This window comes from Acinetobacter indicus (assembly GCF_009914475.1).
GTDB classification, from domain to species: domain Bacteria; phylum Pseudomonadota; class Gammaproteobacteria; order Pseudomonadales; family Moraxellaceae; genus Acinetobacter; species Acinetobacter indicus.
On record NZ_CP045198.1, the window covers coordinates 1,671,376 to 1,729,046 of the forward strand.

Annotated in this window: 53 protein-coding genes, 1 tRNA gene and 6 pseudogenes (2 of these 60 only partly in view); 21 read left to right on the plus strand and 39 right to left on the minus strand. The window is 44.9% G+C overall.

Going from position 1 to position 57,671, the window contains the following annotated elements; translation table 11 throughout:
• The 15 genes from GA693_RS08370 to ndhC form a co-directional block, all read right to left on the minus strand.
• Positions 1-118: the 5' portion of a cold-shock protein gene (locus tag GA693_RS08370; RefSeq protein ID WP_005179613.1), read on the minus strand. Its footprint begins 176 nt before the window's first position; only the first 118 of its 294 coding nucleotides appear in the window; it begins with the start codon at positions 116-118; the stop codon falls past the left edge of the window.
• An 80-nt stretch (positions 119-198) separates the two neighbouring features.
• The gene (upp, locus tag GA693_RS08375) at positions 199-834 is read right to left on the minus strand and encodes a uracil phosphoribosyltransferase (RefSeq protein ID WP_045796291.1); all 636 of its coding nucleotides are present in this window, start codon (positions 832-834) and stop codon (positions 199-201) included.
• A gap of 122 nt (positions 835-956) precedes the next feature.
• Complete coding sequence (gene nuoN / locus GA693_RS08380) at positions 957-2,450, minus strand: NADH-quinone oxidoreductase subunit NuoN (protein WP_005179615.1); 1,494 nt, start codon at positions 2,448-2,450, stop codon at positions 957-959.
• A gap of 3 nt (positions 2,451-2,453) precedes the next feature.
• Positions 2,454-4,067, minus strand: a complete 1,614-nt coding sequence (gene nuoM / locus GA693_RS08385; protein ID WP_075174598.1) for an NADH-quinone oxidoreductase subunit M — start codon at positions 4,065-4,067, stop codon at positions 2,454-2,456.
• A gap of 1 nt (position 4,068) precedes the next feature.
• Positions 4,069-5,964, minus strand: coding sequence for an NADH-quinone oxidoreductase subunit L (nuoL, locus tag GA693_RS08390; RefSeq protein WP_005179621.1), 1,896 nt, complete (start codon positions 5,962-5,964; stop codon positions 4,069-4,071).
• The gene (nuoK, locus tag GA693_RS08395; RefSeq protein ID WP_005179622.1) at positions 5,961-6,269 is read right to left on the minus strand and encodes an NADH-quinone oxidoreductase subunit NuoK; all 309 of its coding nucleotides are present in this window, start codon (positions 6,267-6,269) and stop codon (positions 5,961-5,963) included. The genes nuoL and nuoK overlap by 4 nt, the downstream gene beginning before the upstream one ends.
• Positions 6,269-6,787: an NADH-quinone oxidoreductase subunit J gene (nuoJ, locus tag GA693_RS08400; protein WP_171065113.1), complete on the minus strand. Its 519-nt coding sequence runs from the start codon at positions 6,785-6,787 to the stop codon at positions 6,269-6,271. The genes nuoK and nuoJ overlap by 1 nt, the downstream gene beginning before the upstream one ends.
• Complete coding sequence (nuoI, locus tag GA693_RS08405; protein WP_005179629.1) at positions 6,787-7,329, minus strand: NADH-quinone oxidoreductase subunit NuoI; 543 nt, start codon at positions 7,327-7,329, stop codon at positions 6,787-6,789. Before nuoI ends, nuoJ begins: the two co-directional genes overlap by 1 nt.
• A gap of 16 nt (positions 7,330-7,345) precedes the next feature.
• Positions 7,346-8,347, minus strand: a complete 1,002-nt coding sequence (gene nuoH, locus GA693_RS08410) for an NADH-quinone oxidoreductase subunit NuoH (protein ID WP_005179637.1) — start codon at positions 8,345-8,347, stop codon at positions 7,346-7,348.
• 3 nt (positions 8,348-8,350) lie between these two features.
• Positions 8,351-11,029, minus strand: a complete 2,679-nt coding sequence (gene nuoG / locus GA693_RS08415) for an NADH-quinone oxidoreductase subunit NuoG (protein ID WP_104487501.1) — start codon at positions 11,027-11,029, stop codon at positions 8,351-8,353.
• An 11-nt stretch (positions 11,030-11,040) separates the two neighbouring features.
• Entirely contained in the window at positions 11,041-12,372 is a 1,332-nt protein-coding gene (nuoF, locus tag GA693_RS08420) for an NADH-quinone oxidoreductase subunit NuoF (protein WP_160241084.1), read from the minus strand.
• On the minus strand, positions 12,369-12,878 hold the full coding sequence (gene nuoE, locus GA693_RS08425; RefSeq protein WP_005179645.1) for an NADH-quinone oxidoreductase subunit NuoE: 510 nt from the start codon (positions 12,876-12,878) through the stop codon (positions 12,369-12,371). Before nuoE ends, nuoF begins: the two co-directional genes overlap by 4 nt.
• A gap of 14 nt (positions 12,879-12,892) precedes the next feature.
• Positions 12,893-14,680 (minus strand): NADH-quinone oxidoreductase subunit C/D, encoded by a 1,788-nt coding sequence (gene nuoC, locus GA693_RS08430; protein WP_160241083.1) that lies wholly within the window; start codon positions 14,678-14,680, stop codon positions 12,893-12,895.
• A gap of 87 nt (positions 14,681-14,767) precedes the next feature.
• Positions 14,768-15,445 carry a NuoB/complex I 20 kDa subunit family protein gene (locus GA693_RS08435; RefSeq protein ID WP_005179652.1) on the minus strand — a complete coding sequence of 226 codons (678 nt, stop codon included), beginning with the start codon at positions 15,443-15,445 and terminating at the stop codon, positions 14,768-14,770.
• A gap of 6 nt (positions 15,446-15,451) precedes the next feature.
• Positions 15,452-15,997: an NADH-quinone oxidoreductase subunit A gene (gene ndhC, locus GA693_RS08440; RefSeq protein ID WP_005179655.1), complete on the minus strand. Its 546-nt coding sequence runs from the start codon at positions 15,995-15,997 to the stop codon at positions 15,452-15,454.
• A gap of 470 nt (positions 15,998-16,467) precedes the next feature.
• Between ndhC and GA693_RS08445 the strand changes: the two genes are divergently transcribed.
• Positions 16,468-16,824 (plus strand): hypothetical protein, encoded by a 357-nt coding sequence (locus GA693_RS08445; RefSeq protein ID WP_104505625.1) that lies wholly within the window; start codon positions 16,468-16,470, stop codon positions 16,822-16,824.
• Positions 16,825-16,862: 38 nt separating this feature from the next.
• Here GA693_RS08445 and GA693_RS08450 read toward each other — a convergent pair whose 3' ends face one another.
• Positions 16,863-17,771: a farnesyl diphosphate synthase gene (locus GA693_RS08450; protein WP_075174601.1), complete on the minus strand. Its 909-nt coding sequence runs from the start codon at positions 17,769-17,771 to the stop codon at positions 16,863-16,865.
• A 208-nt stretch (positions 17,772-17,979) separates the two neighbouring features.
• Complete coding sequence (prpF, locus tag GA693_RS08455) at positions 17,980-19,170, minus strand: 2-methylaconitate cis-trans isomerase PrpF (protein ID WP_160241082.1); 1,191 nt, start codon at positions 19,168-19,170, stop codon at positions 17,980-17,982.
• A 328-nt stretch (positions 19,171-19,498) separates the two neighbouring features.
• On the opposite strand from prpF, the gene GA693_RS08460 reads away from it, so the two are divergent.
• Positions 19,499-20,854 (plus strand): amino acid permease, encoded by a 1,356-nt coding sequence (locus GA693_RS08460; RefSeq protein WP_034597873.1) that lies wholly within the window; start codon positions 19,499-19,501, stop codon positions 20,852-20,854.
• An 85-nt stretch (positions 20,855-20,939) separates the two neighbouring features.
• Positions 20,940-21,015, plus strand: a tRNA-Arg gene (locus GA693_RS08465).
• Between the two features lie 105 nt (positions 21,016-21,120).
• Here GA693_RS08465 and GA693_RS08470 read toward each other — a convergent pair.
• Positions 21,121-21,897, minus strand: coding sequence for an IclR family transcriptional regulator (locus GA693_RS08470; RefSeq protein ID WP_104509857.1), 777 nt, complete (start codon positions 21,895-21,897; stop codon positions 21,121-21,123).
• Positions 21,898-22,130: 233 nt separating this feature from the next.
• On the opposite strand from GA693_RS08470, the gene fahA reads away from it, so the two are divergent.
• From fahA to GA693_RS08505, 7 genes and pseudogenes are all read left to right on the plus strand, one after another.
• The gene (gene fahA, locus GA693_RS08475; RefSeq protein ID WP_005179674.1) at positions 22,131-23,441 is read left to right on the plus strand and encodes a fumarylacetoacetase; all 1,311 of its coding nucleotides are present in this window, start codon (positions 22,131-22,133) and stop codon (positions 23,439-23,441) included.
• Positions 23,428-24,066 (plus strand): maleylacetoacetate isomerase, encoded by a 639-nt coding sequence (gene maiA, locus GA693_RS08480; protein WP_160241081.1) that lies wholly within the window; start codon positions 23,428-23,430, stop codon positions 24,064-24,066. Before fahA ends, maiA begins: the two co-directional genes overlap by 14 nt.
• 25 nt (positions 24,067-24,091) lie before the next feature.
• The gene (locus tag GA693_RS08485) at positions 24,092-24,667 is read left to right on the plus strand and encodes a VOC family protein (protein ID WP_005179677.1); all 576 of its coding nucleotides are present in this window, start codon (positions 24,092-24,094) and stop codon (positions 24,665-24,667) included.
• A gap of 18 nt (positions 24,668-24,685) precedes the next feature.
• Positions 24,686-25,387 (plus strand): CoA transferase subunit A, encoded by a 702-nt coding sequence (locus GA693_RS08490; RefSeq protein ID WP_104489353.1) that lies wholly within the window; start codon positions 24,686-24,688, stop codon positions 25,385-25,387.
• Positions 25,388-25,390: 3 nt separating this feature from the next.
• Complete coding sequence (locus tag GA693_RS08495; protein ID WP_160241080.1) at positions 25,391-26,038, plus strand: 3-oxoacid CoA-transferase subunit B; 648 nt, start codon at positions 25,391-25,393, stop codon at positions 26,036-26,038.
• Between the two features lie 451 nt (positions 26,039-26,489).
• Positions 26,490-27,746 (plus strand): annotated as a pseudogene (locus tag GA693_RS08500) (OmpP1/FadL family transporter).
• Between the two features lie 310 nt (positions 27,747-28,056).
• Positions 28,057-29,220 carry an OmpP1/FadL family transporter gene (locus GA693_RS08505; protein ID WP_160241078.1) on the plus strand — a complete coding sequence of 388 codons (1,164 nt, stop codon included), beginning with the start codon at positions 28,057-28,059 and terminating at the stop codon, positions 29,218-29,220.
• 63 nt (positions 29,221-29,283) lie between these two features.
• Here GA693_RS08505 and thrH read toward each other — a convergent pair whose 3' ends face one another.
• Positions 29,284-29,901: a bifunctional phosphoserine phosphatase/homoserine phosphotransferase ThrH gene (gene thrH / locus GA693_RS08510; RefSeq protein WP_075168141.1), complete on the minus strand. Its 618-nt coding sequence runs from the start codon at positions 29,899-29,901 to the stop codon at positions 29,284-29,286.
• A 203-nt stretch (positions 29,902-30,104) separates the two neighbouring features.
• Between thrH and GA693_RS08515 the strand changes: the two genes are divergently transcribed.
• Both GA693_RS08515 and GA693_RS08520 read left to right on the plus strand, forming a co-directional pair.
• On the plus strand, positions 30,105-30,839 hold the full coding sequence (locus GA693_RS08515) for a phosphoadenylyl-sulfate reductase (protein ID WP_160241077.1): 735 nt from the start codon (positions 30,105-30,107) through the stop codon (positions 30,837-30,839).
• Positions 30,840-31,002: 163 nt separating this feature from the next.
• Positions 31,003-32,394: a WS/DGAT/MGAT family O-acyltransferase gene (locus tag GA693_RS08520; protein WP_005179696.1), complete on the plus strand. Its 1,392-nt coding sequence runs from the start codon at positions 31,003-31,005 to the stop codon at positions 32,392-32,394.
• An 88-nt stretch (positions 32,395-32,482) separates the two neighbouring features.
• On the opposite strand, the gene GA693_RS08525 is transcribed toward GA693_RS08520, so the two are convergent.
• The 8 genes from GA693_RS08525 to GA693_RS08560 form a co-directional block, all read right to left on the minus strand.
• A complete protein-coding gene (locus GA693_RS08525) occupies positions 32,483-32,953 on the minus strand; it encodes a transposase family protein (RefSeq protein ID WP_104470204.1) in 471 nt (156 codons plus the stop codon).
• The gene (locus GA693_RS08530; protein ID WP_075166718.1) at positions 32,901-33,296 is read right to left on the minus strand and encodes a transposase family protein; all 396 of its coding nucleotides are present in this window, start codon (positions 33,294-33,296) and stop codon (positions 32,901-32,903) included. Before GA693_RS08530 ends, GA693_RS08525 begins: the two co-directional genes overlap by 53 nt.
• Positions 33,297-33,422: 126 nt before the next feature.
• Positions 33,423-33,596, minus strand: a complete 174-nt coding sequence (locus GA693_RS08535) for a PA1571 family protein (RefSeq protein WP_005179698.1) — start codon at positions 33,594-33,596, stop codon at positions 33,423-33,425.
• Between the two features lie 132 nt (positions 33,597-33,728).
• Positions 33,729-35,183, minus strand: a complete 1,455-nt coding sequence (gene rng / locus GA693_RS08540) for a ribonuclease G (protein WP_075168139.1) — start codon at positions 35,181-35,183, stop codon at positions 33,729-33,731.
• A gap of 40 nt (positions 35,184-35,223) precedes the next feature.
• The gene (locus tag GA693_RS08545) at positions 35,224-35,793 is read right to left on the minus strand and encodes a Maf family nucleotide pyrophosphatase (protein WP_160241076.1); all 570 of its coding nucleotides are present in this window, start codon (positions 35,791-35,793) and stop codon (positions 35,224-35,226) included.
• The gene (gene mreD / locus GA693_RS08550) at positions 35,778-36,272 is read right to left on the minus strand and encodes a rod shape-determining protein MreD (RefSeq protein WP_160241075.1); all 495 of its coding nucleotides are present in this window, start codon (positions 36,270-36,272) and stop codon (positions 35,778-35,780) included. The genes GA693_RS08545 and mreD overlap by 16 nt, the downstream gene beginning before the upstream one ends.
• Positions 36,259-37,116, minus strand: a complete 858-nt coding sequence (mreC, locus tag GA693_RS08555) for a rod shape-determining protein MreC (protein WP_005179707.1) — start codon at positions 37,114-37,116, stop codon at positions 36,259-36,261. Before mreC ends, mreD begins: the two co-directional genes overlap by 14 nt.
• A gap of 16 nt (positions 37,117-37,132) precedes the next feature.
• Positions 37,133-38,179 carry a rod shape-determining protein gene (locus GA693_RS08560; RefSeq protein ID WP_005179708.1) on the minus strand — a complete coding sequence of 349 codons (1,047 nt, stop codon included), beginning with the start codon at positions 38,177-38,179 and terminating at the stop codon, positions 37,133-37,135.
• Positions 38,180-38,311: 132 nt separating this feature from the next.
• Between GA693_RS08560 and gatC the strand changes: the two genes are divergently transcribed.
• Genes gatC through gatB form a run of 3 tightly spaced genes read left to right on the plus strand, consistent with a single transcriptional unit; the run spans position 38,312 to position 41,629 of the window.
• Positions 38,312-38,626 carry an Asp-tRNA(Asn)/Glu-tRNA(Gln) amidotransferase subunit GatC gene (gene gatC / locus GA693_RS08565; RefSeq protein WP_045796270.1) on the plus strand — a complete coding sequence of 105 codons (315 nt, stop codon included), beginning with the start codon at positions 38,312-38,314 and terminating at the stop codon, positions 38,624-38,626.
• A 49-nt stretch (positions 38,627-38,675) separates the two neighbouring features.
• Positions 38,676-40,154 carry an Asp-tRNA(Asn)/Glu-tRNA(Gln) amidotransferase subunit GatA gene (gatA, locus tag GA693_RS08570; protein WP_160241074.1) on the plus strand — a complete coding sequence of 493 codons (1,479 nt, stop codon included), beginning with the start codon at positions 38,676-38,678 and terminating at the stop codon, positions 40,152-40,154.
• Positions 40,154-41,629: an Asp-tRNA(Asn)/Glu-tRNA(Gln) amidotransferase subunit GatB gene (gene gatB, locus GA693_RS08575; RefSeq protein WP_160241073.1), complete on the plus strand. Its 1,476-nt coding sequence runs from the start codon at positions 40,154-40,156 to the stop codon at positions 41,627-41,629. The genes gatA and gatB overlap by 1 nt, the downstream gene beginning before the upstream one ends.
• Positions 41,630-41,657: 28 nt before the next feature.
• On the opposite strand, the gene GA693_RS08580 is transcribed toward gatB, so the two are convergent.
• The 5 genes from GA693_RS08580 to sbmA all read right to left on the minus strand — a co-directional run bounded on the left by GA693_RS08580 (position 41,658) and on the right by sbmA (position 47,544).
• Complete coding sequence (locus GA693_RS08580) at positions 41,658-42,590, minus strand: HNH endonuclease (RefSeq protein ID WP_160241072.1); 933 nt, start codon at positions 42,588-42,590, stop codon at positions 41,658-41,660.
• Positions 42,590-44,221 carry an AAA family ATPase gene (locus tag GA693_RS08585; RefSeq protein ID WP_160241071.1) on the minus strand — a complete coding sequence of 544 codons (1,632 nt, stop codon included), beginning with the start codon at positions 44,219-44,221 and terminating at the stop codon, positions 42,590-42,592. The genes GA693_RS08580 and GA693_RS08585 overlap by 1 nt, the downstream gene beginning before the upstream one ends.
• Before the next feature lie 293 nt (positions 44,222-44,514).
• Positions 44,515-45,015 (minus strand): hypothetical protein, encoded by a 501-nt coding sequence (locus tag GA693_RS08590; RefSeq protein ID WP_160241070.1) that lies wholly within the window; start codon positions 45,013-45,015, stop codon positions 44,515-44,517.
• 136 nt (positions 45,016-45,151) lie between these two features.
• Positions 45,152-46,117: a hypothetical protein gene (locus GA693_RS08595; protein WP_160241069.1), complete on the minus strand. Its 966-nt coding sequence runs from the start codon at positions 46,115-46,117 to the stop codon at positions 45,152-45,154.
• A gap of 230 nt (positions 46,118-46,347) precedes the next feature.
• The gene (gene sbmA, locus GA693_RS08600) at positions 46,348-47,544 is read right to left on the minus strand and encodes a peptide antibiotic transporter SbmA (RefSeq protein ID WP_160241068.1); all 1,197 of its coding nucleotides are present in this window, start codon (positions 47,542-47,544) and stop codon (positions 46,348-46,350) included.
• A 374-nt stretch (positions 47,545-47,918) separates the two neighbouring features.
• On the opposite strand from sbmA, the gene GA693_RS08605 reads away from it, so the two are divergent.
• Positions 47,919-48,116, plus strand: coding sequence for a hypothetical protein (locus GA693_RS08605; protein ID WP_005179730.1), 198 nt, complete (start codon positions 47,919-47,921; stop codon positions 48,114-48,116).
• Between the two features lie 100 nt (positions 48,117-48,216).
• Here the strand turns inward: GA693_RS08605 and pgaD are convergent, their stop codons facing one another.
• Genes pgaD through pgaB form a run of 3 tightly spaced genes read right to left on the minus strand, consistent with a single transcriptional unit; the run spans position 48,217 to position 51,890 of the window.
• Complete coding sequence (gene pgaD / locus GA693_RS08610) at positions 48,217-48,654, minus strand: poly-beta-1,6-N-acetyl-D-glucosamine biosynthesis protein PgaD (RefSeq protein WP_160241067.1); 438 nt, start codon at positions 48,652-48,654, stop codon at positions 48,217-48,219.
• 32 nt (positions 48,655-48,686) lie between these two features.
• Positions 48,687-49,946 carry a poly-beta-1,6-N-acetyl-D-glucosamine synthase gene (gene pgaC / locus GA693_RS08615; protein WP_160241066.1) on the minus strand — a complete coding sequence of 420 codons (1,260 nt, stop codon included), beginning with the start codon at positions 49,944-49,946 and terminating at the stop codon, positions 48,687-48,689.
• 18 nt (positions 49,947-49,964) lie between these two features.
• The gene (gene pgaB / locus GA693_RS08620) at positions 49,965-51,890 is read right to left on the minus strand and encodes a poly-beta-1,6-N-acetyl-D-glucosamine N-deacetylase PgaB (protein ID WP_228718918.1); all 1,926 of its coding nucleotides are present in this window, start codon (positions 51,888-51,890) and stop codon (positions 49,965-49,967) included.
• Between the two features lie 578 nt (positions 51,891-52,468).
• Here pgaB and tehB point away from each other — a divergent pair.
• Positions 52,469-53,335, plus strand: coding sequence for an SAM-dependent methyltransferase TehB (tehB, locus tag GA693_RS08625; protein ID WP_160241064.1), 867 nt, complete (start codon positions 52,469-52,471; stop codon positions 53,333-53,335).
• Positions 53,336-53,475: 140 nt separating this feature from the next.
• On the opposite strand, the gene GA693_RS14780 is transcribed toward tehB, so the two are convergent.
• Entirely contained in the window at positions 53,476-53,586 is a 111-nt protein-coding gene (locus GA693_RS14780) for a hypothetical protein (RefSeq protein ID WP_005179737.1), read from the minus strand.
• A gap of 190 nt (positions 53,587-53,776) precedes the next feature.
• On the opposite strand from GA693_RS14780, the pseudogene GA693_RS08630 reads away from it, so the two are divergent.
• Positions 53,777-54,015: pseudogene (locus GA693_RS08630) on the plus strand (transposase); the annotation flags it as partial.
• A gap of 120 nt (positions 54,016-54,135) precedes the next feature.
• A pseudogene (locus GA693_RS08635) lies at positions 54,136-55,111 on the plus strand (IS256 family transposase); the annotation flags it as partial.
• A gap of 236 nt (positions 55,112-55,347) precedes the next feature.
• On the opposite strand, the pseudogene GA693_RS14885 reads toward GA693_RS08635, so the two are convergent.
• Both GA693_RS14885 and GA693_RS15025 read right to left on the minus strand, forming a co-directional pair.
• A pseudogene (locus GA693_RS14885) lies at positions 55,348-55,452 on the minus strand (hypothetical protein); the annotation flags it as partial.
• 80 nt (positions 55,453-55,532) lie between these two features.
• Positions 55,533-55,661 (minus strand): annotated as a pseudogene (locus GA693_RS15025) (type VI immunity family protein); the annotation flags it as partial.
• Between the two features lie 414 nt (positions 55,662-56,075).
• On the opposite strand from GA693_RS15025, the gene GA693_RS08640 reads away from it, so the two are divergent.
• Entirely contained in the window at positions 56,076-56,807 is a 732-nt protein-coding gene (locus GA693_RS08640) for a Fic family protein (protein WP_160241063.1), read from the plus strand.
• 84 nt (positions 56,808-56,891) lie between these two features.
• Here GA693_RS08640 and GA693_RS15010 read toward each other — a convergent pair.
• Positions 56,892-57,109: pseudogene (locus tag GA693_RS15010) on the minus strand (thiol:disulfide interchange protein DsbG); the annotation flags it as partial.
• A gap of 169 nt (positions 57,110-57,278) precedes the next feature.
• Here GA693_RS15010 and GA693_RS08645 point away from each other — a divergent pair.
• On the plus strand, positions 57,279-57,671 hold the 5' portion of the coding sequence (locus GA693_RS08645) for a Csu type fimbrial protein (RefSeq protein WP_087528172.1). 84 nt of this gene lie beyond the right edge of the window; 393 of the gene's 477 nt are visible here — the first part of the coding sequence; the start codon lies at positions 57,279-57,281; its stop codon lies off the right edge, out of view.

The window sequence follows — 57,671 nt, forward strand, 5'->3', positions numbered from 1 at the left end:
CATCGGCCGGGAAATCGGAAATATGAAAAAACACTTCGCCTTCCGGACAGGCAATAAAGCCGTAACCCTTGTCTGCGTTGTATTGCTTAACTTTACCCTGATATTGTTCGTTGCTCATCGACCTGTCCCCCTTTTGCGCTTCAAGCTTAGTATATAAAAAAGAGGCTATAAAAGCCCCTTCTCTGTTCACTAGCAAAATCAGTCTTTTTGCACGGAACCGAAAATTTTGTCACCGGCATCACCCAGGCCCGGTACGATATAGCCATTTTCATTCAGGCCCTGATCCACAGAGGCAGTGAAAATTACCACATCCGGATGCGCTGCTTCTACACGCTGAATGCCTTCTGGCGCAGCCACCAGCACCATCACGCGAATATCTTTACAGCCGCTGGCTTTTAACACATCAATCGCCGCCACTAAAGATGAACCGGTGGCCAACATTGGGTCAATGATCATGGCAATACGGTTTTGTACATCCGGTACCAGTTTTTTGTAGTAGGTACGTGCTTCCAGCGTTTCTTCATCACGCTCTAAGCCCAGTACAGACACTTTGGCGCTTGGAATCAGGTTCAGGAAACCATCCAGCATGCCAATACCGGCACGTAAAATTGGTACCACCGTAATTTTTTTACCGGCAATACGGTCTACCGTGACCGCACCATTCCAGCCGTCAATTTCATGCTCGACCATTGGCAAATCTTTGGTCGCCTCATAGGTCAACAGCATGGTCACTTCTTGCGCCAGCTCGCGGAAGTTTTTAGTGCTGATATCTGCACGACGCAGTAAACCGAGTTTATGACGAATGAGCGGATGACGAATTTCATGGATAGCCACGGGAGAACACCTAAAAGGTTAAGATAAAATTCCGTCTATTATAATCATTTTTTGACCCTGATAAAAACAAAAAAGCCCTCAAATATTGAGGGCTTTTTGCTAGACAATTCTCTTTTTCAAGATTATTGCTGAGACAGCATGAAGTGAATTGGAGATAAAATCTCGGCTTCAAGCGCCATCTGGATAATTGGATCCGGATAAACACCAATCACCAATACCGCCAGTGCAGCCAGCAGAACCATGATCCCGCCAACACGTTGACCCCAGTGATCGACTGCATCCATTTTTGGTGTTTCTGGCGGAGTCATATACATCACCACCATCACACGTAAATAGTAATACAGACCAATACCCGAACCGACAATAATCATCGCTGCCAGGAACCAGTGCTGGGTTGTTACCGCAGCCATGACTATCAGGAACTTACCAATAAAGCCTGCAGTCAGTGGAATACCGGCCAGAGACAGCATCATCACGGTTAATACAGCAGTCAGCACTGGACGACGCCAGAACAGACCACGGTATTCAGCCAGACTTTCTGCTTCTGAAGTGTTGTTATATGGACTCGACATTAACGCTACGGCACCGAAAGCACCAATCGTGGTTAATACATAGGTAATCACATAAACAGTCACATTACCCAAGCTGGCATAAGTCAGACTGATCAGACCAATCAGCAGATAACCGAAGTGTGCGATTGAAGAGTATGCCAGGACACGCTTCAAGTTCACTTGGCGTACCGCCAGGAAGTTACCGACCACAATCGACAGTACGGCGATAATGGTCAGCAGTGTAATAACTGATTCTTGCAGGATGGCACCTGAAGTCAGCAAGTAACGTACGAACAAACCAATGGTCGCCACTTTGGCAGCCGTTGCCAGGAAGGTCGCGATTGGTGCTGGAGCACCCGCATACACATCTGGTGTCCATTTGTGGAATGGTGCCAAAGACAGTTTGAATGCAACCGCAAAGATAATTAAGGCAATACCTAAAATGACCAGTGGCTGGTGCAGGTTCTGCATAAGCGCCTGTACAGAGTCATAGAATGACAGTGAACCGGTGTAGGCATAAATATACGCCATACCCATCAGCAACATCGCAGATGCGGTTGCTGAAAGTACCAGGTATTTCACCCCTGCTTCTAAAGACTTCGAACGCTGATGTGTATAGGCCAACAAGCCATACACCGGAATCGACATCAATTCCAGGCTGATGAAGAATGAAGCATAGTGCGAGCTTGCCACCATGAGCATTGCGCCTGCAACTGAGGACAACATCAGGATGTACAGCTCTTCACGATTGTCTTTATAGCTTTCAATATAAGCATGTGACAAGGTACAGCAAGCCAGTGCAGCAACCAGGATCAGTAACTGATAAACCAGTGTGAACTGATCAATCATAAACATGCCCATGACATTCGCTGGTGCAAAAGCACCACCGAATAATGAGAGCAGAATATACGCTGCAGCAAGGTTTAAGCCCACTACAGATGCTGTCGCAATCAGGTTATGGTTACGCTTGATTGCGGTGAGAATCATCACGACGATCGCAGTTAAAGCCACGATCATCACAGGAGCTAATGGCATAAGCTCGGAAAATGACATTGTGAAGTTCATGACTTATTGGATCTCCACATTTTCGAGTTGAGTGCTTACCTGTTCGGTCACGTCAACTAGCTCTTGAACTGGAATGTAGCTGTTTGCTAACCACGCCATGCTTGAATTGGAAATATCAAGGAAGCTTTGTGGATACAGACCAAGCCATAACAGACCAACGGCACAAATTAACAGAATCACAATTTCACGCGCATCCAGATCTTTTAACGGATTGCTGTAATGCTGTTTTTGCTCTTCGTTTGGTGTACCAAATAATGCTTTGTGAATCAGGATCAGACCATAAAGACCTGCAAACACCAGACTCACTGCAGCAATGATTGTAAATACAGGGAACTGGTTGAATGAACCCATCAGAATCAGGAATTCACCAATAAAGTTACCCAGACCCGGGATACCGACCAATGCTGCCACGAAGAACATCAGGAAGAAGGCCAGATACGGGAATTGACCACGAATACCACCCATCAGACGCATGTCACGGGTATGCACACGTTCATAGACCTGACCACACATAATGAACAATGCAGCAGATGACAAGCCATGTGCCAGCATCATGATCATTAAGCCTTGGTAAGTCAGGATATTACCTGCGTAAATCGCCAGTAACACAAAGCCCATGTGCGAAATAGAGGTATAAGCCAACAGGCGTTTCATATCGGTTTGCTGGAAGGCACACCAAGCGCCGTAGAAAATACCAATTAAACCGAAAATAATCGCGATGTCTGCAAACTGTGCAGAAGCCGCCGGGAAGAATGGAATCACAAAACGGAGTAAACCGTACGCTGCAGTCTTAATCAAGATACCTGCAAGGTCAACAGAACCTGCTGTTGGTGCCTGTGCGTGGGCATCTGGTAACCAGCCGTGTAACGGGAAAACTGGAAGTTTTACCGCAAAGCCGATGAACATACAGATCATGAAGGCATAAGCCACTGCCGGTAACTGTGCATCAAGCGTATTCGCCACCGCTAACAGATAGTGGTAGTTGAACGAGATGGTACCTGACAGCATGTAACCGTAAATCACCAGCCCCAGGATACCGATCAGCATGATCAGACCTGCAACCTGTGTATAGATGAAGAACTTGGTTGCTGCGTAAACACGCGATTTACCATCTGCCCCTTTATGCCCCCAAAGCGCAATCAGGAAGTAGATTGGAACCAGCATCATCTCCCAGAAGAAGAAGAACAGGAACAGGTCAATCGCCAGGAATACACCAATTACGCCACCTAAAGACCATAACAGGTTCAGGTGGAAGAAGCCCACGTTCTTCTGGATTTCACCCCAAGAACAGCCGACGGCCAAAATACCCAGCAGCGCTGTCAGGCCAACCATGAGTAATGATAAGCCATCTACCGCCAAGTGAATGTTAATGCCCAGGGTTTGAATCCAAGGCAACTGGAATTGGGCAGCCCAGCTTGGAACCTGTGCACCCAATTCATATTGATACGTACCTGATTGCCATAACGCCAGGGTCAGACCCAGCGTTACCAGCATACCCACCAGCGCAATATAGCGCGGCAGTTTGTCGTCGAGCTTGTCGACGATCCAACAAATAAAACCTGCAATGAACGGAACGAGGATCAGTGCGGGTAAAATGATATTGTTTGGAGCTTCCATCTTATTTCCCCACGACCTGAGTCACGACCACGACCAGCAGTAAAACAACAACACCGAGGGCCATACTAGAGGCGTATTCGCGCAATGAACCGGTTTGACGTGAACTGGTAAAGCTGTTGCCTGCTTTAACAATTGCAGGAAGCACCAGCCACAAGCCATCAATCGGATCGCGACCTAAAATTTTAGCGATAAGCAGGTAAGGCTTCACGAATACGATGTCATACAACGCATCGAAACCAAGTGCATTACGGCAGATATTGGCCAGACCTGAACCCAGAGAAGTCTGAGCAAAGCCTTTCACGGCATTGTAAGCAAACGCAAACAGCACCACGCCAACAGCAAGACCTGCCAAAGCAACACCAATCGCGATGTATTCAGCACCATGTGCACCGGCTTCAAGCGCTTCAGGAATAATGAAGGCTGGAATTTGTGCAGCATCCAGAATGCTCATCACTGGTGCTTTCAGCACAATCGCCAGACCCGTTGAAAGCACTGCCAGAATTGCCAGTGGAGCCCAGTAAGTAATGCCTTTGATTTCATGATAAGGCGTGTTTTCTTTGCCGAAGAATACTACCCAGATTAAACGGAAAGTATAAATAGACGTTAAGAACGCACCTGCAACACCCACCCAATACAGTGTATTGAAGACTGGTACGCCAGCTAAATGGCTTTGTGTCCACACCGCGGCCAGAATCGCATCTTTAGAGAAGAAGCCGATGGTCAGGAATGGAATGGCTGCCAAGGCACCGCCACCAATCGCGAAACATGCAAACAGGAATTTGTTCTTGTAGAACAGACCACCCATCTTGAAGATGTTTTGTTCATGATGGTAAGCCAGAATCACCGCACCTGAAGACAAGAATAATAATGCCTTGAAGAATGCGTGAGTCAGCATGTGGAACAGACCCGCCTGGTACGCTTCAGCACCTACGGCCATAAACATATAACCGAGCTGACTCATGGTTGAGTAAGCCAGAATACGTTTGATGTCGGTTTGAACCAGCGCTGCAAAACCAGCCACCAGCAAGGTTACCGCACCGGTAATAGAAATGAAGATCATCACTTCTGGTGCAAGTTCAAATACGCTGAACATACGGCAGCATAGATAAACACCCGCAGTCACCATGGTTGCCGCGTGGATTAACGCAGATACTGGCGTCGGACCTGCCATCGCATCTGCCAACCAGGTTTGTAACGGGATTTGCGCAGATTTACCAGCAGCACCCAAGAACAACATTAAGGCAGTCCAGATGGTAATTGATGAGCTTTGGGTCATAACCGCAGCAGCATTCTCAACGATATACTGTGTATTCAGGGTACCGAACTGTTGGTACAGCAAGAACAGTGCAATCAGCAGGAATACATCACCAACACGCGTTACGGTAAATGCTTTAATGGCAGCAAAACCGTTGGCCGGGTTCTGGTAGTAATAACCGATTAACAGGTAAGAACACAGACCTACACCTTCCCAACCCAGGAACAATAACGCCAGGTTATCGCCCAGTACCAGCAGTAACATGCTGGCCACGAACAGGTTGAAGTAAGAGAAGAAACGTGCGAAGTCTTCCTCACCACGCATATACCAAGATGCGAAGATGTGAATCAGGAAACCAACACCGGTAATCATGCCCATCATCAGCAACGATAAGCCGTCAAGCTGCAAACTGATGCCTGGGGCAAAATCACCCACGCTAAACCACGTCCACAAATGCTGAACGTAAAGTTCTTTACCGTTATTGACAAAGTCAAGGCCGGCAATCAGGGCAAATAATGCCGATAGACCAACTGCCCCTACCCCGATAATCGCCGCAACTTTCTCAGGAAGATTGTGACGCCCTGCCGCTAATAAAATAAAACCGATTAGCGGGAACAAAATTGTTAAATATAAATAACTCATCCGCGCATCTCACTAGCAGCATCCACATCCAGGTGATGGAAGCGATGATAGAACTGAAGGACGATCGCAAGACCGATACACGCCTCTGCCGCAGCCAGCGTCAGAATCAAGATGAACATGATCTGGCCATCTGGTTGTACCCAGGCACTACCCGCCAGAACGAACGCAAGTGCTGCTGCGTTCATCATGATTTCAAGGCTCATTAAAATGAATAACAGGTTGCGTCGCACCATTACACCGTAAAAACCCAGTGCAAAAAGAATGGTTGCAACGATCAAACCATGTTCTAAAGGGATGTTGCCCATTATTGTTTTTCCTCTTCTGCACCTGGTTCACGTTTACCTAAGTGGAATGCTGCAACCAGGGCTGCTAGCAATAACATCGCGGCAACTTCAACCAATAATAAATAGTGAGTAAAGAGTGCTTGACCGACTTCTTTAGGACCAACAATTTCGGTTCCCATGACAGCTGGCGTGCTGGAGTAATCAGATGCAAGCATCCATACCAGAACCAGACCCATCAAGAAGCTCATTAATGCTGGATATGCCCATGCAGATGAGTTGAGCCATTTGCTCTCTTGTTCAACAGTTTGCTGACCCAAGTTCAACATCATCACCACGAACACGAATAACACCATGATCGCGCCGGCATACACAATAATTTCCAGGGCACCGGCAAACGGTGCACCCACAATCATGAACATCCCTGCAACAGCAAGTAATGACACGATCAAGCTCAGTAACGCATGTACTGGGTTCGTGTTGGTGACAACACGAACAGTAGAGATAATGGCCACGAGTGCCATCAAATAAAACGGCCACATCATGGTAATAGACTCCGTACATCAACAGGTGCACTTTCTTTTTGTGCTTGACCTTTGTCTTTACCTGTAACTGCCATACCGGTTACACGGTAGAAGTTATAGTCAGGATATTTACCCGGACCTGAAATCAGCAAATGTTCTTTTTCATAGACCAGGTCCTGACGAACATATTCACCCAATTCAAAGTCTGGTGTCAGCTGAATTGCAGTTGTCGGGCAGGCTTCTTCACACATACCGCAGAAGATACAGCGAGAGAAGTTGATACGGAAAAATTCCGGATACCAACGACCATCTTCCTGCTCTGCTTTTTGCAGTGAAATACAACCCACTGGACATGCAACGGCACACAGGTTACAGGCAACGCAGCGCTCTTCGCCATCTGGGTCACGTGTAAGCACGATACGACCACGGAAACGCGGTGGTACGATTTCTTCGGCTGGCACTTCCGGATATAAAATGGTGTCACGTTTGCGGGTTGCGTGGCTGAACACCATCCACAACGAGCGCACGATTGACCCAAATCCAGCTAGAAACTTATACATTTTGTTCTCCCTGCCCTTACCACAAGATAACCGCGCCAGTAACCAGCAGGTTCACCAACGCTAATGGCAAGCAAATTTTCCAGCCAAAGTTCATTACCTGGTCATAACGTGGACGCATTAAAGAACCACGTGCCAGAACGAACATCATTACAAAGAATGCTGTTTTGATAATGAACCAGAATGCTGGAGGTAAGAAATCAAGTCCGAATGGCGCTAACCAGCCACCGAAGAATAACGTCACGATCAGCGCAGAGATCAGCACCACGTTGACGTATTCCGCAACGAAGAACATCCCCCATTTCATACCGCCGTATTCGACGTGATAACCTTCTGCCAATTCCTGTTCTGCTTCTGGTTGGTCAAACGGGTGACGGTGCGTTACCGCAACACCTGCAACCACGAAAATCAAGAAGCCCAAGAACTGAGGAATTACAAACCAGACGTCTTGCTGTGCTTCTACAATTTCACGCATGTTGAATGAGCCGGCAATTGCCACCACACCCATCAGGGAAATACCCAGGAACACTTCATAAGAAATGGTTTGCGCTGCAGAACGTAGACCACCCAGCAATGCATATTTGTTATTTGATGACCAGCCACCAAACAGAACCGCATAGACTGCAATACCCGCCATTGCCATAAAGAACAGCAGGCCGATGCTCATGTCTGCCACACCTAAATACGGTGATACAGGAATAACCATGAACGACAGTACCGCAGTTGCCATTGCAACTGCAGGTGCCATACGGAAAGTCAGCTTGTCAGCGAATTTTGGTGTCCAGTCTTCTTTGAACATGATTTTCAGCATGTCGGCGACAATCTGGAACATACCGCCCGGACCTACACGGTTCGGACCATAACGATCTTGCCATAAACCGAGCAGACGACGCTCGATAAATGACATTAATGCTGCAACCAGTACCACAACCAGCAAGATCACAATCGCTTGAATGACTGAATAGGCAATTGGCCAGTTCTCAGCCCAAAGCGGTGTTTGACGCATTAATTCTTGTTCCATGAATTATACTCCTACCGCGACTGACACAGGCTCAGCAAGAGATACCGTCGGTGCTAGACCAATTGGGTAACCAATATAACCTGTAGGTAAATATTCAATCACTTGAACTGGAAGAACAATTGAAGTCTCGCCTGCTTTCACAGTGATCTTCTGACCATCTTTCAGGTTCAAACGGCTTGCATCCTGTTCACCCACGGCAAACATGGCTTCAGGAATACGTGATTCCATCGCTGGTGTTTTAATGGTGAATTCACCTGACGCAAAAATATGATGCATTGGCACCAAACGGAAGCTGTCCGGATTGGCCAATACAGGGCTTGGTGCTACGAAGCTACGTGCTGGACGTTTTGGTAAACGGTCGAATAAACGTACGCCTGAATCACCACCTTTTAAGTGACCGCCCACGTTGTCCTGGAATTTGTTCCAGGCCTGTGGCGAGTTCCAGCCTGCAGACCACGCAAATGGCACCAGTGCAGATGGCGTCTGATTACCGACATAACCTTCCATCGAGAAAGTTAATGCAGAATCGACATCGGTCGGCTGTTTTGGTTCGTGAATCGAAAGCGGTGCACGAATTGCAGTACGACCTGAGTAACGACGTGGTTCACGTGCCACTTTCAGACCATGAACACGGAAGCCCGCATCTGGCGCAACGTCTAAAATACCTTCTAATGCCGGTACATTTTTCGCTACAGACTCGATCACATCATCCAGCAAGGTCCATGAAATCGCTTTACCTTTCATGCCAGTTTCAAGGGCGTGTAACCAGCGCCAAGATTCTTTAATCGCCAGTTCCGGCTTGTAGTAGCTTGGGTCATACACTTGGTAGAAACGCTGTGCACGGCCTTCTTGCGAGACTACAGTACCATCACCTTCAGCGAAGCTTGCTGCTGAAAGTACGATGTCTGCTTTCGCTACAGTCGCAGTTTCAGAGTGGTCCAGCACAATAATGTCTTTACCTGCAAGTGCAGCATCGACCTGAGCCGCTGGTAAACGACGGTAAAGGTCATTTTCCACCACAATCACGGTGTCATAGTCTTGTGCAAAGGCTTGCTCCAAGCTCTGACCACCAAAGATCGCCAAGCCCATTGAGTTCACTTCAGGAACAGTCAATGTTAAGCCTGCATTACCCAGATTCTGCGCCACTTGTGCAGCAGCTTCCATGATGGCAGCGTCTTGTAAGCTTGTACCAGAGATGATTAAAGGCTTCTTCGCCGCTTTTAAGGTATCTGCGATGGTTTGCGCAAATGCTTTGGCATCGTCATCTAAACCGGTAATCACTTCGCCTTTTACGCCAGCGGCAATGGCAAAGCCTAAACGCGCGATGTCATTTGGAGATGCAACCACTTCACCAGTTGCCACGTCAGCAAGACGGGTTTGAGTTGCAGCCAGAATGTAAATCGGAGATTTTGCATCTTGCGCAATACGTTGTACCGGTTCAGCCAGCCATTCTTGAGTACGACGCTCTGCCGCCATTTCTTTGGCTTTGTTTTTCGCTGCTTGACGAACAGATAAAGCCATACGTGGTGCAGTTTGTGTCAGATCTTCACCCAGAATTAACACGGCGTCATAGCTTTCAATTTCACGCATGCCCGGGTTGTAAACACCTTCGGTTTGCATGATTGATGCCGCCAGTTCCACTAGGCTTTGCTCTTTTTGCGACATACCGGTTGAATAGTTGTCCTGACCAACCAGTTCGCGCAGTGCAAAGTTCGATTCAAGCGAGGCACGTGGTGAGCCAACACCCAGCACTTTTTTGCCTTGAAGATTCTCAATCACGGTGTCTAATGCCTGATCGACAGACACAGTCGTGACATTTTGACCATCACGGAATTGTGGCTGACGCGGACGATCTTCACGGTTCACATAACCGGTACCGAAACGGCCTTTGTCACACAGGAAGTACTGGTTCACTTCACCGTTGAAACGGTTTTCTACACGACGCAGTTCGCCATAACGCTCACCTGGAGAAATGTTACAGCCTGAAGAACAGCCTTGGCATACGCTAGGCGCATACTGCATGTCCCACTTACGGTTGTAGCGCGCAGAGTGAGTTTTGTCGGTGAATACACCTGTTGGGCAGACTTCAGTCAGGTTACCCGAGAATTCAGATTCTAAAGTCCCTGATTCTGGACGACCGAAGTACACACGTGATGCGTTGGCATACACGCCAAAGTCGGTACCGCCAGCATAGTCTTTGTAGTAACGCACACAACGGTAACAGGCGATACAGCGGTTCATCTCGTGCGCAATAAACGAACCCAGTTCCTGGTTGTAATGCGTACGCTTGGTGAAACGGTAACGACGACGGTCGTGTTGCGTCATTACAGTCATATCCTGTAAATGACAGTGACCACCTTCTTCACAGACCGGACAGTCGTGCGGGTGGTTGGTCATCAAGAATTCAACAACAGAAGCTCGGAAATCTTTTGCTTCTTTGTCTTCAATCGAGATGTAGGTATTGTCAGCAGCAGGCGTCATACATGACATGACCAGACGACCACGCGTATCTTCAGGATTCGCGTATTGCGTCACAGCACATTGACGGCAAGAACCGACAGAACCTAAGGATGGATGCCAACAAAAATATGGGATGTCGATGCCAAGGCTTAAACAAGCTTGCAGCAAGTTTTCTGAGCCGTTGACTTCATACGATTTTCCATCGACATGAATTGTAGCCATAGTCGAATTCCTTAAGCTTGTTCTACGTTGCTGGTCTGAGCTGCGGCATTCACCACTTTCGCTTCAAACTCGCCACGGAAATATTTGAGTGCGCCCATTAACGGTTCCATCGCACCTGGTGCGTGTGCACAGAAAGTTTTACCAATCCAAAGCTTACGGGTCAGTTCCTGTAAGTGATCGATGTCTTCTTTCGTACCCGTACCATCTTCGAGTGCTTTCAGTGCTTTTACCGCCCACGGTAAACCATCACGGCAAGGTGTACACCAGCCACAAGATTCACGCGCAAAGAATTCTTCTAGGTTACGTGTTGCTGAAACCATACATTGAGTTTCATCAACCACCATCAGCAAACACGTACCCAGACGTGAACCTGCTTTCATGATGCTTTCCGCATCCATAGGAAGGTCAATATGTTCAGCTGCCAGGAAGTCAGTGGATGCGCCACCTGGTAACCAAGCTTTCAGTTTCAGGCCATCACGCATACCACCGGCATGTTCTTCAATCACTTCACGTGCAGTGGTACCGAATGGAAGTTCCCAAAGACCAGGGAATTTAACTTTACCTGATGCACCGTAGATTTTTGTGCCTGGATCTTTCGATTTACCCGCAGATAAGCCGATGTACCATTCAGGACCACGTAACAAAATAGCTGGCAAGTTGTTGTAGGTTTCTACGTTGTTGACAATCGTAGGACGACCCCACGCCCCTGCAACTTGCGGAAATGGCGGTTTGGTACGCGGATTGGCACGGCGACCTTCCAGCGAGTTAATCAGTGCAGTTTCTTCACCACAGATATAACGACCCGCGCCGGTGTGCACATACAGCTCGAAGTTCCAGCCAGAACCCAGGATGTTGTCACCCAGGTAACCTTTGGCACGAATCTGCTCAATTGCTTCATTTAAGTATTGTGCAGCTTCGATGTACTCGCCACGGATAAAGATATAGCCGTGAGTCGCTTCCAGTGTATAAGCTGCAATCAGCATACCTTCAATCAATTGATGTGGAAGTTTTTCCATCAACAAACGGTCTTTGAAGGTACCCGGTTCCATTTCGTCGGCATTACAGATCAGGTAACGTGGACCTGAATTGTCATTTGGCGCCATCAGCGACCATTTGATGCCTGCCGGGAAGCCTGCACCACCACGACCTTTAACGGTTGCAGCTTTCACCACATCCAGCACTTCAGCCGGTGTCATGCTAATGGCTTTTTTGAAGCCGGCATAACCATCAAGCGCTTCGTAATCATCTGCATTACGAACATGCTCTTGTTTACTCAAACGCCAAGTTAATGGATGAGTTTCTGGGTTACCGTCGCCATAAATTGGTTTTGGTTCGGTATTCATACATACTTCTCCAATAACTGTTTAATTGATGTCACTTCAACCAGACCGTGAGTATCTTCATCAATCATTAACGTTGGACCTTTGTCACAGTTGCCCAGACAGCAGATTGGCAGCAAAGTGAAACGACCATCTGCAGTCGTTTGACCAAACTGAATACCAAGCTCGCGCTGGAACGCTTCTGCCAAAGTTTCCGCCCCCATCAAGAAGCACGCGATAGAGTCACACAAAAGAATAACGTGACGACCTACCGGTTGACGGTAAATACGGTTATAGAACGTTGCTACCCCTTCTAAATCAGCAACACTGATTGAAAGCAGTTGAGCAATCGCATTGAGCTGTGCGTCATCAATCCAGCCATTACGGCGTTGTACACACTTCAGCGCATCTAGAGATGCTGCACGTGGGTACGGATAGTGACCAATGTGATGTTCGATTTCGTGGATTTCATCCGCAGTTAAAATCCCTTCAACATTCACACGTGGCTTTTTATCAGTCAAAATCATCATAATGCGTTTACCCCTTAGCGATCCACGTCAGCCATTACGACATCAATTGTCGCTAAATAAATAATCAAGTCAGAGACCAGACTGCCGTTAATCACCGAAGGAATTTGCTGTAAGTGCGTGAAGGTTGGTGTACGGATACGGGTACGATAACTCATGGTTGACTTGTCTGAAGTCAAGTAGTAGTTCGACGCCCCTTTCACCACTTCTGCCATTACAGATGCTTCACCTGCCGGCATGACAGGCCCCCAAGACACGCTCAAGAAGTGCGTAATCAGGGTTTCAATATCTTGTAATGTCTTGTCTTTTGGTGGTGGAACAGCCAGAGGATGATCCGCTTTATATGGACCAGATGGCATGTTATCCAAGCACTGCTTGATGATTTTTAAAGACTGTTCGATTTCGCGGTAGTGAACGATGACACGCGCATAGGCATCACCTTCGTACTCCACCGGCACTTCGAAGTCATAGTTTTCATAGCCGCTGTATGGACGGTATTTACGTACGTCAAAGTCGATACCTGTTGCACGTAAACCGGTACCTGTCACACCCCAGGCCAATGCAGATTTTGCATCGTACTGCGCTACATTGCGGGTACGGCCTTCAAACACCGAGTTTTTCAGCGCTGCAGTGTGGTATTCCTTCAGACGTTTTGGCATCCACTCCAGAATCTCGCGGATCAGGTGCTGCCAGTTGTTTGGAAGGTCATGCGCGGTACCGCCAATACGGAACCAGGCTGGGTGCATACGGTAACCAGTAATGGCTTCAATCGCGTCATAAATCTTCTGACGGTCGGCGAACATATAGAATACTGGGGTCATACCGCCGGCATCCTGAATTGCTGTACCGATATAAAGCAAGTGGTTATTGATACGGAACAGTTCCGACATCATCACACGGATACATTGTGCACGCTCTGGCACCTGAATACCGGCCAGCTGCTCCACACCCATCACATACGGCATGTTTTGCGCACAACCACCGAGGTAGTCGACACGGTCGGTATACGGAATAAATGAGTGCCAGGTTTGACGCTCAGCCATTTTCTCTACACCACGGTGGTGATAGCCGATGTCGGGTACACAGTCTTTTACTTCTTCACCATCCAGCTGCAAGATGACACGGAACGCACCGTGCGCAGATGGGTGGTTAGGACCCAAGTTCAGGAACATGAAGTCTTCGTCTTCGTTACCGCGGGTCAGACCCCAGTCTTCCGGTACAAAACGCAAGTGTTCCTGTTCAAAATCCTGCTTGGCCTGGTTCTGCATATACGGGGTATATTCAGTGGCACGTGCAGAATATTCCTTGCGCAGCGGGTGACCTTCCCAATAGGTTGGCAGCAAGATACGACGGAGCATTGGATGCCCTTCGAAGTTAATGCCGAACATATCGTAAGCTTCACGCTCGTACCAGTTGGCATTTGGCCAGATATTGGTCGCAGTCGGAATATTCAGATCGTTCTCATTTAGCGCAACTTTGACACGGATATCGCTGTTACGTTCTAACGACAACAGGTGATAGAACACGGTAAAGTCAGATGCAGGCAATCCGTCGCGGTGCGTACGTAAACGCTCATCTACCGCAGACAGGTCAAACAGCATCACGTATGGACGTAACACTGTACGCAAGAACATCAAGACTTCTTGTACGCGTGCGCGCTCAACCCAGACCGTTGGAAAATCTTCAAAAGTCGTTTGCACATAGAAGTTCTCACCAAATTTGGTTTTGAGCTCTTCTACAATTGCAAATGCTGGGCGGGAATCAACTGCTGTTGATTCTGGCATAGCAATGTCAGTTTCAGCCATTGGCTTGGCTTCCTATTTAATACAAATTCAGTCAACCTAAACGACAACTACACCCATAACGGGTGCACCACGATTTTGTCGCTTAAATTATTTAATTTCATCCATAGAGCGCAGGTTTTTCACCGCAATACGCTGTGCTTGCTTACGGTCACGTTCTGGCATCATCTTTGGCTTATACACTGGCTTAAGATCATCACCAATCACCGCAGACAGCGGACGGCGCTCTAATTGAATTTGGTCTTGCAACAACATTAATGCCTGAATTAAGGCTTCAGGACGTGGTGGGCAACCTGGGATATACACATCGACAGGAATGATTTTATCCACACCTTGTACAACCGAATAAATATCGTACATACCGCCTGAGTTTGCACATGCACCCATTGAGATGACCCATTTTGGCTCAAGCATTTGCTCGTACAAACGCTGGATTACTGGGGCCATTTTCACGAAACAGGTACCGGCGACAATCATGAGGTCGGCCTGACGAGGTGAAGCACGAATAACCTCGGCACCAAAACGTGACAAGTCATGCACGCCGGTTAAAGTCGTTGCATACTCTACGTAGCAGCAAGATGTACCAAAGTTAAACGGCCAAACTGAGTTCTTACGCCCCCAGTTTACTGCTGTATGTGCCAAGTCTTCTAAACGAGTCATGAACACATTTTTATTCACTTCTTCTTCAAGCGGATCGGTAACGATCTGGCGCTCCTGAAGTGGATATTGATCAGCATCCGGATTCGCACGGGTTAAGGTATATTTCATCCCGAGTTACTCCTTATCAGATGATATAGCCTGTGATTTTTTCACATGACCAGCAGATTGAGCAGGAATTTGACCAGTAGGGTCGATTACCAGCTCTTCAATTGAGTTAAAGCGGGTAATTTCTGCAAGATCCATATTTGGTGAACCGATTTTAGGTTTAATCCCTGCAGCTTTACGCTTGTCAGATGGAGCCCAGTTCAGTGCACCAGTTGACAGTTCGTAAATCAAACCAACGAGTAAAACTAAAATAAATACAGCAGCAGTTGCAAAACCAACCCAGCCTACTTCACGAACAGAAGCTGCCCATGCGTAGAGATAGAGGGCTTCTAAGTCGAACACAACGAAGAAAATCGCAACTAAATAGAACTTGGCAGACAAGCGAATGCGTGCACCACCTGCACTCACAACACCTGACTCAAACTGCTCCTGCTTGGCACGGCCCCATGATTTACCCCCTAGGAGTAACGGGACAGTGAGCATAAAGACGCATAAAAATGTAACGCCGATCACGAAGGCAATAATTGCCCATTCGTATGGAGTAATGGCACTCATGCGGGGATAACTCCTGGCAGGCCTATTTATTAACAAAGAATGTATGTATTGGCCTTCAAATACACCAAACACAAAATTAATCCCGCCAATTGTACCTGATTTATGATTTCACTTGCTAGCTTATAAGCCTTAGTCTTTCGGATGATTTTTCCGCGAAACAAATGCCAGAGCACCATTCTGTTGGCCCCTACAGGCCATAATCGCTTTACTAAATCAAGATGTGTTTATTTATTAATTTTTCCAAAATTTTGCATGAGTCGCTGCTATTGATCACTAAATTTGCAATGGCCAATCCTGCCAGCCGTATTCGGCTTCATTTACACCGAATTAAAATGATGATCTTATTCTGCGCCTGAATGCCGGCGTGATTTGTATATTTTTGCAATTTAAAGCGCTTAAGGCTTCATCAATCTGAAGGCTTATGGTATTCCTAAGAAGAACTATAAATTTCAATAATAAGGAGTACATACATGAGCTTAAAATTTACCCATCATCCTGAGTACTTTCTCTTTGCCCAGCTAATTATGCGTCATATTGAAAATTATATTGAGAAACATCCAGACGCAAACAATGCCATTTTCGATTTACGTGATATTTACGAGCTGTTCCGTCAGGACAAAGCCTCAGCCAGTATTAACCTCGATGGTATTTTAAATATTGCTGATGAGTACACGGTGGATACCCTGGACGGTGACCAGAAACTGATTAGCCGTTACAATATTGATGCCAAAGACAATAAGCTGCTGTTTGACTTTAATCAGGCTGCACTGGAAGGCCTTAAAAAAGGCAAAGCCCTGATTGCTCCGGATGCCAAAATCCAGGAATAAAACAAAAAAAAGCGTGTTTTGACAACACGCTTTTTTAATTAACTTTTACGCTGCCACAAAAATTGTGAAATGGCTCTTAATGCAGCGGCATCTTCAGCAAAATAGTCTAGTGCCTGCAGGGCCTGATCATGCAAATCTGTGGCATAAGCCTGTGCCTGCTCTAGTCCCATCAATGCCGGATATGTCGATTTCTCCACCTGTTCATCCTTCCCGGCAGTTTTGCCTAACACTTCGGTATCAGAAATAATATCCAGAATATCGTCCTGGACCTGGAAGGCCAGACCTATCACCTGCCCATATTCGCGCAGTTGTGGAATCGCGCGATCGGTACCCTCAAAAATCGCTACCGCCGCCATCATAATCGCCGCAGAAATTAAAGCGCCGGTTTTATTGCGATGAATCGTTTCTAACGCAGCCTGATCAACCCGCTTACCTTCGGCCTGTAAATCCAGCACCTGTCCGCATACCATCTTAGAAGACGCGGTCGCCAGAATCTGCATCTGCTTTAGCACAATTGTCGCATCTACTGCCGCACCCTGATCAAACAAACGGCTGCCCAATACCTCAAAGGCCATTGACTGCAAAATATCACCGGCCAACAGTGCCGTATCTTCACCAAAAGCAGCATGACAGGTCGGCTGGCCACGGCGCAGCAAATCATTGTCCATACAAGGCAAATCATCATGCGCCAGCGAATAGCAGTGAATCAGCTCAATCGCCACCGCCGCACGGCGCACTGCCGCCATATTGGTATTCGGTTTTAAGGCTGCTGTGGCATAACACAAGGCTGGACGCACACGTTTTCCACCCAGCATCACCGCATGATAGACCGCCCCTTTTAAAGGCTCAGGAATGGCAAAAGCGTCTAAGGCCGTCAATAAATCTTGTTGGATACGTTGTTGCGCTTCAGTCAACACGGTTACAGGGACGTCAGTGAGAGATGACACATTTGCCTCGAATTGGTTGTTCTATAAGATTGTTAGCCGTCACTGGCCAACCCCCTGTCCGCATTGTACCTCTAATTTAAGTTTTTTTAAGCCTTAACTACAGACAAGCGGATATTTCAATTTTTCAGCTTTCAATCTCAACCCATAAAAAAACGCCCCTATTGAACATAGAGGCGAATTCATTAATTCAGGCAAAATCAAGTCAGCGTTATTCCAGCACCTCGGCCGGTACACGTACCCAGCCTTCCATCAGCACCCGCGCACTACGGCTCATCACCGCTTTTTTCACCTGCCACTGACCGTTTTCCTGTACCGCTTGCGCGCCGACGCGTAAAGTCCCGGAAGGATGGCCAAAACGCACCGCTTCACGCTCGCCACCACCAGCAGCCAGATTCACCAAGCTCCCCGGCACGGCAGCAGCTGTCCCAATGGCCACCGCAGCGGTGCCCATCATGGCATGATGCAGTTTACCCATCGACAAGGCACGCACCAGCAAATCGACATCTTCAGCCTGAATATTTTTACCACTTGATGCAGTATAGTTCTGCGGATGCGCAACAAAAGCAATTTTCGGGGTATGCTGACGTTTTGCCGCTTCTGCTATATCGTCAATTAGCCCCATCTGCTTAGCACCATAGGCACGGATTTTTTCAAAACGTGCCAGCGCCTCTGGATTACTATTAATATCATCCTGCAATTCGGTGCCGCTATAGCCAATTTCATCGGCATTTAAAAAGATGGTCGGAATACCGGCATTAATAAAGGTCGCCTGAAAAGTACCAACATCCGGCACCACAAAGGTGTCCACCACATTGCCAGTCGGAAACATGGCCCCGCCCTCTTCGCCATCATCGGCCGGATCTAAAAATTCAATTTGTACTTCTGCTGCCGGAAAAGTCACACCATCCAGCTCAAAATCACCGGTTTCCTGCACCTGACCATTGGTGATTGGCACATGCGCGATAATGGTTTTCTGAATATTTTTCTGCCAGATGCGTACGGTACACAGACCGTTTTCCGGAATTTTATCGGCATCCACTAGCCCCTGACTGATGGCAAAAGCACCCACCGCAGCAGTCAGGTTGCCACAGTTACCGCTCCAGTCCACAAAAGGCTGATCAATTGCCACCTGACCAAATAGATAATCGACATCATGCTCCGGCTGGCTGCTTTTGGCCAGAATCACGGTTTTACTGGTACTGGAAGTGGCGCCGCCCATGCCATCAATCTGCTTGCCATAAGGGTCCGGGCTGCCAATGACCCGTAGCAGTAGCTGATCACGAATTTTTCCAGGCACTTGCGCTTCGACTGGTAAGTCATCTAATTTGAAAAAGACACCTTTACTAGTACCGCCACGCATATAGGTGGCTGCAATTTTAATTTGTGGAGCGCAGCGCATTCTTATCTAATCCTTTGATTTTTCGTTGTATTACATAATCCAAAGCAAGGTTTTTGCTTGCTTTAAATGATAACGTCTTTTACTTAAAAAATCAGGCGAACTGGACTTAAGTATAAAATTTACCCAAATCTTGGGCTGTAGACTTGAAATTTTCAAGCCTAAAAAAATATAGCCAATAAAATTAATATCTTGATTCAATTATTGTTTCAACAAAATGACCATTTTTCGATTTTATGAGCTGTTCTGAAGCGACTGGTGATCTACTAGGCTAATTTGCAACTATCTATTACAATCGAGCCACTTATTATACATTGTCGGGCTGAACACTTTGAACAACGAGTCTTCTCAACTTCAGCGTGGCTTAAAGAACCGTCATATCCAACTCATCGCCATGGGCGGCGCGATTGGTACTGGCTTATTCTTAGGTTCCGCTCAAGTCATCCAATCCGCAGGTCCCTCTATTATTTTAGGCTATGCGATTGGGGGTTTGATTGCATTTTTAATTATGCGCCAACTGGGCGAAATGATTGTTCATGAACCGGTTGCAGGTTCTTTCAGCCATTTTGCTTATCGCTATTGGGGGAAATTCCCTGGCTTCCTGGCCGGCTGGAATTACTGGATTTTATATATTCTGGTCGCCATGACCGAACTCACCGCTGTCGCCAAATATATTAACTACTGGTGGCCGCATATTCCGGCCTGGTCCTCGGTCCTGTTTTTCTTTATTGTCATTACCCTGATCAACCTCGGCAATGTAAAATTTTATGGGGAATCAGAATTCTGGCTGGCAATTATTAAAGTGGCCGCAGTAGTATCGATGATCATTTTTGGTCTGTACCTCCTGTTGACCGCAGATGCCAACTCGACTGCTTCATTTAGCAACCTCTGGAGCCATGGCGGATTCTTCCCGCACGGCTTTGAAGGCTTATTCTTCATGCTGGCCTTCCTGATGTTTGCCTTTGGCGGGATCGAGCTAATTGGTATGGCAGCAGCAGAAGCGCAGGATCCGAAAAAGACCATTCCCAAAGCCATCAATCAGGTGGTGTTCCGTATCCTGATTTTCTATGTTGGTTCATTGACGATTTTACTGTCGTTAGTGCCATGGAATCAGCTGGAACTGGGCGGTCTGGATAAAAGCCCATTCGTGATGATCTTTAGCCAGTTAGGCATTGGCTGGGCGGCACATCTGCTGAACTTTATTATTTTAACGGCGGCGCTGTCGGTTTATAACAGTGGTATGTATGCCAATAGCCGGATGCTGTTCGGTCTGGCCCAACAAGGCAATGCGCCAAAAGTATTCCTGAAAGTGAACAAGCAAGGCGTGCCAATTCCTGCGGTGCTGTTCTCTGCCCTGCTGATTTTTGGCTGTGTATTGTTGAACTACTTTGTACCGGAAGATGCTTTAAGCCACCTGATTTATATTGTGGTCGGTGCCTTGGTACTGAACTGGGCCATGATTACCCTGACTCACCTGAAGTTTATTCAGGCCATGAAAAACTCAGGTCAAACCACCTCTTTCCCTGCACTGTGGTCACCTGTGGGTAACGTGATTGTGCTGCTGTTTATTGCCACCATCCTGTACATTATGTGGACCCAAGGCTTTAGCGAATCGGTGTATATGATTCCGGTCTGGATTGTGCTGATGTGGGGTCTGTTTAAATTGCTAAAACAAAAAAACAGCTAAGTTATTTTTACTGACAAAAGAAAAAGTTATTACTTCGGTAATAACTTTTTTTTCAGCTTTTTTTCAGCTAAATTAAGGGCGTTTTGTGCCCTTAGCTTAACTGGATAGAGCAGTTGCCTCCTAAGCGACCGGCGTGGGTTCGAGTCCCGCAGGGCACACCATCGTATCTATAAAAAAGGAAGGCGCACCTCCTTCCTTTTTTATCTTCAGCACTTCACCGAGATGAAGCAACTCGCGTAGCTGCCTTGGCGAATTCCCACACCATTTTAAATCGGCTGTAACTGTGCGCTTAAACGTGCTGCCATCTCTCTTAAATACTGGATTTTTGGATGCTGCATATCCAGCGGCAAATCCGAAGCAGTGCCCAACACCGAAATCGCATATTCAATTTCATGGTGCTGATTTAATACCGGCACACAAATCGCATGAATTCCGGCCAGCAAATCGCCTGCGACCGTGGCCACACCTTCACTTAGAATCTGCTGTTTTAATGTTAAAAATTCATCCCAGTTCTGTGGATAGACCCGTTTTTGCTGTGCCTGATGCTGTTGCCATTCTTTTTCCAGCAAAGGTCGCACCAGCGCTTCCGGCATAAACGCAGCATAAGCCCGGCCGGTGGCCGAGTTCAGCATCGGCATGATCGAACCGACACGGGTAATTACTGATACCGGCTGATTCGGCTCTAACCACTGCACAATCAGCGGGCCCTGCGCCGTCCATTTGCTAATCTGCAAACCACAATCCAAATGCCGGTGCAGTTCATTAATCTGTGCCTGTGCCGCCTGCAGACTGTCACTGCGCTGGATACAGCTCAGACCAAAACGATAAGCCTGATCGCCCAGTGCATAACGACCATCTTCCAGCTGCTTGGCATAATTCATACGTACCAGACTGACCATATAACGGTGCACCTTGGCCGGATGCATGGCCAGTTTTTCAGATAAATCTTTGAGCATGACCGGATGACGATAGGTCATCAGCGCATCCAGCACGGTTAAACCCACCTCTAAAGATTGCACGCCCACCTGATTCTTTTCTGACATAAGAATTTTACTCTCCTGTAAACACCGAGCATTTTAGCGTGCTGTTCTGATTTATAAATGCATCTCTGCAGAATTCTTTTATTTACATTTTTACGATATTCATAATTTAATTAACCATTGCGTAATTAATAAAAATGAGTATGATGAGATTTATGACAAAAATCAAGTGATCCAGATCACTCCCCAGATCGAAAACACTGGACCGTTTTCATCGAGATATGCAGGAACCCCATATGACTCAGCAAGCATTTGTAGACGTTGCAGCACATTCAGATTTCCCGATTCAGAACCTGCCGTATGGCGTATTTAGCGAAAGCCCAACGGGCCATCGCCGTATTGGTGTAGCCTTAGGTGAATGGGTGGTGGATTTGGCCATGCTGGAAGCGAACGGTTTTCTCAGCATTCAGGCCGGCGAAAGTTATTTTAATCAGCCGACCTTGAATAAATTTATTGAATCGGGTCAACACAACTGGCGCAAAATCCGTCAGGAATTACAAAGCCTGCTGTCTGCCGACAACCCGACATTACGTGACAATGACAGTTTACGTGCACAGGCTTTCTTCGCTCAGGCAGAAGTGCATATGCATCTGCCGGTACATATTCCGGGCTATACCGATTTCTATTCATCTAAAGAACATGCCACCAATGTCGGCTGCATGTTCCGCGATCCAAAAAATGCGCTATTACCGAACTGGTCAGAATTACCGGTCGGTTATAATGGCCGCGCCAGTTCTGTGGTGGTGAGTGGTACACCGGTGGTACGCCCATCTGGCCAGATCAAGTTACCAAATGCCGAACGTCCAATTTTCTCGGCTTGCCGTAAACTCGATTTTGAACTGGAAACCGGCTTTATTGTTGGCAAACCCAACAAACTGGGTGAACCAATCTCAATTGAGAATGCTTGGGAGCATATTTTTGGCATGGTGCTGTTCAATGACTGGTCAGCACGTGATATCCAGCAATGGGAATATGTGCCTTTAGGGCCGTTTAATGCCAAGACCTTTGCTTCATCCATTTCACCATGGATTGTGACCATGGAGGCGCTGGAACCGTTTAAAACCCGTACCCCGGTGCAAGAGCCACGTCCCCTGGCCTATTTACGTGAAGAACAGGTCGATAACAGCTATGACATCCATTTGTCGGTTGAGCTCAAAGCCGCACAATCGGAACAGAGCGATGTGATCTGCCAGACCAACTTTAAATATATGTACTGGTCGATGGCACAGCAACTGACCCATCACACTGTTTCAGGCTGTAATGTTCAGGTTGGCGATTTAATGGGTTCCGGCACCATTTCTGGTCCAACGCCGGATTCTTATGGCTCCTTGCTGGAACTGACCTGGAACACCAGCAAACCGTTAACTTTGGCCAACGGTCAACAGCGTGGTTTCCTAGAAGATGGCGACACGCTAATCATGAAAGGCTACTGTGAAAAAGATGGCCTGCGCATTGGCTTTGGTGAAGTCAGCGGCACCGTCTTGCCTGCAGTGCAATTTAACTTTGCCACAGATGAAGCGCAGGATGCTGCCCATGAAACTGTATAGTTATTTTCGCAGTTCAGCTGCTTACCGGGTGCGGATTGCGCTGAACCTGAAGGGCTTAAAAGCTGAGATTATTCCGGTACATTTGCTAAACAATGGCGGCGAACAGCATCAGCCTGCCTATCGTCAAATCAACCCAAGCGGCCTGATTCCGGCCTGGGTGGAGGATGATTTTCAGCTGAGCCAGTCGCTGAGCATTCTGGAATATCTGCAAGAAAAATATCCGCAGCCAGCCCTGTTACCGGCCGATCTACAGCAACGCGCCAAAATCCGCGCCTTTTGCCAGAGCATTGCCTGCGATATTCATCCGATTAATAACCTGCGCGTGCTGCAATATTTAAGCGGCACGCTACAACTCAGCGATGAACAGAAAACGGCATGGTATCAGCATTGGGTGACTTTGGGCTTTCAGAGTCTGGAGGCACAATTGACCGATTCCAAAGGCCGTTTCTGTTTTGGCGATCAGCCCACTTTTGCAGACTGCTGCCTGATTCCACAGGTCTATAACGCCCAGCGCTTTCATGTCGATTTAACCGACTTTCCAAAAATTGCCGCGATTTATAGCCATTGTTTCACTCTGCCTTCATTTCAACAGGCCGCACCCGAAGCACAGGCAGATGCCGCTTAAGATTCATCAATAAGGATATTGAACCATGACCATTCAAATTGAAAAAATTCACCACGTTGCCTATCGCTGTAAAGATGCCAAAGAAACCGTCGAGTGGTACAAAAAAAACCTGAATATGGACTTTATTCTGGCTTTTGCCGAAGACTATGTACCGTCGACCAAAGCCTTTGACCCATACATGCATTTATTCCTGGATGCCGGCAATGGCAATGTACTGGCCTTTTTTGAACTGCCGACCCAGCCAGAAATGGGCCGTGATGAAAACACCCCGAAATGGGTGCAGCATATTGCCCTGAAAGTCAAAGACCGCGCTGCACTGCTCGAAGCCAAAGCGCATCTGGAAGCCAATGGTGTCGAGGTTTTAGGCGTGACCAATCATGGCATTTTCCATTCAATTTACTTTTTTGATCCGAATGGCCATCGTCTGGAACTGGCCTACGATGATGAAGCTGCGCCAGAAAAAATCGCCCTGATTACCGAAGACATGAAGCATGAAATGCTGGAGCAATGGAGCAAAACCAAACGCGCGCCGCATCATACCCATTTCCTGCATGCCTCCGAGTTAGACAACAACGCTGGCAGTGCCAAAGTCGACAGCTAAACAAGCAGGTTAAAACAGATGAATAAAGTAGTAGCAACTGCTGAGCTGGCGTTGGCCGATGTGGTGGCCGATCATCAAACGCTCGCGGTAGGTGGTTTTGGCCTCTGTGGCATTCCTGAAGCCTTAATTGAAGCGCTAAAAAATACCGGAGTGACTGGACTGACCTGTATTTCCAACAATGCTGGGGTCGATGATTTTGGTTTGGGCAAACTGCTACAGACCAAACAGATTAAAAAGATGGTCTCCTCCTATGTTGGTGAAAATAAGGAATTTGAACGCCAGTATTTAAGTGGTGAACTGGAAGTGGAACTAACCCCTCAAGGCACACTGGCAGAAAAATTACGTGCTGGCGGTGCGGGGATTCCGGCATTTTATACACAAACCGGGGTCGGCACGCTGATTGCCGAAGGCAAAGAAGTTCGTGAATTTGAAGGAAAATCCTATATTCTGGAACACGCCTTAACTGCCGATGTTGCATTAATTAAAGCTTACAAGGCAGATAAAGCCGGAAATTTAATATTCCGCAAAACTGCCCGTAACTTTAATCCTGAATGTGCCATGGCCGGCAAATTTACCATTGCGGAAGTCGAGCAGATTGTGGAAATCGGCGAGCTGGACCCGGACGAGATCCATCTGCCTGGAATTTATATCAACCGTGTGGTACTGAACAGCACACCCGAAAAACGGATTGAACAGATGACCTTAAAGGCGGAGGCTTAAACCATGGCATGGACGCGAAATGAAATGGCCCAGCGTGCTGCGCTTGAGCTGCAAGATGGCTTTTATGTTAATTTAGGGATTGGCCTGCCCACCCTGGTTGCTAACTATATTCCAGAACATATCAACGTCTGGCTACAGTCTGAAAATGGCCTGCTGGGCATTGGTGAGTTTCCGACTCAGGACACGGTTGATCCCGATCTAATTAATGCCGGGAAACAGACTGTAACCGCACAAGCGGGTGCATCATTTTTCTCGAGCGCAGAGTCCTTCGCTATGATTCGTGGCGGGCATGTCAATATTGCCATTTTAGGTGCCATGGAGGTGTCGGAACGTGGCGATCTGGCTAACTGGATGATTCCAGGTAAAAAAGTCAAAGGCATGGGCGGCGCCATGGATCTGGTGGTTGGGGTACAGAAAGTCGTGGTGCTCATGGAACACTGTGCCAAAGATGGCAGCCCAAAACTACTTTCCGAATGTAGTCTACCCCTGACCGGTCAAGGCGTCGTCAACCGGATTATTAGTGATCTCGGCGTGATTGATGTGACTGAACAGGGCTTAAAGCTCGTAGAACTGGCCAAAGATGTGACTGTTGCACAAATTCAGGCTGCTACAGGGGCTAAGCTAATCACAACAGGACTAGATGCAGCTTAAATTCCACAGATCAGGAGCAGCCACATAGCTGCTTCTGTTTTTAACCCACTAATCACCTGATTTTTAAGAGCACGCCGGTTTCTAAAATTTTGAATTAAATCTCAAAAATTATAGTTTCAAAGAAATAAGCATCAAATTTTCAGCCATTAAAATTGATCAAATTTAAATCAGTTGAAAATATTAAAAAAACATCTCTTTTTATAATTTTTTTATTATTTATCAATAAATAACAATAAAAAAATAAGATTAATTTAGAGTTTAAGCTCTAATGAGGTTGGATTTTATACTCAATAGTTCATGTAGAGCATTTACTCTTATTTTAATTGTGCTATTTTTGTCACATGGAGTAACAAAGGATTTCAGTGATAAAACACTGATCTCTCCAGAGTCAACAAACAAACAAGCATCAGAAAATTTTGTTAAAACTTTGTGCATCAAGGGAAAATGAAGAATGAAATTAAAAACGCTTAGCGCAGCAATGATTTTGGCGACAGTACCAATGACGGGTGCTTTTGCCGCAGCAATGGATCGTTCTGGCCAATCTATTGCATCTTTTTTGCAACCAGGCAACTATTTTGAAGCAGGACTATCTGTATTAGATCCTTCTGTATCTGGTCAAAGCACGCCTATGACGACGCTTACAGGTCAACAGATTCCTTCACAGCCAACAGGTGATATGGCAAGTGATTACTACTTTCCATCAGCTGCATTAAAACTTCAGCTCACAGATAACTTCTCTTTTGGTGTTATTTATGACCAGCCATTCGGTGCAGAAGCTGAATATACCGCTCAATCAGCAGCATTTAATCCGACAGGAAGTGACGGTACTCGTGCGGAAGTAACAACTGAAAATCTAAGCTTCTTATTTGGTTTCCAACCAACTGAAAACTGGAATATTTATGCGGGTCCAGTTTATCAAACAGCTAAAGGTAATGCTGCATTACGTGGTGCAGCATATAGTCTATTACATGGTTACGATGTCACCATGAAAAAAGACAGCGAAATTGGTTGGTTAGCAGGTCTAGCTTTCCAAATTCCAGAAATTGCACTTAAAGCTTCTTTAACTTATCGCTCTGAGATTGAGCATGAGTTAGCAACTACAGAAGCAACACCCCAACTAGGTATAGGTGGGATGGTGCTTCAGCCAGCAATGCCTCTTACACCAACAGGAAATACCAAGGTAACAACTCCACAGTCTGTTAATTTAGATTTTCAAACAGGAATTATGGCAGATACTGTTGCTTTTGCTAACGTACGTTGGGTAGATTGGTCTGACTTCAGTATTCGCCCACCCGCTTTTGGTAAAACTCTAGATGGTTTAGCTGCAGCTTCACCAATGGCTCCACCTCCATTATAACCTGCACTAGCAAGTTTAAAAGGTGGCAACCTCGTTGAATATAATGAAGAGCAATGGTCAGCTACGGTTGGTGTAGGCCGTAAACTTACCGACAAGTGGGCAGGCAATGTCTCTGTAGGTTGGGACTCTGGTGTAGACAATCCTGTAACTACTCTTGGTCCAACTGAAGGCTACTGGAACGTAGGTCTAGGTGTTCAATATTCACCGGCTCCAAACTACTTCATTGCGGGTGGTGTTAAATACTTCTGGTTAGGTGATGCAACAGCCCTCACTGTAGCTAACCCGAATGTAGGCGAGTTTGAAGATAACGATGCTTGGGGCTACGGCTTAAAAATCGGTTACCGCTTCTAATTTCAATATTTTTCAATAGAGCCACCCTTCGGGGTGGTTTTTTTGCACTAAAAACCTCTAGTTTTTATACAAGTGTTAACCAAATGTTTAAATTTAAAGCAATTAAACTCGTATTTACCCAAACATTACCCTAAAAAAATTATTTAATAAAATTCAATTACTTAAGATCTAAAAATAGTACTTTTACTCTAATCAACTGCTATTTATAACTTATTCAGTTCATTTATTCTGCGAAGTTGAGCATTTACTCTTTTTTCAAATATGTTACTTTTCCTGCACTTTTTGTTACATAAAGCATCAGGGAACGACCATGAAGCTCAATAAAATTTATTCGGCTATTTTACTTAGCACTCTCCCACTTACACCTGCGCTTGCTGCTGGTTTAGACCGTTCTGGTCAATCTATTGCTGCATTTTTACAACCGGGTAATTATGCAGAAGCAGGTATTTCTATTTTAGATCCAACGGTTAAAGGACAATCTACAATAAAAAATGAGGCATTAAATATTGACCTCACAGATGAAAAAATCAACGATATGGCAGAAGATTACTACTTCCCTTCTGCAGCAATTAAAGTACAAGCCACTGATAAAATCTCTCTCGGTCTTTTATACGATCAACCATTTGGCGCAGATGCAATTTATGCTCCAAACACAGACTCATTTGGGTTTAATGGAGAAAGCACCAAAGTTGAAGTGAAAACACACAATCTCACGGCTTTAATTGGTTACCAACCTACAGAAAACTGGAATTTCTACGCAGGTCCTGTTTATCAAACCGTACAAGGTACAGTATCTTTACGTGGATTTGCATACGGTGGTGCTACTAAACTTGGCAGCTACGACATTAATTTAAAAGAAGATGAAGCATACGGTTGGCTTGCTGGTTTTGCTTATCAAATTCCTGAAATCGCGTTAAAAACTGCGGTTACCTATCGTTCAGAAATCAAACATGAACTTGATACTACTGAAACTTTTGGGTTTGGTGCAATTCAACGACCAAATGCACTCACTGAAGTTGTAACTCCGCAATCAGTAAACATTGATTTTCAAACAGGTGTTGCAGCCAACACTTTAGCTTTTGCCAATATCCGTTGGGCACATTGGGATCAATTTGCGGTCACACCAAAGTTTTTAAATGCAGCTTCTGGCAATAACCTTATTGACTATTCAGATGATCAATGGTCTGCAACCGTAGGCGTGGGTCGCAAGTTTAACAGTCATTGGTCTGGTTCTGCTTCTGTAGGTTATGACTCTGGTGCGGGTAACCCTGTCACCACTTTAGGTCCAACAGAAGGTTATTGGACTGTTGGCTTAGGTGGTCAATATAGCCCAGCAGAAAACTATTTTATTCAAGCTGGCGTAAAATATTTTTGGTTAGGTGATGCTCATGCTCAAACGGGTGGCAATATCGTGGGTGAATTTACCGATAACTACGCATTAGGTTATGGCTTAAAAATTGGCTACCGCTTCTAAATTTTCAAAACCAAGTATAACAAAGGGCATCAAATGATGCCCTTTGTTATATTCAACTTCAGATTAAGCTGGAATATCACGCACAGAAGCTTTACGGATCGCTTCTTTTAGCGCTTCATAGCCATGAATGGCCGGGAACTGTGGAAATTCTGCAATCACATTTTCAGGTGCATCAAACAGGAAACCGGCATCGGCTTCGCCAAGCATGGTGGTGTCATTATAAGAATCGCCTGCGGCAATCACACGGAAATTCAAACCATGTAATGCTTTTACCGCCTGACGCTTCTGGTCAGGTTGACGCAGCTTGTACGCGGTGATCATGCCATTTTCATCAGTTTCCAGTTTATGGCAGAAAATGGTTGGCCAGCCCAGTTGCTTCATTAGCGGATGGGCAAACTCGTAGAATGTATCAGATAGAATAATCAGCTGGAAATGGGTACGCAACCATTCCACAAATTCTTTAGCACCCGGAAAAGGACCCATATCGGCAATCACTTCCTGAATATCATTTAAACCCAAACCATGCTGTTTTAAGATATTCAAACGCTGTGTCATTAATACATCATAGTCAGGAATATCACGGGTTGTCGCTTCTAGCTCTTTAATCCCAGTTTTTTTTGCAAAGTTAATCCAAATTTCTGGAACCAACACACCTTCAAGATCAAGACATACAACTTCCATGAATGCTCCCCATATCTGTCATTGAAAAAAAATTTGCTCTATCATAGACCAAGATCGTGCTTTTGACTTGTTCTTTTTTAAATCTATTTTTTTCATAAGCATTGATTTTTTAGTGATAAGTCGGTTTTGGCATTTCTATTAAAATACAGCCGAAATAAATTAATATAGGTTTTGTCATCTCCAAGCCTATAGCCAGGAATATTATGACTACCATTCCCACTATTGATCTCGTTGACGCGCTTGCCGCCGAATATGCAGATAAATCTCCAAGTGAAATTCTAAAACTGGCACTCAGCCAGCCAGGTGAAATTGCGATTTCCTTTTCAGGCGCTGAAGATGTGGTGCTGATTGATATGGCGGCCAATCTGGGTCTGCCTTTTCGTGTCTTTAGCCTGGATACCGGCCGTTTGCATGGCGAAACCTATCAATTTATTGAAACCGTTCGCAAGCACTATAATATTCCAATTGAAATCTGTTTCCCCGAAACTGAAGCGATTCAGCAACTGGTTAATGAAAAAGGCCTGTTCAGTTTCTACGCCAATGGTCATCAGGAATGCTGCGGCATCCGTAAAGTTCAGCCGCTGCGTAAAAAGCTGGCCACGCTAGATGGCTGGATTACCGGTCAGCGTAAAGACCAGAGTCCGGGCACGCGCAATGAAATTCCAGTGGTTCAGGCTGACCCGGGTTTTTCTGGTCCTGGCAAACAGCTCATCAAGTACAATCCGCTGGCCAACTGGTCCAGCAGTGATGTCTGGAATTACATCCGTTTAATGGAAATTCCATATAATCCATTACATGAAAAAGGTTTTATTTCGATTGGCTGTGAACCGTGTACCCGTGCGGTGTTACCAAACCAGCATGAACGCGAAGGCCGCTGGTGGTGGGAAGATGCAACCCATAAAGAATGTGGACTTCACGCCGGAAATCTGAAAAAATAAATACGCTAGACCACTGCCCAGCAGTGGTTTATTTTTTTACGCAACAGAATAAACAAAGTTCCGCGTTTATATGATAAACACTATATACTAAGTCAGTTCACCTATAATTCTAAAAAGCCGTTCCAATGAGGGTCGGTCATATTGCAGTGAGGCAATTAACGCTATGCGTCCATTACATCCGATTGATTTTATCTTTCTGTCTTTAGAAAAACGCCAGCAACCGATGCATGTTGGGGGGTTATTCCTATTTCAGATTCCAGAGAATGCACCTGAAACCTTTATTCAAGATCTGGTCGAAGACATCCGTAATTCTCAATCGATGCCGATTCCACCATTTAATAATAAATTAAATGGACTATTCTGGGATGAAGATCCTGAATTTGATCTGGACCACCATTTCCGTCATATCGCCCTGCCTCATCCGGGACGAATTCGTGAATTACTGACCTATATTTCTCAAGAACACAGCGCGCTGATTGACCGCGCCAAACCGCTGTGGACCTGTCATATTATTGAAGGCATTGAAGGCAACCGCTTTGCTATGTACTTCAAAATCCATCATGCCATGGTTGATGGCATTGCCGGCATGCGCTTACTGGAAAAATCGCTCTCACACGATCCAGATGCCAAAAGTATTGTACCGCCTTGGTGTGTAGAAGGCCGCCGCGCCAAACGCCTGAAAGAGCCAAAAGCCAGCCGCTTTAAAAATATTGCAGCAGGCCTGAAAAGCCAGCTGGAAGCCACACCGCGAGTCATGTACGAGTTATCACAAACCGTAATGAAAGATATGGGCCGTAATCCGGATTATGTATCCAGCTTCCAGGCGCCAAGTTCAATTCTGAATCAGCGCGTCAGTTCTTCACGCCGCTTTGCTGCACAGTCCTATGAGTTTGCCCGTCTGCATAAAATTGCCAAGGCCCTGGGCGTGACGATTAATGACATTGTGCTGGCCATCTGTTCAGGTGCCTTACGTGAATATTTACTCAGCCAGAATGCCCTGCCAAGAAAACCACTAATTGCCATGGTACCCGCGTCAGTCCGGAGCGATGATTCTGATGTATCCAACCGGATTACCATGATTCTGGCCAATCTGGCGACGCACAAGGACAATCCACTGGAACGTCTCAGCATTATTCGTCGCAGCGTACTAAATGCCAAAGAACGCTTTAAACGCATGAATGCCAACCAGATTCTGAACTATAGCGCCTTTGTTTATAGCGCCGCCGGCCTAAACATTGTGTCTGGTTTAATGCCAAAACGTCAGGCCTTTAACCTGGTCATTTCCAATGTACCGGGACCGCGTGAAGCGCTGTACTGGAATGGTGCCAAACTCGAAGCACTGTATCCGGCTTCAATTGTGCTGGATGGTCAAGCGCTGAATATCACCATGACTAGTTATCAGGACAAGCTGGAAGTCGGTTTAACGGCCTGTCGCAATGCCCTGCCAAAAATGCAGAACCTGTTACAGCATCTGGAAGATGAAATTCAGCGTTTTGAACGGATTATTGAAACGGTAGATGTGACCTTGGACGAGGTGGAACAAAAAGTCAGTTGAAAGACTCGGCCCAGGCCGGAAGAATATCGAGATTCAGACGAAAAGTATGAATCTCTTTTTTAAAATTGTAATAGATTTCTTTCATAAGTCATTTTTTACTCAGCTCCAAGTTATAAATTCCAGCAATTAGATTGAATCTTAATGCTAGTCTTTTGCCTCGATTGCGATATCGCTCAGCAAGAATTTTGAAGGTTTTCAAACTGCCAAATACATGCTCAATTCCAATTCTTCTTTTATTGATTTCCTGATTATAGATTTTTAGTTCGGAATCCAGTTTACAGCGCTTCTTTGCTTTTAATGGCAACAAGCTATTTGGATACACTGTATAAATTCCCTGATAACCCTTATCCGCAAGGATAAATGCACCTGCAGGAATCTGATTCAAGTTACGTTTGAAGAGTTCGAAATCATGTACGGCACCACGACTCGTACATAAACTCAGGATTTTTTGAGTTTGATAATGAATGATGGCCTGTACTTTGAAGGTGTGGGTCTTTTTCTTGCCGCTATAGCTTTTCTTCTGTTTTTTTAGGCCTTTGGATTGGAATTTCTGTGGCATCCACGATCACAACATTCCAATCGATGCCTTCGCCCTCGGGTAAATCTTTGGATAAATTAAAGAGATTGGACCGAATCAGGCAGTCTTCAACATGACGGACAATTCTTGAGGCTGTGGGCTCTGACACGCCATAACTTGTTGCGACATGGAACAATGTTCGGTATTCACGCCAATAGCTTAGACAGAGCAGAACCTGGTCTTCCAGGCTTAACTTGGGCGGTCTGCCTTTGGCAGGGACATGTTTCTTCAATTGCTCAACCATTAAATCAAAGGTTGACCATGAGATGCCCGTGTATCGCTTGAACTGAGGATCAGAAAGCTTGTTTGAATCGATGTATTTCATCCGCAGATTATGCATGAATGCCAAGAAATCTGGAGTGCAAATATCAACCAAAAAGAAGATCGTTTTTTGATTTATGAAAGAGATATAATGATAAGAGAAAAAATTAAGGGGCTTTCAAAAGGCCCCTTAACTTTTAATGGTTCGACATTGTTTTAATAATTGCTGACAGACGGTGCGAATCATGGCGGTAGTAATTTGTACTTCTTTACCTTGCTCATCTACGATATACGCCGCACTGTGTACAGTTTTTGGTTCTAAAACTTTAAGACTTTTATTAATCACGACTTCGCTCATACCCATGATAGACCTCATTTTGCTGAAACCGTAAGGGAGATTACGGCTTTGGCTCTGGTGTATGCTTAGTATTGTGAATCTACCTAAAAAAGTAAAATTTCAGATGTAACAACTGTTTAACGATATCCTGTTACAATTTCAGCTTAAAATGATATCGTATTGCTCTTGCGTGTATAAATTTTCAACCTGGAATTTTATGACACGATTCACGAAATGCTCCAGATCCGCGACGGCTGGTGCTTCTGCGGTTAACAGCCGGTCAATCACCGATGGATGGGCAACGACAGTAAAGCCACGCTGAGATTCAAAGGCACGTGCATAGCGCATAATTTCTCGAAAAATCTCGTAACACACTGACTCGGCTGTTTTCACATAACCGCGGCCCTGACAGGTTGGACAAGACTCACACAGCAAATGTTCCAGAGATTCACGGGTACGCTTACGGGTCATTTCCACCAGACCCAGTTCAGACACCTGGGTAATTTTGGTTTTAGCATGATCGCGTTCCAGCATTTTCTCGAACTGGCCCATCACTTCTTCACGATGCTGTGCTTCCTGCATGTCAATAAAATCAATGATGATAATCCCGCCCAGATTACGCAGTCGCAACTGACGTGCAATCACCTGTGTGGCTTCCATATTAGTTTTAAAGACCGTGTCTTCCAGACTACGCCCGCCGACATAAGAACCGGTATTGATATCAATGGTGGTCATGGCTTCGGTCTGATCAATCATCAGATAGCCACCCGATTTCAGCGCCACGCGGGTTTGAAGCGCCTTCTGGATATCTTCTTCGACATTGTATAAATCGAACAGCGGCCGTTCGCCCGGATAATGCAACAAGCGGTTTTGCATATTCGGCACAAACTCATCGACAAAGTCTTTCAGCTTGGCATAAATTTCACGTGAATCGACATAGATTTTGGCAGTTTCTTCATTGGCCAGATCACGAATCACGCGCTGCGGCAAAGGCAGCTCTTCAAAAATTAAAGACGGCACCGCAATAATTTTCTGTTTACGCTGAATATGCTCCCACAGCTTGGCCAGATAGGCCATATCCTGGGCAATGGCGGCCTCTTCCACCCCTTCTGCGGCGGTACGGACAATCACCGAGCCCGGCAGTTTATGCTGTTTCTGAATCCGTTCAATCATCGAGCGTAAACGGTCACGCTCTTCATCCGATTCAATCCGCTGTGATACGCCAATATGACTGCCAAATGGCATCAATACCAGATAACGCGAAGGAATTGACAGATCGGTCGACAGGCGCGCACCTTTGGTACCGAGCATGTCTTTCATGACCTGCACGGTAAGGATTTGCCCCGGCTGTAACAGCTCGAAAACATTCGGGGTCGGCTGGCTGCGTGGCCAGACCATGTCATTGATATGTAAAAAAGCGGTACGTGACAGCCCAATATCGACAAAGGCGGCCTGCATACCTGGCAGCACCCGTACCACTTTACCTTTATAAATATTTCCTACTAAACCACGTTTGGCGGTACGTTCAACAAATAATTCATTGACCGTGCCGTTTTGAATTAACGCGACACGACATTCCATAGGCGTGACGTTAATCAACAACTCGTCAGACATAATACAACTCAAAGCCTTATAAAAATTCTTGTAGCAGCAGTTAATTTAGTGCCTTAACTGTCTGTAATAACTGTACGGTTTCATGCAGCGGCAATCCCACCACGTTGCTATAACTGCCTTCAATACGCGGGATATAACGTGCTGCAATGCCCTGTATGGCATAGGCTCCCGCCTTACCCAGCGGCTCTCCACTGGCCCAATAACGCTCCATGTCAGCTTGGCTCAGCGCTTGAAATTCAACCTGGGTACGTACCACTATACTGTATTTTTCTGCTTTTGTGCGTACGCAAACACCTGAAAATACATCATGTTTTCGACCGGAAATCTGCTGCCACATGGCAAAGGCATGCGCTTTGGATTCTGGTTTTCCTAAAATCTGCCCATCAACACCCAAACTGGTATCGGCGGCAATCACAATCGCATCAGGGAAACGTGCCAACACGGCATCGGCTTTGGCACAGGCCAGCCGCTCAACATACTGCTCGACTGGCTCATCTGGCAAGATAGACTCGTCGATGTCCGGGCTGTAAATCTCAAATTGCAGCCCCAACTGTTCAAGCAGCTCACGGCGTCTAGGTGAGCTGGAGGCCAGAATTATACGCTGCGCCATTTTCGTAGCAGATAATACAGCACCGGCCAGACCAGAATGCTGGACAGCACCGGTTGCCAGTGACGGGCAAATGGAAATTCAATACCGGCCATAACCTGTAACAGCCAGATCAGCGCCAGATGGACCACAACGGCAATACTGGCAATCACCCATAAATTGGCAAAAGTCATCACCCGCCGTTCACGGGTCAAGAATCGCGCCACGAAAGTAATTAATACAAAACTTAAGGCATTCATGCCCAGCGGTGCATCCAGCAGCAAATCTGCAAACAGGCCGGTGCCAAAGGCAAACCAGACGCCGCACCAGGTCGGCTGGCTCATGACCCAGAACAGCATTACCATCATCATAAATACCGGACGCCAGCCCGATAAGCCATAAGACAAGGGATAAACCAGCAGCACCGAGGCAATAATGACCGAGAAGATAATCGGGAATAAAGGATCTTTGGGTTTGCGCTGGCCCAGTTTAGCGATTGGCATGTGGCTGCTCCCGCGATAAGGATTCAGAGAATAACACCACCACATGATGTCCACCGGCCAGCTGTGCAGCAGGAATCACATCAATTTGCGCAAACTCGCCTGAGTTATGCCGGCTGACCTTGGAAATAGTTCCGACCAGATAGCCTGCCGGGAAATGTTCACCAAGTCCGGAGCTATAGACTTTTTCACCGACTTTGATATTGGCACTGGTCGGCACATATTCCATTTTTAAACGGCCTAGATCACCCGTACCCGAAACAATCGCGCGCATACCGGTATGTTCCAGACGTACCGACAGCGAATGTTCTTTATCGGACAGCAGCATTACCCGGCTACTATGCGGATAGACATCAACAATCTGGCCCATAATGCCACGATCATCCAGCACGGTTTGCCCGACTTTGAGCTGACGGTTGGCACCACGGTTAATCACAATAATATGCCGTAGCGGATCGGCATCGGTCCCAATCACTTCGGCAATTTCCATGCGTCCGTCAATGATCAGTGGCGTATCGAGCAGGCCACGTAAACGGGTATTTTCGGCAGACAGTTCGGAGAGTTTTTGCAGGCGTACCTGTGCCTGAAGCAGCTCAGCCTGCATCGCGGTATTTTCACGACGCAGCTGGGCTTCAGATTTACTTTGTTGACTTAGCCATTCTCGCGACAACACCGGATAACTTGCCAGCGCATAAATCGGATTATATGCCGCGTACAAGAGATCCCTTGCCGGTTGAATTACATGCGGCATGCGCCAGTTAAAAAACAGCACCACCAAGCATGTAATGACCGCAATAATAAAGGAGCGAAAAGATGGCGGTTGTCTGGAAAACAGATGTGATTGCACCGCCGGGTCCTTTTGATTAGCCTACAAATAACATGTCATGGTTTGGATTATCAAAGAATTCCAGCACCTTGCCACCACCACGGGTGACACAGGTTAAAGGCTCTTCAGCCACGACCACTGGCAAGCCGGTTTCTTTGGCCAACAGCTTGTCCAGATTACGCAGCAAGGCACCACCGCCGGTCAGGACAATACCGCGCTCGGCGATATCTGAAGATAATTCTGGTGGTGTTTGTTCCAGCGCCGATTTTACTGCGGACACAATATTTTGTAACGGGTCAGAAATCGCCTGGGTAATTTCATCAGAAGTCACGGTAATGGCACGTGGCACCCCTTCGGCCAGGTTACGGCCACGTACTTCAATTTCCAGAGGCTTCGCACCTTCTTCCGGAACTGCCATGCCCACTTCTTTCTTGATGGTTTCTGCTGTGGTTTCACCAATCACACAGCCATGCGCTTTACGGACATAGTTGATGATCTGCTCATCAAACACATCGCCCCCAATACGCAGTGAATCTGCATAGACACAACCTTGTAGCGAAATAATCGCAATTTCAGTTGTACCACCGCCCACATCGACCACCATCGAACCACACGCCTGCTCAACCGGCATACCGGCACCAATTGCTGCAGCCATCGGTTCTTCAATTAAACGGACATCACGCGCACCGGCATTAAACACTGCCTCACGAATGGCGCGACGTTCAACCAGCGTCGATTTGCATGGCACACACACCACCACGCGCGGTGCAGGCGGAAACAGGCGCTTTTCATGCACTTTACTGATGAACTGGTTCAGCATGGTTTCAGTCACTTCAAAGTCGGCAATGACGCCGTCTTTCATTGGACGAATGGCAGAAATATTGGCAGGTGTACGACCCAGCATCTGTTTAGCATCCAGACCGACTGCGGCAACGATTTTCTGTGAACCGCTGTGACGAATTGCCACAACCGTCGGTTCATTTAATATAATGCCTCGTCCTGGCGCATAAATAAGTGTATTTGCTGTACCTAAATCAATGGCTAGATCTGGCGAAAACAAGCCAATTAGTCGTTTTAGAATCACGGAGTCGTTCTCGATTAAACTTTATGTGGACGCAAGTTGGCAACTTTAACTAAATGTGATGCTTTGGACAAGTCAATCGCTTATTATAACGCACGATATTTTGAAAATTTTTAATACTGATTAGGTGATGTTATGTCTACATCGGATGCACAGCATTCTGCAGATTTAAATGCACAAACAGTTTCAGCAATCGCCAATCTTGCTCGGTTGTCGCTCAATGATACGCAATCTGCTGAATATGCTCAAAGTCTAAATAAAATTTTAGGCATGATGGAAACCTTAAAAGGCATCAATACCGATGGCGTTGAGCCACTCAAAAGCCCATTTGACCACCCTCAACCGCTACGTGAAGATGTGGTGTCTGAAGATAACCATCGTGAGGAATATCAGGCCGTTGCACCTGCCGTGCAGGACGGTTTGTATCTGGTACCACGCGTAATTGAATAATTTTTTCAGCGCTCATCTTTTTGTTGAATTCAGGTAAAGAATATTTCTCATGACAGATTTACATCGCTTATCCATTCGTGAACTGACTGAGGGTTTAGCCAATGCAAAATTCTCTGCTCGCGAATTGACCGAACATTATTTAAAACGCATCGAAAAAATTGATGCCCAGGTCAATGCCTATGTCACCGTAACTGCGGAACAGGCGCTGGCCCAAGCCGATGCTGCCGATGCGCTGCGTCAAGCTGGCGGCGCTGGTGTGCTGACCGGTGTGCCAATTGCACATAAAGATATTTTCTGTACCCAAGGCATTAAAACCACCGCTGGTTCTAAAATGCTGGATAATTTTATTTCACCTTACGATGCTACGGTGGTTGCCAAAGGTAAAACTGCTGGCTTAGTCACGTTAGGTAAAGTGAACATGGACGAATTCGCAATGGGTTCGACCTCGGAAAGCTCATACTTTGGCGCAACCAAAAACCCGTGGGCACTGGATCGTGTACCGGGTGGTTCTTCAGGCGGTTCGGCTGCAGTGGTCGCGGCTGATCTGGCGCCATTTGCGACCGGTACCGATACCGGTGGTTCGATTCGTCAACCTGCCTCTTTCTGTGGCTTGACCGGTCTGAAACCGACTTATGGCCGTGTATCGCGTTTCGGTATGATTGCCTATGCATCATCACTGGATCAAGGCGGTCCAATGGCACGCTCTGCGGAAGACTGTGCATATCTGATGAACGTGATGGCGGGTCATGATACCAAAGACTCAACGTCGGTCGAGAAAGATGTCGATGATTACGTGGCGAACCTGAACGGTACATCGGTAAAAGGTTTACGTATTGGTATTCCAAAACAGTACTTTAATGTTGCCGGTCTGGCCGCAGATGTAAAAGCGCGCGTTGAAGAATCGCTGAAAAAATTAGCAGAGATGGGTGCCATTCTGGTTGAGGTTGATCTCAACATGACTGAAGCCTATGTACCAACCTATTACCTGATTGCGCCAGCGGAAGCATCTTCAAACCTGTCACGTTATGACGGCGTACGTTATGGCTATCGCTGTGAAGATCCAAAAGATATTCTGGACCTGTACAAACGCTCCCGTTCAGAAGGTTTTGGTGCCGAGGTACAGCGCCGTATCCTGATTGGTACCTATGCCCTGTCTGCCGGTTATTACGATGCCTACTATGTAAAAGCGCAGAAAGTTCGCCGCTTAATTCAGCAAGACTTCCTGAAAGCCTTTGAACAGGTCGATGTGATTGCTGCGCCATCTGCACCGACTACCGCCTATAAAGTAGGTGCTGACCTGACCCCGGTAGAAATGTATCTGGGTGATATTTACACGCTTGCGGTGAACCTGGCCGGTCTGCCTGCCATTAATGCCCCTGTTGGTTTTGACCAGAACAACCTGCCAGTTGGCTTACAGCTGATTGGTAATTACTGGTCAGAATCTCAATTGTTGTCTGTGGTGCACCAGTACCAACAAGCCACCAATTGGCATACACAACGTGCGGCAATTGCTGAGGAGAACGCATAATGGCGAAGAATAACGCGAAACCAAAATCTAACCTGATTGATGGCTGGGAAGTTGTCATTGGGATCGAGATTCACACCCAGCTTGCGACCAACTCTAAAATCTTCTCCGGTTCATCAACCGAGTTTGGTAATGATCCAAATACTCAGGCCAGCCTTGTAGATTTAGCCATGCCAGGTGTACTGCCTGTACTGAACAAAGAAGTGGTTGATCTGGCGATTCGCTTTGGTTTGGGGATTGATGCCTACATCGACCAAGCGTCAGTATTTGCGCGTAAAAACTACTTCTACCCGGACTCGCCTAAAGGCTACCAGATTAGCCAGATGGACAACCCGATTGTGGGCCTCGGTCATATTGACATCCAGCTTGAAGATGGCACCACCAAACGCATTGGCGTAACCCGTGCGCACCTTGAGGAAGATGCAGGTAAATCCATCCATGACCAATTTGAGGGTATGTCAGGTATTGATTTAAACCGTGCAGGCACACCCCTTTTAGAAATCGTATCTGAACCCGATATGCGCTCTGTAGAAGAAGCAGTTGCCTACATTAAAGCGATTCATACGCTTGTGCGTTGGTTAGGTATTTCTGACGGTAACATGGCAGAAGGTTCTTTCCGTGCCGACTGTAACGTGTCTTTACGTCGTCCGGGTCAACCATTTGGTACACGTTGTGAATTGAAAAACCTCAACTCATTCCGTTTCATTGAACAAGCGATCAATGTTGAAATTGAACGTCAAATGGAAATCTTGGAATGGGATGGCACCATCGACCAAGAAACTCGTTTGTTCGACCCTGTGAAGATGGAAACGCGTTCAATGCGTTCTAAAGAAGAAGCGAACGATTACCGCTACTTCCCTGACCCTGATTTGTTGCCTGTCATTATTGCAGACGAGCAAATCGAAGCAATTAAGGCAACTATGCCTGAGCTTCCTGCTGCACGTCGTGCGCGGTTCGTGGCTGACTTTGGCGTGACTGAATACGATGCTCACGTTCTGACACTTACTCGTGAAATGTCAGAGTTTTACGAAGCTGTAGTCAATGCTGCTGGCGGTGCTGCACAAGGTAAGATTGCTGCAAACTGGGTGATGGGTGAGTTCTCAGGTGCTTTAAATAAAGCAGGCTTGGAATTGGCTGACTCTCCTGTATCTGCTGAAAAACTTGGGGGTATGATTGCACGTATTGTCGATAACACCATCAGCGGTAAGATCGCGAAACAAGTGTTCGGCTTTATGTGGGAAGAAGGCAAAACTGCGGACGAAATTATTGCTGAGAAAGGCTTGAAACAGGAAACTGATACAGGCGCGATCGAAGCAATTATTAAGGAAGTTCTTGCTGCCAATGAGAAGATGGTTGAAGAGTATAAATCTGGTAAAGAGAAAGCCTTTAACGGTCTGGTTGGTCAGGTGATGAAAGCATCACGTGGTAAGGCGAACCCTGCTCAAGTGAATGAATTGATGAAGAAATTGATTGGCTAATTTAATCAGTTTTGAAAAAAAACCCGCTTTAAAGCGGGTTTTCTTTAAAATATGAAAAATTTGAAAAATTAGATAACATTTTATATAAAGCTACTTTCCAATGATTTACACCATAGCCCTGTACAATCAACTTTTGAGATCTTTTACTAAAATGCAAAGCTAAAGCTTGATCAGTTAACTCACCAAGCTCCTCAGGATCATTTAAATCGTAAATTAACTCTGTATTAAAAAAATTTTGTGCATCAAAAGTGATATTGTCGTTAATCTTAAGTTTTTCAAAAGTTTTTTTAATTCGCTGAATATCTATAGGACATTCAGCTAAGTCTTTGACGAAATATTCGAACACATAGATATATTTTTTTTCATCCTTAAGTTCCACTCTTTCAGCAATTTTTACATCTAACCAACTAATATTATCTATAACATCAAAATATGGGTGCACTAAAACCGGTTCTGTCCTGCTAGGACTATAAGCAAGTTTATTGTCATTGCACTCTTCACATGCAGGAACTAAATTGATTGGATTTACTGCTAAGAAGATATATTTACTTTCCGGTAGAAAATGATCCACAACCTCAATTTTGTTATTATTACAATAGCAACACCTTTTACTATTATTATTAACAACCCCATAAAGTTTTATGCGGTTATAAAATTGATTAGCATCTACATATTTTTGTTCATTTTTACTGAAATAATATTTATATAATTTTACAAACCAATTATTTTCATGAGTTTTATTTCTTTTACCATTAGCATCTCTAGGTATATTAAATATAGTTGGTATATCTAATTCTTCTAATTTAGATTGATGAATTAAGTCTAAATATTTTTCACTTTGAGAATAAACATGGTCTTGCATATCAGCCATATATTGCTTAATACCTGCATCGTCAATATAGTTGATACATACAGGATAAGTGTCTTGAATAGTAAAATCAGGTAATGGCTTCTTGAACATTAAACTTTCTCTTTTTTAATTTTATTAATAAGTGAAATTATTATGCTTTGTGCCTCATCTCCTACTTCACCATTAAATTTCTCAACTACCAAATCATAGAGCTGACTTAAGTTTAAAGTTGAATGTTCATCAAAGACTTTTTTTGTAATATCTTCAAGTAATGTATAGAAACCACTTTTCTTGCTTCTGAGATTAAAAACCTCTTTAGTCAAAGTGCTAACACTTTCACCAAATGTTTCAATGGGAGGACGATCAGCTCCAAACTCATCACCCTCTCTTGAAATAATCCAGACTGATTTTTTTGGAACTTCTTGTAAAATCACAGGAGAATGTGTTGCAATAACCGCTACTGCATTTCTATCTATCATTAACCATGACAAAGCACGAATATAGGCAGAAATTAGAGGAGGATGTAAATATGTCTCTGGCTCATCATAAATTACTAATGATTTCTCGATTACTTCAACAACTAGCTTTGTTAAACTCAACAAAATAATTTTATGACCACTACTAAAATCATTAAATTTTTTTATCAATTTCTGGTTTTTTTCTAAGATGTCCTCTACTTCAGAAGCAGTTAAATTATTAATATTAAAATTCTCTTTCTTCAGAATAGATGTATCAACATCATCCATAAGTTTTGATAAGTTTCTATTAGCAAAATAACCATCAATTTCAAGAATCTCTATCAAATTCAACCACTTTTTCCTCAGAATCTCTGAAAATTTACACTTTAATAGCGCAATAATAAAATCCTTGTTAGTACTAGTAATATTCTTATAATTTTCTGTTTTATGGACCGTTGGATCTTCTCTTAAACCTATATAAGAATAATACTTTGAATGAATCTTATGCTGATCAATATCTTTAAACAATCTATCAAAGGGACTATATGAAACTACTACTAAATTCAATAATACGTCTAAATTAGAACGGTATGTTATTGAATACTCACTATTTCCTTCGAAGTATTCTCTTAAGATAGTATTTAAAAAAGTTGTCTTTCCTACTCCATTTCCACCGATAACAACATGAATATTTGTAGGTGGCAGTGAGTTAGGCACTACTTTGAAATCTAATTTTTTAGATTTTTCTTTGTTCAAAGAATAATTAAAACTAAAATTATATGATGTTAATTCAACTCCCCCATTTGCCATTCTATGAAGCTTATTTCTAATTTCTTCTTCTTTATAGTCCCTCAATAGAGAAGTTCTCACCACACTCAAATCTTTACTTAAAACTTTATCTAATCTATTCAAATCCACGGCTATATCGCTTAATGAATTTAGAATTAATTTTATTTGATCTACAGGGAAAATTTCTTTTAATCTTTTATAAAAATATAAATTCCCTATACTATAAAAACCCTCATTTAATTTTGAAAATTCTTTAGGAATAAAATCCACATAATTAAAATGCTCAGATGGATTCAGCTTTTCTTTTAATTCATTATCAAAAATAATCTTAATATGACCAAAATCATGTTTATTATATTTTTCATCTATAAAACTCGCATAAAACTGAGTTCTATAACTATAGTCATTCCAAAGATCAATTCTAAACAAAAAGTATGGGGCTTGATACTTTTTTAAATTTTCTTGCTCGCTATTTGAAATGATATAAAAATTCATGATTTTTAATAAATATATAGAATATTTATATTTTCTCATGAAATAAAGGAAATTTAAAGTACATGATAACTAAGAAGTATCTTCTATCACTAAACTCGAAGACTTAGAACGTATTCTACTTTCCAAATCTTTCTTTAAACGTGATAGCTACAATCCCTCTAAATCTCCCTTTAAGAAAGGGAGACTTTGTCATGTGATCAATTTGATACGCGAGGCTCGCCCTCCTAAAGAAGTTTTAAAGTACTGCTTTAACACGAAGCGCAAAAAAGGATGATGGCTAGGGAGAGGTAAAATTATTCCCCCCGAATCACCCCCAACTTATTCCACACATCTGGCGTCAAAAAGGTCATCATCAACTTGTTTAAATCCAGATAACGCAGTACACCACTCAGCTGACTTTTAATTTCAGGCGTCTTTAAAAGTTCTTCACCGGTAATTTGTCCCAGCTCCTGAAAACTGCTGCCGACCGCTTGGATGCCCTCAGCCTGAATCACCGCTTTGGCCTGCGCAGAACATTGCTCTACCAGTATCCGCTGCAAAACGGTTGCCAGCTTTTGATCTAAAGCCTGTTTTTGTTCTGGCGTTACCTGACTCAAGTGTTTCAAATCCGGATGTGCAGATAGCGCTACAAAGGTCCACTGTAATACCGCGGTTTTATCAGTTACCGTGGTCGACTTCACCAGACAGTCACTCAACTGATCAACGGCCGGACCAGCCGTACTCACTTGTGAGCAACCCAAGAGCGCAATCGCCAGGCCCCATCCTCGTAGCTGCTTTAGACTCAACTGCATCATGCTATACCTCTCGAACATCGGCTCATACCAGAAATAGCCTATTTGTAGCATGCAAGCAGCAATCTCACCTGTTATGACTGTGTAACGCGCATAAAAAAAGGAGAAGTGATGTGCTTCTCCTTGTTACTTATACTGACTATTTCATTTGCCTGAGCATACGCTTGGCACCGGCATGATTATGCTGGTTGGCCAGCTCCTGCAAAATCCGTTTGGCTCGGGCTTTGGGCTGGGAAAAACGGTTACTAAAACTCGGCACAGCGCTTAAGCAACGCGCCAGTAAAATCCCCGATTCAGCATAGACATTCCGCGCATTGGTGCCCTGCAACCGACCATAATTATAGGCCCGCTGTGCGCTGTTACAGGCATTTAACTCATTGCGGCCGCTGTTTAAATCACGGCGGGCAGCGACATAATATTTCATCTGCTGCTGTTGTGGGGTTGCAGCCACCACAGGTGCTGCTTTTACGGGTGCTGGGGTTTTCTCGGTTGGAAGTTCCGGTGTTTCTTTGGGTTCCGGCTCTTTGGCAACAGCTTTAGTGTTTTTATTATTCCGATTGGTATTCGTATTAGCCTTCTTGCTGCTGGAAGATGCCGAACGATAAAAACGCCGTGCTTCATCTTCCGTCATGACTTGAGTAAGTAAATGCACAATGCGCACCTCACCCTGACCATCGCGTTTACGCTCGCTGACCGGCTCGATTGAAACAATCCAGTCCGGGCCATTTTTTCTGACACAGCGATAGGCACCAATGCCCTGATTAACATCACGATAAGTCGCCAACAGTTTTTTGGACCAACTGTTTTTCAGCATCGACATCGTACTTTTATAGGCCAGTTTTAAATGTCCTTGCTGCGACTGACAATAGCTGCCCATATATTTGCGAGGAATCAGCGATTCTGCCGCCAGCTCTTTACGCTGTGGTCCCCAGTCATACACATAGGCTTTGGCTGAACCATTGGCCTGATTCAGATTTTTTTTCGCAATCAGCTCTTGTGGCGAAGCAAAGTGCTTCAAGGCATCTGGACTAAAACTTTCTACACTGACACAGCCCGAAAAGACGACACCGACCCCAGCCAACATCATGAAGGTTTTGACATTCACGTCTTTATTCTCTATTTTTCCCCACTCAAAACATAGCTCAAATAGGCGCAAATAACAAATCTAGTCGCTTGATTTTACTTGATATTTCTCGTTTATTTATTACTACTGCCCCGCACTATCATCTGATAAATACAAAATATCCAGAGTTTTAACAACGAAACCTGAACGCCTTAACACTTTCATCCGATCATTAAAAAACCCACCTTAACAGCGGGTCAGTTGGGAATGACTTAATCATCCAGGGTCGATTCAAAGGCTTTTAAACGTTTATAAATCGACAGCAGTTCAATAATGGTTGGCCAGGAGGCAATTAAATACTGGAACGATTCACGCACTTTCCCGAACACGTTACCAATCTGCATCATCAGGCCGAGGGTAATCGCTCCCGCAGCAATACTCGGGAACAGCACAAACAGACCGTAAATATTGTCCAGCTGCATGTACCAGATTCGTACCAGGTTAAAATAGGCATAATGGAAATACAGGCGGAAATAGTTCAGACGAACCTTGCTAAACAGCTCTTTCAAAGTCAGCGGATCGGCACGCTCGGCATGATCTTCCCCATAGACCAGTTCTTTACGATAAGCCGCTTCCACCTTCTGGTTATTAAATTCCAGTCCTGGCAGTTTATAACCGACCACCATCAGTAGTACGGTACCAAACACCGCCCAACCAATTGCCGCCCACACCAGCGCATAAGGAATTTCGCCCAGAATTGGCAGGGTTTTCACATGGCTCGATAGCGTTACCAAAACCGGTAAAAAGGCAATCAGGGTAATGAGTGCTTCAATCAGACTGACGCCCAGACCTTCGGTGGTACGGGCAAAGCGCATGGTATCTTCCTGAATACGCTGCGATGCCCCTTCAATATGACGTAACCGGTCCCAGTAGGCGGTGTAATAATTGTTCATTGCCGTTCGCCAGCGGAATACATAGTGGCTGACAAAGAACAGGTTAAATACCGAAACCGTGACCGCCACAATTGCCACATACAAAAAGGTCATGATCTCGGCATAGAGGTTATTCACATCACCGCCGCCATTACTCAGCATTTGCTGGATCAGGTCATAAAACGGGCTGTACCAGGCGTTAATGACCACGCTCACCTGCACCCAGAACCAGATATTAAACAGAATGAAAGATGAGCCCCATACCGACCAGCGCTGCCAGGGATTATCCGATTGAATCCGCCAGAAAATTGCAAAAATGGCTGTGGCCAGAAAATACCAGAGATAGAACCAGAGAAATGCCGGTGACCAGAAACGGCTAACCCCAATCGGGAGTTCTGCTTCATGATAGCCTTCAGGCAAACCGATGAGGGTGCCCCAGCCGTGTCCACCGGAATACCACAGCACCAGATTAAAGATGAACCAGAGTAACAGCGAACTAAAAAACCATTTCGGATGTGGAAAAAATGACTTAAACATGCAGTGTTCTATTTCCTTTATTCTTTTCAAGACGTTGAAAAGCCGCGTTTACAACATTGCAGCACGCAATGCGCCACGCGATGACTTCAACATGAGCAATATACAAGATTTCCCCGACAGCGCATGTACTTTTCAGTACCGATTTTTCCGCTGACCAGTATTTAAAGCAATATAAAACCCCAATACTCCCCCTGACTATTTTCAGTAAAACAATAAAAAATCAAGAGCTTAAAATACAATTTTTAGACTAAAAATTTAACTTTATTTTTTAAAATATCAATTACTTATTTATAATCTGACAAATAAAACCCATATTCCCGACCAGACAATGCTAAGATAAATATGTGATACATAATACATTTTTGAGGGAAATCATGATGGAAGTGAAAGCTGTTGAACTTATTCAGCCTCTGGTACTTGAGAAAGAGAACTGCCCACCTATCCATTTTGAGACAGGCACTATTTTAAAAGTTCTGATGACCACGCCAACAGCGTATCTGGTCACCGCCGACACTGAATTTAATTTCACCATTTCATTTCAAGATGAAAACAAGGTCTGGCGCAAGCTTTAGTCCTCATTCCAAGCGCGATTCTTATCTCCATTCAGGCAGCTTATCAGGCTGCCTGTTTTTTGCAGATATAAAACCAGAGCAGCCAAATTCCAGCCAACCTTTAAGATACAGGGTGCTGGGAATGTGCCTGTAAATCGACAATCTTGCCCTCCTGATCATGATAGACCGTGACAATTTTGGCCTGACGGGATTGCGTTAACATCACCGGTTCCAGCTGAAAATGCTCGGCAAACTGGTTTAGCGGTGCCGGTTGCATGGTCTGGATGGAGTGCGCCGGAATATAGTTGGTCCACAGCCATAAACTCAAGCCACAAGCCACCAGCGCGCTAAAGCCATTTTGCAGAATACTTAGCATTAGCTGGGCCACTTGCTGAATCAGTGCATCCCGTTCCAAATCCAGTAAACCCAGACTGCTTAAAACCGGCTGCCACAACAGGCCCCAGGTCAGCCATAAGCCGGCGGTACACACGTTCGAGGCATAACGCTTTTGCCACGGCAATTCATAGCGATAATCAATAATTAAAGTATTGGCTTTCACAACTTTACTCTCAACACATCACATCGCGACAGTTAGCTGTCACGTTTAATTCCACGATCGGGACTGATCCAGCGTGCACGTTTCCCTTCCCCACGCAGCAGCATTTTTGGAAACGCCACAATACTGGCCGATACGGTAATCAGCCAGAACATGAACGGATACCAGATCATCCAGAAATAGTTTTTGGCCAGATTTTTTTCATAGCGGCTGTCCATCCATTTGCTGACCATAAACTGGAACAAACAGGTCGCGCCCAGCACAATACCCACCCCTTGCGGTAAAAACGGCGATTGCAGTTCCGGCAACGGTAAAATAGGCAGGCAGAAACTTAACATCCAGAGCAGACACAGCAACAGCAGCAGATATGACCAGACCAGAGTCAGCATCATTTCCAGAATCAGCGGCCACAAATAATTCAGCTTGGGCTTAAAAATTACATCAATATTTTTATTTAACACCTGCGCCCCACCCATGGCCCAGCGCAAACGCTGTTTCCATAAGCCTTGCAGGGTTTCCGGCATCAGTACCCAGACCAGTGCATTCGGTTCAAATTCAATTTTCCAGCCGGCACGCTGCAGTTTCCAGGAAATATCAATATCTTCGGTCAGCATATCGTGCGACCAGTAACCGACCTGATGTACCGCGCTTTTACGAAAGGCGGTAATCGCGCCGGAAACAGTAAAAATACGGCCATAGGTGCGCTGGGCACGTTTAATCATGCCAATAATCGAGGAGAATTCTCCGACCTGGACCCGGCCCAATAAGGTCGAGCGATTGCGAATTCGCGGATTGCCCGTAACGGCGGCCACCGCCGGATCACGCTGAAAATGGCGTAACATCCAGCTGGCCGCATGTGGATCGAGCAAGGCATCGCCATCAATTCCAAGCAGATATTCAGCATCGGTGACCAGACTGCCGGCTTGCAGGCCCATGGCCTTGCCCTGATTTTCTGCCAGATGCACCACCCTTAACCGTGGATGCTGGGCCGCCAGACGGTTCAGTACCTCGCCAGTATTGTCCGAGCTGCCATCATTAATCGCAATGACTTCAAAGTTGGGATACTTTAATGCCAGTGCCTGGGTGATGGTTTCCTCGGCATTATCACCTTCGTTAAAACACGGAATGAGCACCGCCACGAAAGGATATTCCTGTAAAACCGGTGGCTGGGTAAAGGCCGGATCTTTGCGTTCTTTGACATAGAAAATCAGCGCGCCCATCATCCATAAATAGGACATGAATAGCGGATAATAAAACACAAAGTTCAGCACCGATTGCCAGAGTTCTTGCAACATGGTTGTTCCTCTAGCCGGTTACGGTGCTGATGCTGGCTGAGACTGGAAAGCCTGACGCAGCACAGCCGGATCAGGATGATTCTGGATTGGATCATCCGGATAATAGGCAATGTGCTTCACACCGGCCTGATAGAGTTTCTGAATTGTTTCCGCAATTTCCGCAGATGGAATTTTATTGCCATTACGCCAGTCGACGGCCTGCAATTCAAACACCGTTTTACGCAGCCCTTGCGGATACTGCTGCACCCGACTCAATAGCTGCCGATAAAATTGCGCCGGATCATCGACCTGTTCCATATATGGCATGGCCATAATCGCGGTGAAGTCATAACGGTTTAGCGACTGTTCCAGCGACTGGGCATACCAGTTTTCTGAATAGGCCGATAGTGCCACCTGCGCATACAGGTTACGCGAGGTCTGCAAATAAGGCTGATACTGCCGCACGGTATCGGCCAGCTCCATGGCAAAATCATCAATCACTTTGACTTTATAAGCTGTCCATTTCTGCAAGACAGTATCATCAGCACGCAGTTGTGCCAGATCAGTCGCTAAGCCCTGCTGCTGATAGGCCTTTTTGGCCCAGCTGCTGGCATCTTCATAATCGGACAAGGTGGCATCATCATGGAAAATAATGCCGTTGAACTGCGCCGATTTGGCCAGATCTTCATAAATGCCTTTAATGGTGTTACGAGCGCGCGGCGAAAACGGACTTAAACGGTGATAGCCCATGTTCAGATGCTTGCCGCTATGCGGCTGCTCGGTTTGCACCAGATCTTGGGCCACCGGATTCGAGACCGGTAATTCCCAGGCAAATACCGGCATCCAGGCATAGACACGACGTACCTGAGTCCGGGTCTGGATTTGCCAGGCCACACGGTTAAACAGGTCGGCACGCATTGGAATATAACGGTTCGGGAAATAGACCAGATCGGCCGAGCCATTGCCATCCGGATCAGAAAATGCCTGCAAATATACGGTATTGACGCCAATCTGCTGAATCCGGTCCAGCAATAAGCCTAAATTACGTTCCTGCTGCTGCGGGTCCGGATCATAAATATAGTCAATATCGACATGCATGATCTTTTGCGGACGATCATTGTCCGTGCGCTGCTGCTGATGTTTCTGGATTTCTTTGGCCAGTAGCGCTGCATCCATGTGTTTTTGAATCAGGATTCGCGGCAATCTGGAAAAACTGTTTACAGGTTGATTCTCGGCATCATCCAGCGTCAGGCTGATTGGCATCTTCAGTTTTTCAGCAATTTTTACCGTATGCAAGTTATAGCGACCATAGGGCCAGACCATAATTTTTGGCGCTTTCAGGCCATGTTTTTGCAACAGACGCTGATTGGCCTTTAAGTCCTGCTGAATACGTTTCTGATAAGCGTTGTTATCTTCATAACGCTGCTGCTGCGGAAAATAGGCACGTGCTACGGTGGCCGGCAATTCATTGCCCTGCGGATTGGCCATAATGCCTTTATGCAGGTCATAACTGTGGCTGGCAATTTCCACCAGACCGCTGGCCTGTAATTCTTTTAACTGTGCCCAGCTTAAAAAATGCTGGCGTGACACCAGTTGCCCGCCAAAATTAACCTGTTGGTGTTCTGCTGGTTCTAACCAGCGCCCGACCACCGACAACACGGCCGGAATATTCCGCTGTTTTAAAACAGGATAGACATGCTGATAAAAACTTTGATAGCCATCATCAAAACTCAGCAAGACTGATTTTTCCGGTAGCGCTTTATTCTGTTGCTGCGCCTCTAACAGTTGCTGACTGCCAATAAACTGAAAGCCATTTTGCACCAGCCAGTCCAGATGCTGCTGCAATTGTTCAGGATCAATTGCATACTCAGGCATTAACGGCTGTGGTTCAGAAGTGACTTCGTGGTAGGCAAGGATCGTCAAGTTTTTCATTTCATTTCCCGCCTGCGCCCAACCCATGAGCATACTACAAAGAAAGAAAACAAAAATCTGGACCGCTTTAATAAACTGAAATAGAGGAGACATAAGGCGCGCGGAATTCATGGTACAGACAAGAAGATACGATGCTACATTCGAGCAATTGCGCAGATTCAACCATTATTTTATTATTATTTGTGTATACATTTGTTAATTAATCCCGTTTTTTTGCTTTTTGCCCTTGCTTTCAAAATAAAGCAATAAAATATTTATGATTTTATATCATTCACTTAGTTTTACTTATTTTTTAGCCACCCGCCAACGGGTCAGTTGATAATTTTCTAAAGGGTAGACGCTTTTATAAGCCCAAAATGTGATCTGGTTTTCAATTTTAAATTCTCACCATTTGATACTGAAGTATTTTTCAAAACGCTAATACATCTGCAAAAATGGAAATGTGGAGATCATTTTGACCTGAAGATTCACCGCTAAAATAGCATCAATTAAGTCCTCTGACGCATTGTAGTTCTGGCAGATGAAATCGTGCCCGTTACCCTCCCCTCTCTGGCATATTGTGCAGGCTTAGGGTTTAATAAAATCTGCCCCCAAGTGCACATGGAGAAAAGATGCAAACGCTCGTATGCTATAAACAGCTACCGATCTGGACACAAAACACTATCCCGCCCGGCTTTTTACGCCAGCACAATACCAAAGCCGGCACTTGGGCCCAACTGAAGGTTTTAAAAGGTGAATTGCGTTTTGCCTTGCTCGATGAAGCAGGCATGCTGTTGTCTGAACATCTGTTTAGCCCGGAGCAGCAACCGCCCATGCTTGAACCGCAGGTGTGGCACAAGATTGTTTCAGCCAGTGCCGATATTGAATGTCAGCTCAGCTTCTACTGCACAGCCGATGACTACTTTGCCAAAAAATATAAACTGACCCCGACCCATTCAGAAATTCTGGCCGCACAGCCATCTTTACAGGGCAACACGGCGCTGGATGTTGGCTGTGGCAGTGGTCGTAATGCGCTGTTTTTAAGTCAGCACGGTTTTCAGGTCGATGCCTGGGATGTCAATGCCCAAAGTCTGGAGCGCCTGAACGAGATTATTCAGCAGGAACAGATTCAGAGCATTCATACCACGCTACGGGATTTAAATATTAATCCGCAGATTCAGGGCCAATACGATTTTGTGTATTGCACGGTGGTGATGATGTTTTTACAACCGGACACCATCCCGACTTTGATTCAGCAGATGCAGCAGGCCACCAAAGCTGGTGGCCTTAACCTGATTGTTTGCGCGATGGATAGTGAAGATTATCCGATTCAACCGGACTTCCCTTTTAGCTTTAAAGCCGGTGAGTTAAAAGCTTATTATGAAGGCTGGACTTTGCTGAAATACAATGAAAATGTGGGTGAACTGCACCGTGTCGATGAACAGGGCAAGCGTATTCAACAGCGCTTTGCGACATTATTGGCACAGAAAACAGCGTAAAAAATTTATCCTTACATATAAAAGCTGATCATCTGGATGATGGGTCGGCTTTAGAGAAAGAATAAAAAACAGTGATGGTCAGCAAGTTTAAGAACTTGCTGATGATTCAATAATTATTGGATAAAGCGAATAAGAAAATGTTACAACAGATATTCCCAAATCACATAGCCCAGACCAAAACCAATCAATGAGTACAGCGTAATAATAAAGAAGACAAAACTCGCGCTATTTTTCTTTTTTAAAAAGCTCATTGTGATCTCAACGGTAGAATCTGTTGTCACATCTTACCCCAATTTGAGGATTTTTAAAAAGAAATTGGAGTTTATCGTGCTGACTAAAAAAATCCAGAAGTGCAATTACTCATCACTCGAGACTGTAAATTAAATTGTGTAATTGCCTGAATTTGCTATGTTCATATTCACAACGGAGTCAGGCAATATGATGAACGAACAACAACTAAAAGACCTTGCAGCAGAATTTACTAAAGGAATCAAAACAGAAGACGATCTCAACCAATTCACCCGATTGTTGACCAAACTCACTGTTGAAACGGCTCTTAATGCCGAACTTACCGAACATCTCGGACATGAAAAAAATGCCCGTAAATCTGGCTCAAATTCACGCAATGGTTATTCTAGTAAGACTGTACTTAGCGATGATGGGGAGATTGAGATCACCACACCACGGGCTTTGTTGCACAAAGATTTCATAACTATATGATTTTAAAGGTTTTGATTATTTTTTGATCCAAAATTAAATTTATTTAAATCAGATGCTTACATATTTATGCAACAAAGCCCACACCACGTGATCGTGATGGCACTTTCGAACCTCAGTTGATTAAGAAAAATCAGACCCGTATCACGCAAATGGATAGCCAGATTCTATCCCTTTATGCCAAAGGCATGACCACCCGTGAAATCGTTGCTACCTTCAAGGAAATGTACGATGCCGATGTATCTCCAACGCTCATTTCCAAGGCGAACAGCACTGCTGTTCAATGAGCAGGTTGCTGAATGGCAAAACCGTCCGCTGGATGTGATCTATCCCATCGTTTATATGGACTGTATTGTGGTTAAAGTCCGTCATAATGGCAGTGTCATCAACAAGGCTGTATTCCTTGCCTTAGGCATTAATCTTGATGGACACAAAGAACTGCTCGGCATGTGGATGGCTGAGAATGAAGGTGCAAAGTTTTGGCTGAATGTCCTGACTGAGCTTAAAAACCGAGGGTTGCAGGATATTCTGATCGCCTGTGTGGATGGACTAAAAGGCTTTCCTGATGCCATTAACAGCGTATACCCGCAAACCCATATCCAGCTGTGCATTATCCATATGCTGCGTAACAGCTTGAAATACGTATCATGGAAAGATTACAAGGCGGTGACTCAGGATTTAAAAGCCGTTTATCAGTCACCTACTGAAGAGGCAGCCTTGATGGCCTTGGATCAATTCGCCCAAACATGGGATGACAAGTACCCACAGATCAGCAAAAGCTGGCGTACACACTGGGAGAATCTAAATACCTTCTTTGCTTATCCAGCCGAGATACGCAAAGCCATCTATACCACCAATGCGATCGAATCATTAAACAGCGTAATACGTCAGGCGATCAAAAAGCGTAAAGTCTTTCCAACGGATGATTCTGTACGTAAAGTGATTTACCTGGCAATTGATGCAGCGTCTAAAAAGTGGAATATGCCTATTCGCGACTGGCGTTTAGCCATGAGCCGCTTTATTATTGAATTCGGTGACCGCTTAAGCAATCACCTTTAAATTGATGAAAAGCAATTACACAAAATTATTTACAGGCTCCATCACTCTAAAATAGAGTTGCAATTTTTATTCTGCTTTATAAAAGCATGGTACGCGGATTCAATTTATAGGGCTTATATGTCGATTGTAATCTTCTATTATGCTTTTTATCTCTAAACAAACTTGTATCTTTTATGTCCAAGCTCAATCATTTTTGCCAATCTATTTATTGATCATTCACCGATATGAACATTATCTTATCGCTCCAACACCTCATTAGGTAAAACAAACTCTAACTTAATATCGTATGCAGTCACTGTCCGTGTACACTTTGGTTTATCTAGTCCTTTACATTTTTCATGACGGTCTAATTTATTGTTTTTTTTAAATCAAATTAATAAGAAATAAAAATCTCCTCTTAAAAGAGCGGTCGTACATTCTATTATTCTTCACCATCAAACTGCCAGAATACAATCCCCCAATCACTTTTAAAATCAGGAAAGATATCTCCCTGTTTAAAATATTGACGTGAATTTTCTTTGGCAAATGTATACCAGTAGCCGCTGCATGGGGATAAGAACAAGCAAGAAATTGCAAAATTAAGCGTGGCACACACAGCATAAGGCCACTGATATTTCTACTTGTTGAAATAAAAATGTGGCAAATAAAAAAGCCACTTACATAAGTGGCTGATTTATAAAATAAATTCTGGTGGAGGTGGCGTCAATTGAACTCAAAACCTAACCTATTCATTCTAAAGCCATTTTATTGAATAAAAAAATTCATTGACCCAATTTTGACCCAAATTAGATTTAGTGCATTGAATTCACTTTAAAATCTTGTTCAAATCCGAATTCAGGATTTGAAGTGGCATACTGATTATACCAACATCGATCACACTATAAAATGATATACTATAACATATCATTTCTTTGATTTTCTTTTTTGATGTATCATTCTTTTAGATATATTCAGGGACAAGGTAATGTTTGAAATTATTGATGATTTAAAAAAGAAATTAGATCAGCATCGCCCCCTATCACCTGCAATAGTAAAAAATTTACAAGAAGACCTTATTGTACGATGGACTTATCATTCCAATGCTATTGAAGGCAATACACTTACTCTATTAGAAACCAAAGTTGTGTTAGAAGGCATAACTGTCGGTGGAAAAGCTTTACGAGAGCACTTCGAAGCAATTAACCATAGAAATGCCATTTATTACGTTGAAGACATTATTAGAAAGGAAGAACCTTTTTCTGAATGGCAAATTCGCAATATCCATCAACTCATTTTAAAGAATATTGACGATGATAATGCTGGCCGATATCGCCAGCAAAACGTATTGATTTCAGGTGCTACAACTACACCACCGGACTATACATTGCTCAATGACAAAATGACTCAGCTAGTCGATTGGTACAATTCAGAGGCACATAAGCTTCATCCCATTGAACTTGCAGCTAAAGTACATGCAGATTTTGTAGGCATCCATCCATTCATTGATGGCAATGGACGTACATCACGTCTATTGATGAATCTCGAATTGCTTAAAGCTGGTTATCCACCTTGTGTAATAACAGTTGAAAATCGATTAGCCTACTATGAAGCCCTAGATCAGTGGATGGCTTATGGAAAAACTGAAGCATTTATCCAGTTGGTTTCTAAAGCGGTGATCGAAGGATTTAAACCGTATCAGGTGGTTTTAGGTCTTTAACTTACAATTATATTTACTCCATAAGTGTCCATATAAAATGAACATTCCATAAGTAATCTCATATGGACATCATCGAATAAAATAAACGACAGATTCTTTTCCTCTATTTAGGGCATCAATAGTGAGATTGTCTCCTTTGGGATTATGTAAATCACCAATAATGTATATTTCTGGTCATTGGAAATAAAGACGCAGGTTTTGTTGCATATGGCCTATCTAGCCAGTCATTTGTGCAGGGGCCTCTATCTGTTTCACGAAGCTAAAGCCCTCTTTTCCAATTTCTGCTTAATTTGGGGTACGGCTCATATACAAAAAAACAACATAACTATTGAAAATTTTGAAAAATGTGATATAGTTTGCACCTGCTTTTTTATACACGAGCATTTCTCTATAAAAAAGCGTCTATAAAAAAGCAATGTATTCATAGCGATTGCTTTTTGATTATCTAATTTAATAGTTTTAGGTCGTTATATGAAAAATTTTCTTACTACTGCATTATTGGCTTCTGCTGGTTTAATTTTAGCTGGACAGGCAAATGCGGCTACCACTTCAAAAACGGCAACTGCTGACTTTAAAGTGAAAATTGAAGTGCTTTCTACTTGTGCAATCAATGCCACTGATATTGATTTTGGTAGTGTAAACAGTGCTGTGGCTGCAAATGATAAAACAGGAACATTAAATGTTACTTGTACAAGCCAAACACCATATAAAGTGGGTTTAGCAGGCAGTGGGAAAATGACACATGAGACAGATACTTCATCTAGCATCGCATATCAGTTATTCCAAAATGCGAGTGACAAAAGCCAGTGGGATAATAATAGTAATCTATACTCTGGTGTAGGTTCAGGTAGCGTACAGGCTATT

Excerpts from the sequence above, each read along its gene's own strand:
- nuoN (WP_005179615.1), bottom strand. The coding sequence starts at position 2,450 with ATGAACTTCACAATGTCATTTTCCGAGCTTATGCCATTAGCTCCTGTG.
- nuoM (WP_075174598.1), bottom strand. The coding sequence starts at position 4,067 with ATGGAAGCTCCAAACAATATCATTTTACCCGCACTGATCCTCGTTCCG.
- nuoL (WP_005179621.1), bottom strand. The coding sequence starts at position 5,964 with ATGAGTTATTTATATTTAACAATTTTGTTCCCGCTAATCGGTTTTATT.
- nuoK (WP_005179622.1), bottom strand. The coding sequence starts at position 6,269 with ATGGGCAACATCCCTTTAGAACATGGTTTGATCGTTGCAACCATTCTT.
- nuoJ (WP_171065113.1), bottom strand. The coding sequence starts at position 6,787 with ATGTGGCCGTTTTATTTGATGGCACTCGTGGCCATTATCTCTACTGTT.
- nuoI (WP_005179629.1), bottom strand. The coding sequence starts at position 7,329 with ATGTATAAGTTTCTAGCTGGATTTGGGTCAATCGTGCGCTCGTTGTGG.
- nuoH (WP_005179637.1), bottom strand. The coding sequence starts at position 8,347 with ATGGAACAAGAATTAATGCGTCAAACACCGCTTTGGGCTGAGAACTGG.
- nuoG (WP_104487501.1), bottom strand. The coding sequence starts at position 11,029 with ATGGCTACAATTCATGTCGATGGAAAATCGTATGAAGTCAACGGCTCA.
- nuoF (WP_160241084.1), bottom strand. The coding sequence starts at position 12,372 with ATGAATACCGAACCAAAACCAATTTATGGCGACGGTAACCCAGAAACT.
- nuoE (WP_005179645.1), bottom strand. The coding sequence starts at position 12,878 with ATGATGATTTTGACTGATAAAAAGCCACGTGTGAATGTTGAAGGGATT.
- nuoC (WP_160241083.1), bottom strand. The coding sequence starts at position 14,680 with ATGGCTGAAACTGACATTGCTATGCCAGAATCAACAGCAGTTGATTCC.
- GA693_RS08435 (WP_005179652.1), bottom strand. The coding sequence starts at position 15,445 with ATGAAATATACCTTAACCCGTGCGAATCCGGATGCTGATCAATATCCA.
- ndhC (WP_005179655.1), bottom strand. The coding sequence starts at position 15,997 with ATGAGTGCCATTACTCCATACGAATGGGCAATTATTGCCTTCGTGATC.
- GA693_RS08445 (WP_104505625.1), top strand. The coding sequence starts at position 16,468 with ATGAGCTTAAAATTTACCCATCATCCTGAGTACTTTCTCTTTGCCCAG.
- prpF (WP_160241082.1), bottom strand. The coding sequence starts at position 19,170 with ATGCGCTGCGCTCCACAAATTAAAATTGCAGCCACCTATATGCGTGGC.
- GA693_RS08470 (WP_104509857.1), bottom strand. The coding sequence starts at position 21,897 with ATGTCAGAAAAGAATCAGGTGGGCGTGCAATCTTTAGAGGTGGGTTTA.
- fahA (WP_005179674.1), top strand. The coding sequence starts at position 22,131 with ATGACTCAGCAAGCATTTGTAGACGTTGCAGCACATTCAGATTTCCCG.
- maiA (WP_160241081.1), top strand. The coding sequence starts at position 23,428 with ATGAAACTGTATAGTTATTTTCGCAGTTCAGCTGCTTACCGGGTGCGG.
- GA693_RS08485 (WP_005179677.1), top strand. The coding sequence starts at position 24,092 with ATGACCATTCAAATTGAAAAAATTCACCACGTTGCCTATCGCTGTAAA.
- GA693_RS08490 (WP_104489353.1), top strand. The coding sequence starts at position 24,686 with ATGAATAAAGTAGTAGCAACTGCTGAGCTGGCGTTGGCCGATGTGGTG.
- GA693_RS08495 (WP_160241080.1), top strand. The coding sequence starts at position 25,391 with ATGGCATGGACGCGAAATGAAATGGCCCAGCGTGCTGCGCTTGAGCTG.
- GA693_RS08505 (WP_160241078.1), top strand. The coding sequence starts at position 28,057 with ATGAAGCTCAATAAAATTTATTCGGCTATTTTACTTAGCACTCTCCCA.
- thrH (WP_075168141.1), bottom strand. The coding sequence starts at position 29,901 with ATGGAAGTTGTATGTCTTGATCTTGAAGGTGTGTTGGTTCCAGAAATT.
- GA693_RS08515 (WP_160241077.1), top strand. The coding sequence starts at position 30,105 with ATGACTACCATTCCCACTATTGATCTCGTTGACGCGCTTGCCGCCGAA.
- GA693_RS08520 (WP_005179696.1), top strand. The coding sequence starts at position 31,003 with ATGCGTCCATTACATCCGATTGATTTTATCTTTCTGTCTTTAGAAAAA.
- GA693_RS08525 (WP_104470204.1), bottom strand. The coding sequence starts at position 32,953 with ATGCCACAGAAATTCCAATCCAAAGGCCTAAAAAAACAGAAGAAAAGC.
- GA693_RS08530 (WP_075166718.1), bottom strand. The coding sequence starts at position 33,296 with ATGAAATACATCGATTCAAACAAGCTTTCTGATCCTCAGTTCAAGCGA.
- GA693_RS08535 (WP_005179698.1), bottom strand. The coding sequence starts at position 33,596 with ATGGGTATGAGCGAAGTCGTGATTAATAAAAGTCTTAAAGTTTTAGAA.
- rng (WP_075168139.1), bottom strand. The coding sequence starts at position 35,183 with ATGTCTGACGAGTTGTTGATTAACGTCACGCCTATGGAATGTCGTGTC.
- GA693_RS08545 (WP_160241076.1), bottom strand. The coding sequence starts at position 35,793 with ATGGCGCAGCGTATAATTCTGGCCTCCAGCTCACCTAGACGCCGTGAG.
- mreD (WP_160241075.1), bottom strand. The coding sequence starts at position 36,272 with ATGCCAATCGCTAAACTGGGCCAGCGCAAACCCAAAGATCCTTTATTC.
- gatC (WP_045796270.1), top strand. The coding sequence starts at position 38,312 with ATGTCTACATCGGATGCACAGCATTCTGCAGATTTAAATGCACAAACA.
- gatA (WP_160241074.1), top strand. The coding sequence starts at position 38,676 with ATGACAGATTTACATCGCTTATCCATTCGTGAACTGACTGAGGGTTTA.
- gatB (WP_160241073.1), top strand. The coding sequence starts at position 40,154 with ATGGCGAAGAATAACGCGAAACCAAAATCTAACCTGATTGATGGCTGG.
- GA693_RS08580 (WP_160241072.1), bottom strand. The coding sequence starts at position 42,590 with ATGTTCAAGAAGCCATTACCTGATTTTACTATTCAAGACACTTATCCT.
- GA693_RS08585 (WP_160241071.1), bottom strand. The coding sequence starts at position 44,221 with ATGAATTTTTATATCATTTCAAATAGCGAGCAAGAAAATTTAAAAAAG.
- GA693_RS08590 (WP_160241070.1), bottom strand. The coding sequence starts at position 45,015 with ATGATGCAGTTGAGTCTAAAGCAGCTACGAGGATGGGGCCTGGCGATT.
- sbmA (WP_160241068.1), bottom strand. The coding sequence starts at position 47,544 with ATGTTTAAGTCATTTTTTCCACATCCGAAATGGTTTTTTAGTTCGCTG.
- GA693_RS08605 (WP_005179730.1), top strand. The coding sequence starts at position 47,919 with ATGATGGAAGTGAAAGCTGTTGAACTTATTCAGCCTCTGGTACTTGAG.
- pgaC (WP_160241066.1), bottom strand. The coding sequence starts at position 49,946 with ATGTTGCAAGAACTCTGGCAATCGGTGCTGAACTTTGTGTTTTATTAT.
- pgaB (WP_228718918.1), bottom strand. The coding sequence starts at position 51,890 with ATGCTCATGGGTTGGGCGCAGGCGGGAAATGAAATGAAAAACTTGACG.
- tehB (WP_160241064.1), top strand. The coding sequence starts at position 52,469 with ATGCAAACGCTCGTATGCTATAAACAGCTACCGATCTGGACACAAAAC.
- GA693_RS14780 (WP_005179737.1), bottom strand. The coding sequence starts at position 53,586 with ATGAGCTTTTTAAAAAAGAAAAATAGCGCGAGTTTTGTCTTCTTTATT.
- GA693_RS08640 (WP_160241063.1), top strand. The coding sequence starts at position 56,076 with ATGTTTGAAATTATTGATGATTTAAAAAAGAAATTAGATCAGCATCGC.